General features: G+C 71.5%; 48 protein-coding genes (2 of these 48 only partly in view). 22 read left to right on the top strand and 26 right to left on the bottom strand.

The annotated features are described in order from the left end of the window. From DEJ46_RS10520 to DEJ46_RS39810, 10 genes are all read left to right on the top strand, one after another. Positions 1 to 2,984, top strand: partial view of a HAMP domain-containing protein gene (locus DEJ46_RS10520; protein ID WP_190622556.1) — the 3' portion only. The gene continues 2,503 nt to the left of window position 1, outside the view; 2,984 of the gene's 5,487 nt are visible here — the last part of the coding sequence; its start codon lies off the left edge, out of view; it ends in the stop codon at positions 2,982 to 2,984. 294 nt (positions 2,985 to 3,278) lie between these two features. After that, complete coding sequence (locus DEJ46_RS10515; RefSeq protein ID WP_024758916.1) at positions 3,279 to 3,953, top strand: two-component system response regulator; 675 nt, start codon at positions 3,279 to 3,281, stop codon at positions 3,951 to 3,953. Between the two features lie 146 nt (positions 3,954 to 4,099). Then, complete coding sequence (locus DEJ46_RS10510; protein WP_150265492.1) at positions 4,100 to 6,925, top strand: DNA translocase FtsK; 2,826 nt, start codon at positions 4,100 to 4,102, stop codon at positions 6,923 to 6,925. A gap of 326 nt (positions 6,926 to 7,251) precedes the next feature. After that, complete coding sequence (locus tag DEJ46_RS10505; protein ID WP_150265490.1) at positions 7,252 to 8,079, top strand: helix-turn-helix domain-containing protein; 828 nt, start codon at positions 7,252 to 7,254, stop codon at positions 8,077 to 8,079. A gap of 110 nt (positions 8,080 to 8,189) precedes the next feature. After that, positions 8,190 to 9,683 carry a 30S ribosomal protein S12 methylthiotransferase RimO gene (gene rimO, locus DEJ46_RS10500; protein WP_150265488.1) on the top strand — a complete coding sequence of 498 codons (1,494 nt, stop codon included), beginning with the start codon at positions 8,190 to 8,192 and terminating at the stop codon, positions 9,681 to 9,683. Next, entirely contained in the window at positions 9,680 to 10,354 is a 675-nt protein-coding gene (gene pgsA / locus DEJ46_RS10495; protein WP_150265486.1) for a CDP-diacylglycerol--glycerol-3-phosphate 3-phosphatidyltransferase, read from the top strand. Before rimO ends, pgsA begins: the two co-directional genes overlap by 4 nt. Continuing rightward, positions 10,351 to 10,872, top strand: coding sequence for a CinA family protein (locus tag DEJ46_RS10490; RefSeq protein ID WP_150265484.1), 522 nt, complete (start codon positions 10,351 to 10,353; stop codon positions 10,870 to 10,872). Before pgsA ends, DEJ46_RS10490 begins: the two co-directional genes overlap by 4 nt. Before the next feature lie 109 nt (positions 10,873 to 10,981). After that, positions 10,982 to 11,365, top strand: coding sequence for a helix-turn-helix domain-containing protein (locus DEJ46_RS10485; protein WP_015036585.1), 384 nt, complete (start codon positions 10,982 to 10,984; stop codon positions 11,363 to 11,365). A gap of 134 nt (positions 11,366 to 11,499) precedes the next feature. Beyond that, the gene (locus tag DEJ46_RS10480; RefSeq protein WP_150265482.1) at positions 11,500 to 11,970 is read left to right on the top strand and encodes a Dps family protein; all 471 of its coding nucleotides are present in this window, start codon (positions 11,500 to 11,502) and stop codon (positions 11,968 to 11,970) included. 129 nt (positions 11,971 to 12,099) lie between these two features. After that, complete coding sequence (locus DEJ46_RS39810; RefSeq protein ID WP_150265480.1) at positions 12,100 to 12,429, top strand: hypothetical protein; 330 nt, start codon at positions 12,100 to 12,102, stop codon at positions 12,427 to 12,429. Here DEJ46_RS39810 and DEJ46_RS10470 read toward each other — a convergent pair. The 3 genes from DEJ46_RS10470 to DEJ46_RS10460 all read right to left on the bottom strand — a co-directional run bounded on the left by DEJ46_RS10470 (position 12,377) and on the right by DEJ46_RS10460 (position 18,723). Continuing rightward, the gene (locus DEJ46_RS10470; protein WP_150265478.1) at positions 12,377 to 13,141 is read right to left on the bottom strand and encodes an SDR family NAD(P)-dependent oxidoreductase; all 765 of its coding nucleotides are present in this window, start codon (positions 13,139 to 13,141) and stop codon (positions 12,377 to 12,379) included. The genes DEJ46_RS39810 and DEJ46_RS10470 overlap by 53 nt on opposite strands. A gap of 32 nt (positions 13,142 to 13,173) precedes the next feature. Then, a complete protein-coding gene (locus DEJ46_RS10465; protein WP_150265477.1) occupies positions 13,174 to 13,962 on the bottom strand; it encodes an Fpg/Nei family DNA glycosylase in 789 nt (262 codons plus the stop codon). A 111-nt stretch (positions 13,963 to 14,073) separates the two neighbouring features. Further along, entirely contained in the window at positions 14,074 to 18,723 is a 4,650-nt protein-coding gene (locus tag DEJ46_RS10460) for a DEAD/DEAH box helicase (protein WP_150265475.1), read from the bottom strand. A gap of 220 nt (positions 18,724 to 18,943) precedes the next feature. On the opposite strand from DEJ46_RS10460, the gene DEJ46_RS10455 reads away from it, so the two are divergent. The 3 genes from DEJ46_RS10455 to DEJ46_RS10445 all read left to right on the top strand — a co-directional run bounded on the left by DEJ46_RS10455 (position 18,944) and on the right by DEJ46_RS10445 (position 20,989). After that, positions 18,944 to 19,765, top strand: coding sequence for an AraC family transcriptional regulator (locus DEJ46_RS10455; RefSeq protein WP_150265473.1), 822 nt, complete (start codon positions 18,944 to 18,946; stop codon positions 19,763 to 19,765). Between the two features lie 142 nt (positions 19,766 to 19,907). Further along, a complete protein-coding gene (locus DEJ46_RS10450; protein ID WP_150265471.1) occupies positions 19,908 to 20,684 on the top strand; it encodes an AzlC family ABC transporter permease in 777 nt (258 codons plus the stop codon). After that, entirely contained in the window at positions 20,681 to 20,989 is a 309-nt protein-coding gene (locus DEJ46_RS10445) for an AzlD domain-containing protein (RefSeq protein WP_150265469.1), read from the top strand. Before DEJ46_RS10450 ends, DEJ46_RS10445 begins: the two co-directional genes overlap by 4 nt. A 34-nt stretch (positions 20,990 to 21,023) precedes the next feature. Here DEJ46_RS10445 and DEJ46_RS10440 read toward each other — a convergent pair whose 3' ends face one another. Continuing rightward, positions 21,024 to 21,953, bottom strand: a complete 930-nt coding sequence (locus DEJ46_RS10440) for a hypothetical protein (RefSeq protein WP_150265468.1) — start codon at positions 21,951 to 21,953, stop codon at positions 21,024 to 21,026. A 79-nt stretch (positions 21,954 to 22,032) separates the two neighbouring features. On the opposite strand from DEJ46_RS10440, the gene DEJ46_RS10435 reads away from it, so the two are divergent. Both DEJ46_RS10435 and DEJ46_RS10430 read left to right on the top strand, forming a co-directional pair. After that, a complete protein-coding gene (locus DEJ46_RS10435) occupies positions 22,033 to 22,227 on the top strand; it encodes a DUF3046 domain-containing protein (RefSeq protein WP_150265466.1) in 195 nt (64 codons plus the stop codon). Between the two features lie 323 nt (positions 22,228 to 22,550). After that, positions 22,551 to 23,681 carry an AI-2E family transporter gene (locus DEJ46_RS10430; RefSeq protein ID WP_150274303.1) on the top strand — a complete coding sequence of 377 codons (1,131 nt, stop codon included), beginning with the start codon at positions 22,551 to 22,553 and terminating at the stop codon, positions 23,679 to 23,681. Positions 23,682 to 23,728: 47 nt separating this feature from the next. Here DEJ46_RS10430 and DEJ46_RS10425 read toward each other — a convergent pair whose 3' ends face one another. From DEJ46_RS10425 to DEJ46_RS10410, 4 genes are all read right to left on the bottom strand, one after another. After that, on the bottom strand, positions 23,729 to 24,508 hold the full coding sequence (locus DEJ46_RS10425) for a cytochrome d ubiquinol oxidase subunit II (protein ID WP_150265464.1): 780 nt from the start codon (positions 24,506 to 24,508) through the stop codon (positions 23,729 to 23,731). 30 nt (positions 24,509 to 24,538) lie between these two features. Further along, complete coding sequence (locus DEJ46_RS10420; RefSeq protein ID WP_223834587.1) at positions 24,539 to 25,897, bottom strand: cytochrome ubiquinol oxidase subunit I; 1,359 nt, start codon at positions 25,895 to 25,897, stop codon at positions 24,539 to 24,541. A 131-nt stretch (positions 25,898 to 26,028) separates the two neighbouring features. Then, on the bottom strand, positions 26,029 to 26,706 hold the full coding sequence (locus tag DEJ46_RS10415; RefSeq protein ID WP_150265462.1) for a response regulator: 678 nt from the start codon (positions 26,704 to 26,706) through the stop codon (positions 26,029 to 26,031). Next, positions 26,703 to 28,016: a sensor histidine kinase gene (locus DEJ46_RS10410; RefSeq protein WP_150265460.1), complete on the bottom strand. Its 1,314-nt coding sequence runs from the start codon at positions 28,014 to 28,016 to the stop codon at positions 26,703 to 26,705. The genes DEJ46_RS10415 and DEJ46_RS10410 overlap by 4 nt, the downstream gene beginning before the upstream one ends. Before the next feature lie 159 nt (positions 28,017 to 28,175). Here DEJ46_RS10410 and DEJ46_RS10405 point away from each other — a divergent pair, with 159 nt between their 5' ends. Continuing rightward, on the top strand, positions 28,176 to 28,997 hold the full coding sequence (locus tag DEJ46_RS10405; RefSeq protein ID WP_150265459.1) for an SGNH/GDSL hydrolase family protein: 822 nt from the start codon (positions 28,176 to 28,178) through the stop codon (positions 28,995 to 28,997). An 11-nt stretch (positions 28,998 to 29,008) separates the two neighbouring features. Here DEJ46_RS10405 and DEJ46_RS10400 read toward each other — a convergent pair whose 3' ends face one another. Then, complete coding sequence (locus tag DEJ46_RS10400; RefSeq protein ID WP_150265457.1) at positions 29,009 to 29,674, bottom strand: class I SAM-dependent methyltransferase; 666 nt, start codon at positions 29,672 to 29,674, stop codon at positions 29,009 to 29,011. Positions 29,675 to 29,989: 315 nt separating this feature from the next. Between DEJ46_RS10400 and recA the strand changes: the two genes are divergently transcribed. Then, positions 29,990 to 31,126: a recombinase RecA gene (recA, locus tag DEJ46_RS10395; RefSeq protein WP_150265455.1), complete on the top strand. Its 1,137-nt coding sequence runs from the start codon at positions 29,990 to 29,992 to the stop codon at positions 31,124 to 31,126. A 4-nt stretch (positions 31,127 to 31,130) separates the two neighbouring features. Next, positions 31,131 to 31,697, top strand: a complete 567-nt coding sequence (gene recX, locus DEJ46_RS10390) for a recombination regulator RecX (protein ID WP_150265454.1) — start codon at positions 31,131 to 31,133, stop codon at positions 31,695 to 31,697. Between the two features lie 30 nt (positions 31,698 to 31,727). Here the strand turns inward: recX and DEJ46_RS10385 are convergent, their stop codons facing one another. From DEJ46_RS10385 to DEJ46_RS10355, 8 genes are all read right to left on the bottom strand, one after another. Beyond that, entirely contained in the window at positions 31,728 to 32,168 is a 441-nt protein-coding gene (locus DEJ46_RS10385) for a rhodanese-like domain-containing protein (RefSeq protein ID WP_223835454.1), read from the bottom strand. After that, on the bottom strand, positions 32,159 to 32,704 hold the full coding sequence (locus DEJ46_RS10380) for a cysteine dioxygenase (protein ID WP_190622554.1): 546 nt from the start codon (positions 32,702 to 32,704) through the stop codon (positions 32,159 to 32,161). Before DEJ46_RS10380 ends, DEJ46_RS10385 begins: the two co-directional genes overlap by 10 nt. A 94-nt stretch (positions 32,705 to 32,798) precedes the next feature. Then, positions 32,799 to 32,870 (bottom strand): putative leader peptide, encoded by a 72-nt coding sequence (locus DEJ46_RS40745; protein WP_317852217.1) that lies wholly within the window; start codon positions 32,868 to 32,870, stop codon positions 32,799 to 32,801. A 48-nt stretch (positions 32,871 to 32,918) separates the two neighbouring features. Beyond that, on the bottom strand, positions 32,919 to 34,712 hold the full coding sequence (locus DEJ46_RS10375; protein WP_223834586.1) for an FAD-dependent monooxygenase: 1,794 nt from the start codon (positions 34,710 to 34,712) through the stop codon (positions 32,919 to 32,921). 227 nt (positions 34,713 to 34,939) lie between these two features. Next, the gene (locus DEJ46_RS10370; RefSeq protein WP_150265452.1) at positions 34,940 to 35,830 is read right to left on the bottom strand and encodes an amino acid ABC transporter permease; all 891 of its coding nucleotides are present in this window, start codon (positions 35,828 to 35,830) and stop codon (positions 34,940 to 34,942) included. Beyond that, positions 35,827 to 36,501 (bottom strand): amino acid ABC transporter permease, encoded by a 675-nt coding sequence (locus DEJ46_RS10365; protein WP_150265450.1) that lies wholly within the window; start codon positions 36,499 to 36,501, stop codon positions 35,827 to 35,829. Before DEJ46_RS10365 ends, DEJ46_RS10370 begins: the two co-directional genes overlap by 4 nt. Positions 36,502 to 36,620: 119 nt before the next feature. Beyond that, complete coding sequence (locus DEJ46_RS10360) at positions 36,621 to 37,442, bottom strand: glutamate ABC transporter substrate-binding protein (protein WP_150265448.1); 822 nt, start codon at positions 37,440 to 37,442, stop codon at positions 36,621 to 36,623. 53 nt (positions 37,443 to 37,495) lie between these two features. Then, positions 37,496 to 38,281, bottom strand: a complete 786-nt coding sequence (locus DEJ46_RS10355) for an amino acid ABC transporter ATP-binding protein (RefSeq protein WP_150265446.1) — start codon at positions 38,279 to 38,281, stop codon at positions 37,496 to 37,498. Between the two features lie 297 nt (positions 38,282 to 38,578). Here DEJ46_RS10355 and DEJ46_RS10350 point away from each other — a divergent pair, with 297 nt between their 5' ends. Together DEJ46_RS10350 and DEJ46_RS10345 are read left to right on the top strand one after the other, a co-directional pair. After that, the gene (locus DEJ46_RS10350) at positions 38,579 to 39,295 is read left to right on the top strand and encodes a response regulator transcription factor (RefSeq protein WP_150265444.1); all 717 of its coding nucleotides are present in this window, start codon (positions 38,579 to 38,581) and stop codon (positions 39,293 to 39,295) included. Positions 39,296 to 39,313: 18 nt separating this feature from the next. After that, positions 39,314 to 40,741: a sensor histidine kinase gene (locus DEJ46_RS10345; protein ID WP_150265443.1), complete on the top strand. Its 1,428-nt coding sequence runs from the start codon at positions 39,314 to 39,316 to the stop codon at positions 40,739 to 40,741. A 101-nt stretch (positions 40,742 to 40,842) separates the two neighbouring features. Here the strand turns inward: DEJ46_RS10345 and DEJ46_RS10340 are convergent, their stop codons facing one another. After that, complete coding sequence (locus DEJ46_RS10340) at positions 40,843 to 41,841, bottom strand: TAXI family TRAP transporter solute-binding subunit (protein WP_150265441.1); 999 nt, start codon at positions 41,839 to 41,841, stop codon at positions 40,843 to 40,845. A gap of 569 nt (positions 41,842 to 42,410) precedes the next feature. On the opposite strand from DEJ46_RS10340, the gene DEJ46_RS10330 reads away from it, so the two are divergent. Further along, on the top strand, positions 42,411 to 42,899 hold the full coding sequence (locus DEJ46_RS10330) for a LuxR C-terminal-related transcriptional regulator (protein WP_223834585.1): 489 nt from the start codon (positions 42,411 to 42,413) through the stop codon (positions 42,897 to 42,899). Between the two features lie 44 nt (positions 42,900 to 42,943). Here DEJ46_RS10330 and DEJ46_RS10325 read toward each other — a convergent pair whose 3' ends face one another. The 8 genes from DEJ46_RS10325 to DEJ46_RS10290 all read right to left on the bottom strand — a co-directional run bounded on the left by DEJ46_RS10325 (position 42,944) and on the right by DEJ46_RS10290 (position 50,254). Further along, positions 42,944 to 43,588, bottom strand: coding sequence for a response regulator transcription factor (locus DEJ46_RS10325; protein ID WP_190622552.1), 645 nt, complete (start codon positions 43,586 to 43,588; stop codon positions 42,944 to 42,946). Then, a complete protein-coding gene (locus DEJ46_RS10320) occupies positions 43,579 to 44,820 on the bottom strand; it encodes a sensor histidine kinase (protein ID WP_411757740.1) in 1,242 nt (413 codons plus the stop codon). The genes DEJ46_RS10325 and DEJ46_RS10320 overlap by 10 nt, the downstream gene beginning before the upstream one ends. Before the next feature lie 71 nt (positions 44,821 to 44,891). Continuing rightward, positions 44,892 to 45,566, bottom strand: coding sequence for a DedA family protein (locus tag DEJ46_RS10315; protein WP_150265435.1), 675 nt, complete (start codon positions 45,564 to 45,566; stop codon positions 44,892 to 44,894). Between the two features lie 130 nt (positions 45,567 to 45,696). Next, positions 45,697 to 46,356 carry an NUDIX domain-containing protein gene (locus DEJ46_RS10310; RefSeq protein ID WP_150265433.1) on the bottom strand — a complete coding sequence of 220 codons (660 nt, stop codon included), beginning with the start codon at positions 46,354 to 46,356 and terminating at the stop codon, positions 45,697 to 45,699. After that, positions 46,353 to 46,754: a DUF4406 domain-containing protein gene (locus tag DEJ46_RS10305; protein ID WP_150274294.1), complete on the bottom strand. Its 402-nt coding sequence runs from the start codon at positions 46,752 to 46,754 to the stop codon at positions 46,353 to 46,355. The genes DEJ46_RS10310 and DEJ46_RS10305 overlap by 4 nt, the downstream gene beginning before the upstream one ends. An 86-nt stretch (positions 46,755 to 46,840) precedes the next feature. After that, the gene (locus tag DEJ46_RS10300) at positions 46,841 to 47,626 is read right to left on the bottom strand and encodes a DeoR/GlpR family DNA-binding transcription regulator (RefSeq protein ID WP_150265431.1); all 786 of its coding nucleotides are present in this window, start codon (positions 47,624 to 47,626) and stop codon (positions 46,841 to 46,843) included. A gap of 281 nt (positions 47,627 to 47,907) precedes the next feature. Next, positions 47,908 to 49,533 (bottom strand): peptidoglycan recognition protein, encoded by a 1,626-nt coding sequence (locus tag DEJ46_RS10295; RefSeq protein ID WP_150265429.1) that lies wholly within the window; start codon positions 49,531 to 49,533, stop codon positions 47,908 to 47,910. Between the two features lie 244 nt (positions 49,534 to 49,777). Beyond that, positions 49,778 to 50,254, bottom strand: a complete 477-nt coding sequence (locus tag DEJ46_RS10290) for a hypothetical protein (protein ID WP_150265427.1) — start codon at positions 50,252 to 50,254, stop codon at positions 49,778 to 49,780. Between the two features lie 315 nt (positions 50,255 to 50,569). On the opposite strand from DEJ46_RS10290, the gene DEJ46_RS10285 reads away from it, so the two are divergent. Next, positions 50,570 to 57,671: the 5' portion of a DNRLRE domain-containing protein gene (locus tag DEJ46_RS10285; RefSeq protein ID WP_150265425.1), read on the top strand. 1,145 nt of this gene lie beyond the right edge of the window; the window shows 7,102 of its 8,247 coding nt (coding positions 1-7,102); the start codon lies at positions 50,570 to 50,572; the stop codon falls past the right edge of the window.

Here is a 57,671-nt window from a genome sequence, read left to right as displayed (position 1 = left end):
TGGGTACGGAGGGCATCCTCGGCGGCCAGGCACGCGTACGCGGTGTCACGGGTACGTGGAAGGACCTCAGCGACAACGTGAACCTGATGGCCAACAACCTGACGAGTCAGGTGCGGAACATCTCCCGGGTCTCCGCGGCCGTCGCCAACGGCGATCTGACGAAGAAGGTGACGGTCGAGGCGCGCGGCGAGGTCGCCGAGCTCGCCGAGACCGTCAACACGATGGTGACGACCCTGTCGTCCTTCGCCGACGAGGTCACGCGTGTGGCCCGTGAGGTGGGTACGGAGGGCGAACTGGGCGGTCAGGCGCGGGTGCCGGGTGTCTCCGGCACCTGGAAGGACCTGACCGAGTCGGTGAACTCGATGGCCGACAACCTCACGGGCCAGGTGCGGCAGATCGCCGCCGTCACCACCGCCATCGCCAAGGGCGACCTGACCAAGAAGATCGACATCGACGCGCGCGGTGAGATCCAGGAGCTGAAGAACACCATCAACACGATGGTCGACCAGCTGTCGAACTTCGCCGAGGAGGTCACGCGTGTGGCCCGCGAGGTGGGCACCGACGGGCAGCTCGGCGGCCAGGCCCGGGTCCGGGACGTGGAGGGCACCTGGAGCGACCTCACCGAGTCCGTGAACGAGATGGCCGGGAACCTCACCCGGCAGGTGCGGGCCATCGCGGCCGTCGCCACCGCGGTGACCCGCGGCGACCTCAACGTCAAGATCGACGGTGTGGACGCGGCCGGTGAGATCCAGGCGCTCCAGGACAACATCAACACGATGATCGCCAACCTGCGCGACACCACTCTCGCCAACGACGAGCAGGACTGGCTCAAGAGCAACCTGGCCCGAATCTCCGGCCTCATGCAGGGCCGCCGGGACCTCGACGACGTCGCCTCGCTCATCATGAGCGAGCTGACGCCGGTGGTCTCGGCGCAGCACGGTGCCTTCTTCGTCGCCATGCCGACCGGTCACGCCCACAGCGACGCCGAACTCGTCGGTGAGGGCGACGGCTCGTACGAGCTGCGGATGCGCGGGAGTTACGGATACTCCACCGGGTCCATGCCGACCTCGTTCCGCCCCGGCGAGACGCTGATCGGGACGGCCGCCGAGGAGAAGCGGACCATCCAGGTCAACGTGCCGCCGGGCTACCTGAAGATCTCCTCGGGGCTCGGGGAGGCCTCGCCCGCGCACGTGATCGTGCTTCCGGTGCTCTTCGAGGGCAAGGTCCTCGGTGTGATCGAGCTGGCGTCGTTCCAGCCGTTCGCGCAGATCCAGCGTGACTTCCTCAACCAGATCGCCGAGTTGATCGCGACCACCGTCAACACCATCAGCGTCAACACCAAGACCGAGGTGCTGCTCCAGCAGTCGCAGGAGCTCACGGAGCAGCTGAAGGAGCGCTCGGCCGAGCTGGAGCACCGGCAGAAGGAGCTCCAGGGCTCCAACCTGGAGCTGGAGGAGAAGGCGGAGCTGCTCGCCCGGCAGAACCGCGACATCGAGGTGAAGAACACCGAGATCGAGGAGGCCCGGCAGGTCCTGGAGGAGCGTGCCGAGCAGCTCGCCGTCTCCATGCGGTACAAGTCGGAGTTCCTGGCGAACATGTCGCACGAGCTGCGCACCCCGCTCAACTCGCTGCTGATCCTCGCCAAGTTGCTCGCGGACAACGCCGAGACCAATCTGACGCCGAAGCAGGTCGAGTTCGCCGAGACCATCCACGGCGCCGGTTCGGACCTGCTCCAGCTGATCAACGACATCCTCGACCTGTCGAAGGTCGAGGCGGGCAAGATGGACGTCTCGCCGACCCGGATCGCTCTCGTCCAGCTCGTCGACTACGTGGAGGCCACCTTCCGGCCGCTCACGGCGGAGAAGGGGCTCGACTTCTCGGTGCGGGTCTCGCCCGAACTGCCGGCCACGCTCCACACCGACGAGCAGCGCCTGCTGCAGGTGCTGCGCAACCTCCTCTCCAACGCGGTGAAGTTCACCGACTCCGGCGCGGTGGAGCTGGTGATCCGTCCGGCCAACGCGGATGTGCCGCAGTCGATCCGCGAGCAGCTCCTGGAGGCGGGTTCGCTGCGCGACCCGGAGGCCGATCTGATCGCGTTCTCCGTCACGGACACCGGGATCGGGATCGCGGCGAGCAAGATGCGGGTCATCTTCGAGGCGTTCAAGCAGGCCGACGGTACGACCAGCCGGAAGTACGGCGGTACGGGTCTGGGGCTCTCGATCAGCCGGGAGATCGCGCGGCTGCTCGGCGGCGAGATCTTCGCGGCGAGCGAGTCGGGCCGCGGTTCGACGTTCACGCTCTATCTGCCGCTGAGCCCGACGGAGCTGCCGTCGCACGGGTACGGGCAGGGGGCGTCGGACGCCGAGGACGCGCAGCAGGGTGCCGAGGAGGGGGCGGCCGGGGCCGTGCACGCGTTCCCGCACTTCCCGCCTGCGCCCGTACGGACCGAGGCGCGGTCCGGGGCCGGGGCGCTGTTCCGGCACCGGCGGAAGGCAGCGGCGGAGGCGACCGGGGCGCGGACGGCCGTACCGGGGCAGTCCGGTCAGCAGGGTGCCGTGGACCGGACGGAGCCGGAGGCGGAGGTCGAGCCCCGGCGCACCTTCAACTTCTCGGGCGAGCGGGTGCTCATCGTGGACGACGACATCCGTAACGTCTTCGCGCTCACGAGCGTCCTGGAGCAGCACGGGCTCGCGGTGCTGTACGCGGAGAACGGGCGCGAGGGGATCGAGGTCCTGGAGCAGCACGACGACGTGACGGTCGTGCTGATGGACATCATGATGCCGGAGATGGACGGGTACGCGACGACGACCGCGATCCGGCGGATGCCGCAGTTCGCGGGGCTGCCGATCATCGCTCTGACGGCGAAGGCCATGAAGGGCGACCGGGAGAAGGCGATCGAGTCGGGTGCCTCGGACTATGTGACGAAGCCGGTGGACCCCGACCATCTGCTGTCCGTCATGGAGCAGTGGATGCGGGGGGAGTGAATCCGGTCCGGGGGCCCGCGCGACATGTCGCGCGGGCCCCCGGGCTTCGCTGACGGACTGTCGCCATGGGGGTGTGAGAGGGCGGGATACGGGGAACCTTCTGGTCTCCCACCGCGTTTCTGCTACGTGCACAGTGACATCGCGGTGACAGGGTGTGGCGACGGGCGGGGTGCGGCTACGATGACCGGCACAAGGACGGACGGCGCTAGGGAGTCGTCTTCTGGGGCGGCGCCCGGTGCTTCCCCCGGTCACGGGACCAGGGGAGAGCCGTTGCCGGGGCGAGGAGGACGGGGCATGGTGCAGAAGGCCAAGATCCTCCTGGTCGATGACCGGCCGGAGAATCTGCTGGCGCTGGAGGCCATTCTCTCCGCGCTCGATCAGACGCTGGTGCGGGCATCGTCCGGGGAGGAAGCGCTCAAGGCGCTGCTGACGGACGACTTCGCGGTCATCCTGCTGGACGTCCAGATGCCGGGTATGGACGGTTTCGAGACGGCCGCGCACATCAAGCGGCGCGAGCGGACGCGGGACATCCCGATCATCTTCCTCACTGCCATCAACCACGGCCCCCACCACACCTTCCGGGGGTACGCGGCGGGGGCGGTCGACTACATCTCGAAGCCGTTCGACCCGTGGGTGCTGCGCGCCAAGGTCTCCGTCTTCGTCGAGCTCTACATGAAGAACTGCAAGCTGCGCGAGCAGGCCGCCCTGCTGCGGCTGCAGTTGGAGGGCGGTGGCGAGGGCGGCCACGGCAAGGAGTCCGCCGGGCTGCTCGCCGAGCTCTCCGCCCGCCTCGCCGCCGTCGAGGAGCAGGCGGAGGCGCTGTCGAAGCAGCTCGACGACGACTCCGCCGACGCGGCGGCGGTCGCCACCGCCGCCCACCTGGAGCGCAAGCTCACGGGGCTGCGGCGCGCCCTGGACGCCCTGGAGCCGGGTACGGGCGCCGCGCCGACGCTGCCCGCCCAGACCTGACGTACCGTCACGACGAATGGTGTGCCGTGACCCCGCGTCAGCTCCGGTCCCCGGCAGGGATGACACGATCGGGTGAGACGGACACCCGTCCGGTCAACGGCGGGTGAGAGCGGACAGCCCGTCCCCTCACCGGTAACCTCAGCATCATGGCTTCACGTACGTCCGGCAAGGGTTCTCAGGGCACGGCGGGCGCCGCAAAGCCGCGCGCCGGCCGGACGACGGCCGCCGCGAAGAAGGCGGCGCCCGCGAAGGCGCCGGCCAAGCCGCCCGCCAAACCCGCGAAGAAGGCGACGGCCAAGAAGGCGGCGCCGTCCAAGCGCGCGCCCGCGCGGAAGACCGCCGCGAAGAAGGCCCCGCCCCGCCCGGCACCGTCCCCCACCGGAGGCGTGTACCGGCTCGCCCGTGGTGTCTGGCTGGGCCTCGCCCACGCGATCGGGGCGATGTTCCGGGGGATAGGGCGGGGCGCCAAGGGCCTGGACCCCGCCCACCGCAAGGACGGGCTCGCGCTGCTGCTGCTCGGCATCGCGCTGATCGTCGCCGCGGGCACCTGGTCCAATCTGCGCGGACCGGTCGGCGACCTCGTCGAGATGCTGGTCACCGGGGCCTTCGGCCGGCTCGACCTGCTGGTGCCGCTGCTCCTCGGCGCGATCGGGGTCCGGGTGATCCTCTACCCCGAGAAGCCCGAGGCCAACGGCCGGATCGTGATCGGGCTCTCCGCCCTCGTCATCGGCGTCCTCGGCCAGGTCCACATCGCCTGCGGCTCGCCCGGCCGCGGCGACGGCACCGAGGCCATGCAGGACGCGGGCGGCCTCATCGGCTGGGCCGCGTCCCAGCCCCTCGTCTTCATGATGGGCGAGGTCCTCGCCGTACCGATGCTGGTGCTGCTCACCATCTTCGGGCTGCTCGTCGTCACCGCCACCCCGGTCAACGCCATCCCGCAGCGGCTGCGCGCCCTCGGCGCCAGGCTCGGCCTCGTCGAACCCGCCGACGACCCGGCGGAGGCCGAGGGATACGAGCGGTACGAAGGGTCCGACGCATACGACGAGGAGTGGCGCGAGGCCCCGCCGCGGACCGCCCGGCCCGTCCGGCGCCGGGCGACCGGCCCGGCGGAGCCGTACGACGTGGACCGGGCCGAGGCCGAGCTCCTGGAGCGGCGCGCCGGCCGTGCCCCGCGCAGCGCCGCGCCCGAGCCCTTCGACCACGGCATGGACCCGGTGGACATCGCCGCGGCCGCGGCGGCCGCGCTCGACGGCGCCGTGCTCAACGGCATGCCGCCCTCCCCGATCGTCGCCGATCTGACCAGGGACGTCACCGCCGAGCGGGACGCCGCCCTGGCCGCCGACGCGGAGACCTCCGGGCCCGTCGCCCCGGCGGCGCCCGTGCCGGGGGCGCGTGGGGGCGACAAGCGGTCGGGCGGGGGCGTACCCGACCTGACGAAGCCCGCGCCCGAGCCGACCGATCTGCCGCCCCGCGCCGAGCAGCTGCAGCTGGCCGGCGACATCACGTACGCGCTGCCGTCGATGGACCTGCTGGAGCGCGGCGGGCCCGGCAAGACCCGGAGCGCGGCCAACGACCTCGTCGTGGAATCGCTCTCCAACGTCTTCACCGAGTTCAAGGTCGACGCGGCCGTCACCGGCTTCACCCGCGGTCCGACGGTCACGCGGTACGAGGTCGAGCTCGGCCCCGCCGTGAAGGTCGAGAAGATCACGGCCCTGACCAAGAACATCGCGTACGCCGTGGCCTCGCCGGACGTCCGGATCATCTCGCCGATCCCCGGCAAGTCCGCCGTCGGCATCGAGATCCCGAACAGCGACCGCGAGATGGTCAACCTCGGGGACGTGCTGCGGCTCGCGGACGCGGCGGGCGACGACCACCCGATGCTGGTGGCGCTCGGCAAGGACGTCGAGGGCGGCTACGTGATGGCCAACCTGGCGAAGATGCCGCACATCCTGGTCGCCGGCGCCACGGGCTCCGGCAAGTCCTCCTGCATCAACTGCCTCATCACCTCGGTGATGATAAGAGCGACGCCCGAGGACGTCCGGATGGTGCTCGTCGACCCCAAGCGGGTCGAGCTCACCGCCTACGAGGGCATCCCGCACCTGATCACCCCGATCATCACCAACCCCAAGCGGGCCGCCGAGGCCCTCCAGTGGGTGGTGAAGGAGATGGACCTCCGCTACGACGACCTGGCCGCCTTCGGCTTCCGGCACATCGACGACTTCAACCAGGCCATCCGGGACGGGAAGATCAAGCTGCCCGAGGGCAGTCAGCGCGAGCTCAACCCCTACCCGTACCTCCTGGTGATCGTCGACGAGCTCGCCGACCTGATGATGGTCGCGCCGAGGGACGTCGAGGACTCGATCGTGCGCATCACCCAGTTGGCCCGCGCCGCGGGCATTCATCTCGTCCTCGCCACCCAGCGGCCGTCCGTGGACGTCGTCACCGGCCTGATCAAGGCGAACGTGCCCTCGCGGCTGGCCTTCGCCACCTCCTCGCTCGCCGACAGCCGGGTCATCCTGGACCAGCCCGGCGCCGAGAAGCTCATCGGGAAGGGTGACGGACTGTTCCTGCCGATGGGCGCCAACAAGCCCGTCCGTATGCAGGGTGCCTTCGTCACCGAGCACGAGGTCGCGGCCGTCGTGCAGCACTGCAAGGACCAGATGACGCCCGTCTTCCGGGAGGACGTCACCGTCGGCACCAAGCAGAAGAAGGAGATCGACGAGGACATCGGCGACGACCTCGACCTGCTGTGCCAGGCCGCCGAACTCGTCGTCTCGACGCAGTTCGGCTCCACGTCGATGCTCCAGCGCAAGCTGCGCGTCGGCTTCGCGAAGGCCGGCCGGCTGATGGACCTGATGGAGTCGCGGAACATCGTCGGACCGAGCGAGGGCTCCAAGGCGCGTGACGTGCTGGTGAAGCCGGACGAGCTGGACGGGGTTCTCGCCGTGATCCGGGGTGAGTCGGGGGTGTAGCGGAGAGGCGACCGGGTAGGCGGTCGGCATCGGAGAGGTCGGTCGCCGGCCGCGTACCCCCGGTCGTCACTCGTTTCACCCGCGTCCTCGACCGACGCCTTCGTGCCCGGGCGGCACCGCCGTACCCGATCGAGACCGGGCCGAGACTCACTCGTAAGGGAACGGGGGCAACCGTTTCCCCTGGCCGTACGTCAAGTTGGACGGTGGGACAGATGGATGTCCCAGCCTCATGGCGTACAAACAGCACCCGCCCGGTTGCCCCACCCTTTCGTACCACCCATAGACTGAACGTCCAGCAGGTGGCTACACGCTCGAAAGGCGCTCTCGTGTCCATCGGCAACTCCCCCGAAGACGACCGGACGTTCCCGGCAGACGACCGGGACTCGATCGGTCGCGCTCTCCAGCAGGCCCGAATCGCCGCCGGTCTCACCGTCGAAGAGGTCAGTGCCTCCACCCGTGTCCGGATCCCGATCGTGCACGCGATCGAGGAGGACGACTTCTCGCGCTGCGGCGGCGACGTCTATGCCCGCGGGCACATCCGCACCCTCGCCCGCGCCGTCGGTCTCGATCCGGCCGATCTGATCGAGCAGTACGACGCCGCCCACGGCGGCCGCCCCGCGCCCACCCCCGCCGCCCCGCTCTTCGAGGCGGAACGTATCCGCCCCGAGCCGCGGCGGCCCAACTGGACCGCCGCGATGGTCGCGGCGATCGTCGCCGTCGTCGGCTTCGTCGGTTTCACGATGTTCGACGGGAACGACGCACCCAAGGGCACCACGACCGCCGACGGCGGTCCGGCCCCGGCACCGGAGAAGGCGACCGCCGCCGCCAAGCCGAAGCCGGTCAAGCCGGTGGCCCCCAAGCCCAGCGAGAGCGCGATCGCCGCGGTCCCGCAGGACAAGGTCACGGTCAAGCTCACCGCCGTCGACGGCAAGAGCTGGATCTCGGCCAAGGCCGAGGACGGCAAGCTGCTCTTCGACGGTCTCCTCCTGGAGGGCGAGTCCAAGACCTTCCAGGACGACGAGCGCGTCGACCTGGTCCTCGGTAACGCCGGCGCCATCGAGCTCTACGTCAACGGCAAGAAGGTCGAAGAGAAGTTCGAATCCGGTCAGGTCGAGCGGCTCACCTACACCAAGGGCGACCCTGAGGCCGGATGATCCGTCCGGACCCGGCGGATCCCGCGCCGTGACCACGGTGATGTGACCTCTGTCGCGCAGGTGAACCCTGCGCGACGGGGGAACGGCCGGGACGAAGTAGTCTTGAGCTCATGCCCGAACGCCGTACCGTCGCCCTTGTCACTCTTGGCTGCGCCCGTAACGAGGTGGACTCGGAGGAGCTCGCAGGCCGCTTGGCAGCGGACGGCTGGGAGCTCGTCGAGAACGCCGAGGAAGCGGACGTCGCCGTCGTCAACACCTGCGGATTCGTCGAAGCCGCCAAGAAGGACTCCGTCGACGCCCTCCTCGAAGCCAATGATCTGAAGGATCACGGCAAGACCCAGGCCGTCGTGGCCGTCGGCTGTATGGCCGAGCGGTACGGCAAGGAGCTCGCCGAGGCCCTTCCGGAGGCCGACGGCGTCCTCGGCTTCGACGACTACGCCGACATCTCCAACCGCCTCCAGACCATCCTCAACGGTGGCAGTGTCGAGGCCCACACCCCGCGTGACCGGCGCAAGCTGCTGCCGCTGTCGCCCGTGGAGCGCCAGGAGGCCGCCGCGGCCGTGGCCCTGCCGGGACACGGCGACGCCGCCGAGGCCCCCGTCGACGCGCCGGCCGACCTCCCCGAGGGGCTCGCGCCCGCCTCCGGGCCCCGTGCGCCGCTCCGCCGCCGGCTCGACACGAGCCCCGTCGCCTCGGTGAAGCTCGCCTCCGGCTGCGACCGCCGCTGCTCCTTCTGCGCCATCCCCTCCTTCCGCGGCTCCTTCGTCTCGCGCCGGCCCTCGGACGTGCTGAACGAGACGCGCTGGCTCGCCGAGCAGGGTGTGAAGGAGGTCATGCTGGTCTCCGAGAACAACACCTCGTACGGCAAGGACCTCGGCGACATCCGGCTCCTGGAGAGCCTGCTGCCCGATCTGGCCTCCGTCGACGGCATCGAGCGCGTCCGCGTCAGCTACCTCCAGCCCGCCGAGATGCGCCCCGGCCTCATCGACGTCCTGACGTCGACCGACAAGGTCGTGCCGTACTTCGACCTGTCCTTCCAGCACAGCGCCCCGGACGTGCTGCGGGCCATGCGCCGCTTCGGCGACACCGACCGCTTCCTGGAGCTCCTGGAGACCATCCGCTCCAAGGCCCCGACGGCGGGTGCCCGCTCCAACTTCATCGTCGGCTTCCCCGGCGAGACCGAGGCGGACTTCGCCGAGCTGGAACGCTTCATCACTCACGCCCGGCTCGACGCCATCGGCGTCTTCGGCTACTCCGACGAGGACGGCACCGAGGCCGCCACGTACGAGCACAAGCTCGACCAGGACGTCGTCGACGAGCGGCTCGCCCACCTCTCCCGGCTCGCCGAGGAGCTCACCGCGCAGCGCGCGGAGGAGCGGATCGGAGAGACCCTGGAAGTACTCGTCGAGTCCCTGGACGAGGAGGACGGCTGGATCGGCCGCGCCGCCCACCAGGCACCCGAGACCGACGGACAAGTGGTCCTCACCACGGCCGACGGTACGAGCCCCGACCTGGCCCCGGGCCGTATGGTCAGTGCGAAGGTCGTCGGCACGGAGGGCGTCGACCTGGTGGCCGAGTGTCTTTTCGAGGAGGCAGGCAGATGACCGGAGTCCCGGCATCCGCGACGGGCGGGACCGGTAGGCCGGCGCCCCGCGGCAAGCTGGGCGCGGCGGCCGTCAACCAGGCCAGCCTGTGGAACATCGCCAACATCCTCACCATGATCCGGCTCGTGCTCGTGCCGGGCTTCGTGATCCTTCTGTTCCAGGACGGCGGGCACGACCCGGCGTGGCGGGCCTGGGCATGGGCGGCTTTCGCGGTGGCCATGATCACGGACGTGTTCGACGGGCACCTGGCCCGTACGTACAACCTCGTCACCGACTTCGGGAAGATCGCCGACCCGATCGCCGACAAGGCGATCATGGCCGCCGGACTGATCAGCCTCTCCCTGCTCGGAGACCTGCCCTGGTGGGTGACCGGGGTCATCCTCGCCCGCGAGCTGGGGATCACACTGATGCGGTTCTGGGTGATCCGGCACGGGGTCATCCCGGCGAGCCGCGGCGGCAAGATCAAGACGCTCGCGCAGGGCACCGCGGTCGGCATGTACGTGCTCATGCTCACCGGCCCGCTGGCCACATTGCGCTTCTGGGTGATGGCGGTGGCCGTCGTGCTGACGGTCGTCACCGGTCTGGACTACGTGCGACAGGCGATCGTCCTGCGCCGCGAAGGCCTCGCCGAGGAGCGGGCGGCCGCGCGGTCGGAGGCGGCGACGCGATGACCGAGGCCGCCCGGGTGCTGGCGCTGCTCGCGGAGCGTGGTCACACGCTGGCCGCCGCGGAGTCGCTCACGGGTGGTCTGGTGGCCGCCGAGCTCACCGGCGTACCCGGGGCCTCGAAGTCCTTCCGGGGGTCGGTCACGGCCTACGCCACGCCCCTCAAGCACGAGCTCCTGGACGTCGACAAGGCCCTCCTCGCGGAGCGCGGCGCCGTCGATCCGGAGGTAGCGCTGCAGATGGCGGCCGGTGTGCGGGCCCGGCTCGGCGCCGACTGGGGGATCTCCACGACGGGGGTCGCGGGGCCCGAACCACAGGACGGGCAGGCCGTCGGAACCGTCTACGTGGCGGTCGCGGGGCCGGCCGGAGTGTGCGCCGGAGCCGGGAAAGTGGTCTCGTTGAGATTGAACGGCGACCGCGCGGACATCCGTAGAGAGAGTGTACGGAGCGTGTTGGCACTGCTCCATGAGGAACTCTCGGGAAATGCGCGGGCACAGGATACGGAACACAACGGGGGGAATTGATGTTTGCAGCCCTGAGTGAACACGACATCGCTCCCCGCACGGCCGCAGCGCGAGGCGGTACGGTGGGGCGTGAAGGATGCGGCTACGCGGTCCGAGGAGGGAGCCACCGATGATTCTGCTCCGTCGCCTGTTGGGTGACGTGCTGCGTCGGCAGCGCCAGCGCCAAGGCCGTACTCTGCGCGAAGTCTCCTCGTCCGCCCGAGTCTCGCTCGGCTATCTTTCCGAGGTGGAGCGGGGGCAGAAGGAGGCGTCCTCCGAACTGCTCTCCGCGATCTGCGACGCGCTGGACGTACGGATGTCCGAGCTCATGCGTGAAGTGAGCGACGAGCTGTCACTGGCCGAACTGGCCGAGTCGGCAGCGGCGAGCGAACCGGTGCCGACGCCGGTGCGCCCGATGCTCAACTCGGTGTCGGTGACGTCGGTGGGCGGTGTGCCCACAGGGCGCGTGACCATCAAGGCGCCCGCGGAAGCGGTCGACGTCGTCGCTGCCTGAACCGAAGTGGGGCGGAGCCCCGGTCGATGCCCCTGCGGGGGCGCCGACCGGGGCTTTTCTCGTTCCCGCTCGACATGCCGGGTTCCGGTGGGGCTGCCATCGTGGGGGGACGTACGACTGGTTGGAGATCCCGCATGTCTGTCGTGAAGAGCCCGCTGTCCGAGACCGACCTCAAGACGGTCGGCGAGGCGCTCCAGGGGGCGCTGGTCGATCTGGTCGACCTCGCCCTGGTCGCCAAGCAGGTGCACTGGAACGTCGTCGGGCCCCGGTTCCGCTCCGTCCATCTGCAGCTCGACGAGGTCGTCGACGTCGCGCGGCTGCACTCCGACACGGTGGCGGAACGTGCCTCCGCGCTCGGCGTCAACCCGGACGGGCGGTCGGCGACCGTCGCCTCCTCCAGCGCGATCGGGGCGGTCCCGGAGGGGTGGATCAAGGACGGCGACGCGGTCCGGATCCTGATCGCCGCGCTGGGGGCCGTCATCACCCGGATGCGGGAGCGGATCGACGCCACCGGTGATCCCGACCCGATCAGCCAGGACATCCTGATCGGTCTGACGGGCGATCTGGAGAAGCACGCCTGGATGTTCCAGGCGGAGAGCGCGTAGGGCGGGATGGCTGTACGTGCGGTGCGTGCCGTGCCGGCGGCGGGTTCGGCGGTGTGCGCCGGGTCTGCCTCCGGTGCGCCCTCCCGCTGGGTGATCCTGTCGGTCTAGCGTCGACCGCGGGAGGCGGCCATGGTACGGCGACGTGTTCCGCCGGCGACGCTCGCGCTGGTCGCGGTCGGGCTGGTGGCCGGGGGGCTCTGGTGGTGGGCGGTGCTGCGCCTGCTCCTCGTGCCGGGAGAAGCCGGGATCGTCGAGGGGGCGGTGGCCGCGGGCGGCTGGGGACTGAGCCTGCTGCCCGTGCACGTGGCGGCTTCGGCGCGGCGGTCCTGTGGTGACGGGAGCGGTGGTCGCCGGGGCAGGAGCGGTGGTGGCAGGAGTGGCGGTGGCCGGGGCGGTGGGTCCTGGGTCACCAGGGCATCGCGACGCCGCCGTTCGGGCGCAGGATCTGGCCCGTCGTGAACGAGGAGGCGTCGGAGGCGAGGTGGAGGACCGCGTGCGCGATGTCCTCCGGCTCGCCGACCCGGCCGAGCGGTGAGTGACGGACCATCGCGGCCTCCGCCTGCTGCTGGGCGGCCGGTTCGTGGCGGTCCGTCATGGGCGTGCGGATCCAGCCCGGGGCGACCGCGTTGACCCGGATCCCGTGCGGGCCGACCTCCACCGCCAGGGTCTTCGTGAGCTGGACGACGGCGGCCTTGGTGACGCTGTAGCAGAGCAGTCCCGGGCTCGCGGTGTCCATCGCGCCCGAGGCCATCGTGACGATCGAGCCGGCGGTGCCGGAGGCGATCATCGAGCGGGCCGCTTCCTGGCAGGCGTAGAGGACTCCCTTGAAGTTCACCGCGAGGACGCGGTCGAGGTCCTCGTCGCGGGTCTCCAGGACGGTGCTCGTGTGCATGATCCCGGCGACGGCCGCCATGACGTGGAGCGGGCCCGCGGAGCGGACGGCGGCGGCCAGCGCGGCCCGGTCGGTGACGTCCAGGGGGTGCGTGTGCGCGGCGCCTCCCTCGCCGGTGGCGAGTGCCGCGGTCTCCTTCAGGCCGTGCTCGTCGCGGTCGGCGCAGTGCACGACCGCGCCCGCCCGGGAGAGGAGCAGCGCGGTGGCACGGCCGATGCCGCTCGCGGCGCCGGTGACGAACGCGGTCCGGCCGGTGAGGTCGTACGCCTTGAGGGTCATGTCCGGACGGTACGACTGGATCTGACGGGTCGTCAATTGGTGGGGCCCTGTTGGCAGCCCGGGCACCAGTACGTGATCCGGTCGCCGAGCTCCGCCTTACGGATCCGGGTGCCGCAGCGCAGACAGGGCTGTCCCTCGCGGCCGTAGACGTGGAGCGGGGTGCCGGGGCGGCGCGTCGTGGTGGTGCGCCGGTCCGGGCGGTCCTTGTTCGCCTCCAGGAGGCGGTGGGCGGTGGCCACCAGGCGGGCCGGGACGTCGGGGGCGAGCTCGCCGACCGGGAGCCAGGGGGTGACGGCGGCCAGGAAGGCCAGCTCCGACTTGTACACGTTGCCGATGCCGGCCAGGTTGCGCTGGTCGAGCAGCGCCTCGCCGAGCGGGCGGTCCGGATCGGCCCGCAGCCGGCTCACGGCCTCCTCCGGGTCCCAGTCGGGGCCGAGCAGGTCAGGGCCGAGATGGCCGACCGCGCCGGCCTCGTCCGCGGTGCGGATCAGTTCCAGGACCGGGAGCCGGTAGCCGTACGCGGTGGACTCGGTGTTTCCGAGGATCGCCCGGATCTGGTGGTCGGGGCCGCCGCGCGGGCGCTCCCCGGTGGCGTACACCCGCCAGGCGCCGTCCATCCGCAGATGGGAGTGGAGCGTGAGCCCGCCCTCGATGCGGGCGAGGAGGTGCTTCCCGCGCGGGGTGACGTCGAGGAGCGTGCGGCCGGTGAGGTCGGAGGTCGCGAACCGGGGCACGCGCAGGTCGGAGCGGGTCAGGACCCGCCCGGCCAGCGCGGAGTGCAGGCGGTGGGCGACCTGCCAGACAGTGTCTCCTTCGGGCACGGTTCCATGATGCCGGGTGGGTGGTGCCGGCGAGAGATGCTCGGTGGGTGGTGCCGGGTGGGCGGGGCTGGGTGGTGCCGGGTGGTGGGCGGTGCACGGGCCGGGTGGGGCTCAGGCGCGGAGGCGGAGGCCTCTCGGGGTGGCCACGAAGCCCGCGGCCTCCAGAGGGCGGGCGAGAGGGGAGGTCAGGGCCGTGGCGCCGTTGATCCGCTCCACCGTGACCGTGCCCAGCGATCCCGCCCGTGCCGACGCGGCCAGCGCCTCGGCCGCCGCCGTCAGGGCGGGATCGTCCGGCTCGGTCGGCCAGGAGAGGAGCGTCTTGCCGCCCCGCTCCATGTAGAGCGTGAGCTCGCCGTCGACCAGGACCACCATCGCGCCCGCCTTGCGACCGGGCTTGTGCCCGGCGTCGGTCGGCGGCTCGGGCCAGGACAGGGCCGCCCCGTACGCGTTCGCCGGGTCGGCCGCGGCCAGGACCAGCGCGCGCGGGCCGGCCGCGGCCTCCGCACCCCGGTCGCGGGCCGTCGCAGTCGCCCGCAGCCGGTCCACGGCCCCGTCCATCGCGAACTGGGCCGCGCCCAGACCCTCGACCACATAGCCCCGCCTGGCCTGACCGCTGTCCTCGAAGGCGGACAGGATGCGGTACGTCGCCGAGAAGCCGCCCTCCACACCCTCGGCGGCGACCGCGCCCCGGGTGACCACGCCGTGCCGGTCCAGGAGGGTACGGGCGAGGGCGTGCGCCCTGTGGGTCGGCTCCGGCTCGGGCGGCGGCAGCAGCGCCCAGCGGCCGGAGACCGTCGGCGGACCCGTACGCGAGGCCGGGCGGGCGGCGGCGCCCAGCGTGCCGTACCGGCCGCGCGGCACCGTCCGGCGCGCGCGGTGGGCGGTCGCCCCGGCCGTCCGGCCGGAACCGAGGAGCGAGCGCAACGGGGCGAGGGTGTCGTTGGTGAGCCGGCCCGACCAGGCCAGGTCCCAGAGCGCGTCCGCGAGCTGCGGATCGGTCGCGTCCGGGTGGGTGGTCACCCGGACCTGGTCGGCGATCTGCCGGAAGAACAGCCCGTACCCGCCGGAGAGGATGGTGAGCACCGACTCGTGCAGCGCGGACAGCTCCAGCGGGTGCGGCGGAGGGAGGAGCAGCGGGGCCGCGTCCGCGAGGTAGAGCGACACCCAGCCGTCCTTGCCGGGCAGCGAACCGGCACCGGCCCAGACCACCTCGCCCGTGGTGGTCAGCTCGTCGAGCAGCGCGGGGGAGTAGTCCCGCACGCGGGACGGCAGGATCAGCTTCTCCAGCGCGGAGGCGGGCACCGGCGCGCCCTGGAGCTGCTCGATCGCGCGGGCGAGGCCGTCGATGCCCCGCAGGCTGCTGCCGCCGAGGTGCTGCCACTGGGGCAGGAAGGTGGCGAGCGCCGCCGGGGGCACCGGCTCCAGCTCGTGGCGCAGGGCCGCGAGGGACCGGCGGCGCAGGCGGCGCAGCACGGCCGCGTCGCACCACTCCTGGCCGATGCCGGAGGGATGGAACTCGCCCTGGACGACCCGGCCAGCGGCGGCGAGCCGCTGGAGCGCGCCGTCCGTGACGGCGGCGCCGAGACCGAAGCGGGCGGCGGCCTGCGAGGAGGTGAAGGGGCCGTGCGTCCGCGCGAAACGGGCGAGGAGGTCGCCCAGCGGGTCCTTCACCGGCTCGGTGAAGGCCTCGGGCACACCGACCGGCAGGGCCGTGCCCAGAGCGTCCCGGAGCCGTCCGGCGTCCTCGATCGCCGCCCAGTGCTCGGCCCCTCCGATCCTGACCCGGATCGCGCGCCGGGCCCGGGCCAGTTCGGGCGCCCAGCCCTCCTCCGCGCCGCGCTCGCCGAGCTCGGCGTCGGTGAGCGGACCGAGGACCCGCAGCAGATCGGCGACGCCCTCCACGTCCTTGATCCGCCGGTCCTCCGTGAGCCACTGGAGCTCCCGCTCCAGCTCGGTGAGGACCTCGGGGTCGAGGAGCTCGCGCAGCTCGGCCTGGCCGAGCAGCTCCGCGAGGAGCCGGGAGTCGAGGGAGAGGGCGGCCGCCCGACGCTCGGCGAGCGGCGAGTCGCCCTCGTACAGGAACTGCGCCACGTAGCCGAAGAGGAGCGAGCGGGCGAAGGGGGACGGCTCGGGGGTGGTGACCTCGACGAGCCGGACCCGGCGGGCCTCGATGTCGCCCATCAGCTCGGTCAGACCGGGGACGTCGAAGACGTCCTGAAGGCACTCGCGAACGGCCTCCAGGACGATCGGGAAGGAGCCGAACTCGCTCGCCACCTGGAGGAGCTGGGCCGCGCGCTGCCGCTGCTGCCAGAGCGGCGTGCGCTTGCCCGGGTTCCGCTTGGGCAGCAGCAGGGCGCGCGCGGCGCACTCGCGGAACCGGGAGGCGAACAGCGCGGATCCGCCCACCTGGTCGGTGACGATCTGCCCGATCTCGCCCTTGTCGAAGAGGGCGTCGGCCGCGCCGATGGGCGCCTTGTCGGCGTCGTACGTGGTGTCCAGGTGCCGGCCGGGGTCCACGGGCTCGTGGTCGAGGAGGTCGAGACCCATGTCCAGACCCATCAGATCGGCGTCCGGGAGGCGCAGCACGATGCCGTCGTCCGCGTGCATCACCTGCGCGTCCATGCCGTACCGCTCGGCGAGCCGCGCGCCGAGCGCCAGCGCCCACGGGGCGTGCACCTGCGCGCCGAACGGGGAGTGGATGACGACCCGCCAGTCCCCGAGCTCGTCCCGGAACCGCTCGACCAGGATCGTCCGGTCGTCGGGCACGTGGCCGCAGGCCTCGCGCTGCTCGGAGACGTACGCGAGGACGTTGTCCGCGGCCCAGGCGTCCAGGCCCGCGGCGATCAGCCGCAGCCGCGCGTCCTCCGGTCCGAGGGCGCCGAGCTCCCGGAGGAAGGCGCCCACCGCGCGTCCCAGTTCGAGCGGGCGGCCCAGCTGGTCGCCTTTCCAGAACGGCAGCCGCCCCGGCACCCCGGGGGCGGGGGTGACCAGCACCCGGTCACGGGTGATGTCCTCGATCCGCCAGGACGTGGTGCCCAGCGTGAAGACGTCGCCGACCCGTGACTCGTACACCATCTCCTCGTCGAGCTCGCCGACCCGGCCGCCGCCCTTCTTCGGGTCGGCGCCCGCGAGGAACACGCCGAACAGGCCCCGGTCGGGGATCGTGCCGCCCGAGGTGACGGCGAGCCGCTGCGCGCCCGGCCGGCCCGTCACCGTCCCGGCGACCCGGTCCCAGACCACGCGCGGGCGCAGCTCGGCGAAGGCGTCCGACGGGTAGCGGCCGGCGAGCATGTCGAGGACGCCCGTGAACGCCGACTCCGGCAGCGAGGAGAAGGGTGCCGCACGCCGCACCACGGCGAGCAGCTCGTCCACCTGCCAGGTGTCGAGCGCGACCATCGCGACCAGCTGCTGGGCCAGGACGTCCAGGGGATTGGCGGGGATCCGCATCGACTCGATCGAGCCGGACCGCATGCGCTCCGTGACCACGGCCGCCTGCACCAGGTCACCGCGGTACTTGGGGAAGACCACGCCCGTCGACACCGCGCCGACCTGGTGCCCCGCACGGCCCACGCGCTGGAGCCCGGAGGCGACCGAAGGCGGTGACTCGACCTGCACGACCAGGTCGACCGCGCCCATGTCGATGCCCAGCTCGAGGCTGGAGGTGGCCACCACGGCGGGCAGCCGGCCCGCCTTCAGGTCCTCCTCCACCTGGGCGCGCTGCTCCTTGGACACCGAGCCGTGGTGGGCCCGGGCGAGCAGCGCCGGGGCACCCTGAGCCGCACCCGACTGGGCCATGACCTCGGCCGGGGGAGCCCCCTCGGGGAGGGGCTCGCCGGTCGCCCGCTCGTACGCGATCTCGTTCAGCCGGTTGCAGAGGCGCTCGGCGAGGCGGCGGGAGTTGGCGAAGACGATCGTCGAGCGATGGGACTGGACGAGGTCGGCGATCCGCTCCTCGACGTGCGGCCAGATCGACGGCTTGTCGCCGCCGTCCTTGCCCTCCGAGGCAGGGGAGCCTCCGAGCTCGCCCATGTCCTCGACGGGGACGACGACGGAGAGGTCGAACTCCTTCCCCGACGGCGGCTGCACGATCTCCACCGCGCGGCCGGGGGACAGATAACGGGCCACCTCGTCCACCGGGCGGACCGTGGCCGACAGACCGATCCGGCGCGCGGGGCGCGGCAGCAGCTCGTCGAGCCGCTCCAGCGACAGCGCCAGGTGCGCGCCCCGCTTGGTGCCCGCGACCGCGTGGACCTCGTCCAGGATGATCGTCTCCACCCCGGACAGGGCCTCCCGGGCGGCGGAGGTCAGCATCAGGAACAGCGACTCGGGCGTGGTGATCAGGATGTCCGGCGGCCGGGTCGCGAGGCTACGGCGCTCGGCGGCCGGGGTGTCGCCGGAGCGGATGCCGACCCGGATGTCCGGCTCGGGCAGGCCGAGCCGGACCGACTCCTGCCGGATGCCGGTCAGCGGGGAGCGCAGATTCCGCTCGACGTCCACGGCGAGTGCCTTCAGCGGTGACACGTACAGCACGCGGCAGCGCTTCTTCGCCTCGGCGGGCGGCGGGGTGGACGCCAGCCGGTCCAGGGAGGCGAGGAAGGAGGCCAGTGTCTTGCCCGAGCCCGTCGGCGCGACGACGAGCACGTCGGAGCCCTCGCCGATGGCCTTCCAGGCGCCTTCCTGAGCCGCTGTGGGTGCGGTGAAGGCCCCGGTGAACCAGCTGCGGGTCGCGGGGGAGAACGAGTCGAGCGCGGACCTGACCATGTCCCCCATCGTGCACCCGCCCACTGACAACCGCCCGGACCTGGGGAAATCCGCTTGTGGCCGGGTGCGGGTGCGGGTGAGGGGGCCGGGGCGAGGTCCGGTGAGGGGGGCCGGGGTGGGCCGCCCGAGGGGGCCGGGGTGGGCGCCCGAGGGGGCTATGGCGGGCGCCTGAGGGGGCTGGGGCAGGCGCCCCGGTGAGCCCCTGGCGCAGAATGGAGGAATGGCGAGCGGGGAGCGGGCACGGTACTGGCAGTACTCCGAGCTGCCCGGGGTCGACCTGCTGCACGCCCACTACATCCACAAGGCCTTCGCCCGGCACACCCACGAGAGCTTCGTCTTCGCCGCGATCACCGAGGGCGTCGAGGCCTTCCACTACCGCGACGAACTGGTCCACGCCGGGCCCGGACAGATCGCCCTGGTCAACCCCGACACCCCGCACACCGGGCACGCGGGCGTGCCCGAGGGCTGGACCTACCGCACGATCTACCCGGACGCCGGGCTGGTCCGGTCGATCGCCGCCGACACCCTGGCACTGCGCGGCTCGGTCGGCTTCACCTCTCCCGTCGTCGACGACCCGTACGCCGCACGGCTCGTCGTGGGTGTCCACCGGGCCGCGGAGGAAGGCAACGCGCTCGCCGCGGACAGCCTGCTCCGGCTCGTCACGGCGCGGATGCTGCGCAGCCACGGCGGGCTGGTCACCCCGCTCCCGGCCCGTTCCGCCGGCGCGCGGAACGCGGCACGCGCGCGTGCTGTCCTGGAGGAGCGGATGGCCGACCCGCCGACCCTGGAACGGCTCGCCACCGACCTCGGCACCAGCCCCTTCGCCCTCCTGCGGGCCTTCCGCGAGGCGTACGGGATGCCGCCGCACACCTGGCTCACCGACGCGCGCGTGCGGCGGGCCAGGCGACTGCTCGACGCGGGGACGCCGCCGGCGGACGCGGCCGTCGCCGTCGGCTTCACCGACCAGCCACACCTCAACCGGCACTTCACACGGAGCGTCGGGGTGCCGCCGGGGGCCTACCAGCGGGCACGGAGCGTTTGAGGCGGCTCCGGCGGACTCCAGCGGCTCTGCCGGCTCCAGCGCCTCCGGTCGCTCCCGTGGCTCCGGTGCCGAGGCGATAGCACGGGCGGCGGTGCAAGAACGTACAAGACCGGGCAGCGGTCGCGTACGTAACGTCGCTGACGTGGCAGAACAGACAGCACCTCCCGTCATACGGGACGACGGCGCGACACGGGCGAAGCCCGACGCGGCCGTCGTCCGCGACGCCCTCGGCGTCGGCGTCGCCGTCGGACTCTCCGGCTTCGCCTTCGGCGTGACCTCGGCCGGCGCCGGCCTCACCCTCGCGCAGACCTGCGTGCTCAGCCTCCTCGTCTTCACGGGCGCCTCCCAGTTCGCCCTCGTCGGCGCGCTGGCCGCGGGCGGCAACCCCTTCACGGCCGCCGCCGGTGCCTTCTTCCTGGGCACGCGCAACGCCTTCTACGGGTTGCGGCTCTCCCAGCTGCTCGCCCTCCCGAAGGCCGTCAGGCCGTTCGCCGCGCACTGGGTGATCGACGAGACGACGGCGGTCGCGCTCGCCCAGCCGTCCCGGCGGGCCGCCCGGCTCGGCTTCACCCTCACCGGTCTCACGCTGTACGTCCTGTGGAACCTGACCACGTTCCTCGGCGGCCTCGGCGCCGAGGCGATCGGCGACACCGCCGCCTGGGGCCTGGACGCCGCCGGGCCCGCCGTCTTCCTGGCTCTGCTCGCCCCGATGCTGAAGTCGTCAACCGAGCGTGCCACCGCCGGGATCGCCGTCCTGCTCGGCCTCGGGCTGCTGCCCGTGCTGCCGGCCGGGGTCCCGGTCCTCGCGGCGGCCTTCGCCGCGCCCTTGGTGCTGTGGTTCCAGGGCCGCCGCATGAGCACGGACGCCCGAGAAGTGGATCCACGAGAAGAGGGCACACGAGAAGAGGGCACACGATGAACGTGTGGATCGCGATCGGCCTGACCACCGTCGGGTGCTACCTGGTCAAGCTCCTCGGCCTTCTCGTCCCCGCGGGCGCGCTGGAACGACCGCTCGTCCAACGGCTCGCGGCGCTGCTTCCCGTCGCCCTGCTGGCAGCGCTCACCGCGCAGCAGACGTTCAGCACGGGTGGCTCCCTCGTCCTGGACGCCCGGGCCGCCGGCCTCGCGGCCGCCGCCCTCGCGCTCGTCCTGCGCGCTCCGTTCCTGGCTGTCGTGGGTGTGGCCGTCGTCGTCACGGCGGGGGTACGCGCACTGGGCTGGTGAATCCCCGGACCGGGCCGCGCCCAGGGAGGCTCCGTCAATCGAGGGGGCGGCCGTGTGCGCGGAGGGTGCGCAGCGCCTCGACGGTGACGATCGGGCGCCACTCCAGGGCCGATCCCGGGGCCCAGGCCCGCCAGCGGATCGGCCAGCCGCCGTCCTCCTCCTGGTCGGCCGCGAGCCGGTCCAGCGAACGGGTCATCTCCTCGTCCGTGAACCAGCCGGCCGCCAGCGAGTGCGGCACACGCGCGTAGTCGTGCGGGAAGTGGTGCTCGCCGGGCGCGTAGCCGTCCGGGACCGGGTAGTCCTCCGGCCGGTCCGGGTCCAGGACGACGAGCCGCTGCTCGCGCACCAGCCTCCCCAGCCGGTCGGCGGCCGCCTGCGCGCGCGAGCGGTCCGGGGCCCCGTCCAGGAAGGCGACGGCGGCCTGGATCTCGTACGGATGGGACTTCTCCAGCGACTCCACGGCGGCCCAGCAGTACTCGGTGGCCCGGAACAGCCACGCGTGCCACACCTGGTTGCGGTGGAGCAGCCCGACCACCGGGCCGGTCGAGAGCAGCGAGCTCGGCGGGGAGTCGACGACCGGGACGAACGGCGCCGAGGGGTAGCCCCGCTGGGAGGGGTGGATCGCCGGGAGCGCCCCCTGGTGCGTGGAGATGTCGGTGAGGTAGCGGCAGATCCGCTCCACGCGCATGCCGCCGCAGCGGCCGATCGACTCCAGGACCCGGAGCGCGTGCGCGGTGTGGAGGGGCTGGCTGACCGGTCCGCGCAGATCGGGTTCGAGGGCGTGGCCGTAGCCGCCGTCCGCGTTCAGATACGCCGTGAGGGCCGTTTCGACCTGGTCCGCGCCACCGCGCAGGAAGTGGTACGCGAACCGCCGCTGTTCGAGGACGCGGGCAGTCAGCCAGACGAATCGCTCGGCACGGGCCAGGGGAGTCGGGGACGGCGGAGAGAGGGGTTTTTCGGCCATGCTCCGACGGTAGGGCGGAAAGTCGCGGTGACAAGGCCTGCGGAGCGGGCTGCACTCTTGGGAGCGTGATACTGGGGTCATGCGGTTGACGATTTTCTGGGAGCGGATGGCGGACCACTTCGGTGCGTCCTACGCGGATTCCTTCGCACGTGACCATGTGATGGCGGAGCTCGGCGGGCGGACGGTGCGGGACGCCCTGGACGCGGGCTGGGAGGCCAAGGACGTGTGGCGGGCCGTCTGCGCCGCCGTCGACGTCCCGGCCGACAAGCGGTGAACGGCCGGTAGACGATGGCGTGACCAGTAACCGGTGCGGATGTCCGGGGTCCCGGGGGGAATGTCCGCGCGGTGCGCGAGACTGGCGGGGTGGCCCCGACTGACGACAACGAAAAGACAGCCCCGTCCGATCCGACCGATCCCACCGAGCCGACCGATCCGACGGATTCGGTGGAGCCGACCGTCCCGGCAGGCGCGGCCGTGACGTCCGCGAAGTCCGCGACGCCGGAGACGTCCGGGACGCCGGGGACGGCCGGGACGTCCGGGACCTCCGTCCCCGGAGGCCCGACCGCCCCGCCGGCGGATCCGCGGCAGGCCGCGCGGATGCCCCGCTGGCTGCCCCGTGCGATCGTCCTGGCCCTCGCGCTCTACGCCTGCTTCCTGCTGGGCAACTGGGCCTTCCACCAGCTCGTCGGCCTGCTCGTCAACATCCTGCTCGCGTTCTTCCTCGCCCTCGCCATCGAGCCGGCGGTCGGGCGCATGGCGGCGCGAGGGATGCGCCGGGGTCTCGCCACCTTCCTCGTCTTCATCGGCGTCCTCGTCTTCAGCGTCGGCTTCGTCGTCCTCCTCGGCTCGATGCTCGCCGGGCAGATCGTGGACATGGTCGAGAACTTCCCCAAGTACCTCGACTCGCTGATCAACTGGATCAACGAGAGCTTCCACACGGACCTTTCCAGGGTCGAGGTCCAGGACAACATCCTGAGCTCCGACTGGCTGCAGAAGTACGTGCAGAACAGCGCGTCCGGTGTGCTCGACGTCTCGGCCACCGTCCTGGGCGGCCTGTTCCGGCTCCTGACGATCTTCCTCTTCGCGTTCTACTTCGCGGCCGACGGGCCCCGGTTGCGGCGTGCGCTCTGCTCCGTACTGCCGCCTGCCCGCCAGACCGAGGTGCTGCGGGCCTGGGAGATCGCGGTCGACAAGACCGGCGGCTACCTCTACTCGCGCGGCCTGATGGCGCTCATCTCCGGCGCCGCCCACTTCGTCCTCTTCGAGATCCTGGACGTGCCGTACGCGCCGGCGCTCGCGGTCTGGGTCGGCCTGGTGTCGCAGTTCATCCCGACCATCGGCACCTACCTGGCCGGCGCTCTGCCGATGCTCATCGCCTTCACCGTCAACCCCTGGTACGCGCTCTGGGTGCTCTGCTTCGTCGTGGTCTACCAGCAGTTCGAGAACTACGTGCTCCAGCCGAAGCTCACCTCCAAGACGGTGGACATCCACCCGGCGGTGGCCTTCGGCTCGGTCATCGCGGGGACGGCGCTGCTGGGTGTCGTCGGCGCGCTGATCGCGATTCCGGTCGTGGCCACCTTGCAGGCCTTCCTCGGTGCCTATGTGAAGAGGTACGACGTGACGGACGACCCGCGCGTCCACGGCCACCGGAGGTACGGCGAGGCGGTGGTGGCCCGGCTGCAGAAGGCCCTCCAGCACAAGAAGGAGGCCCCGTCGGAGGAGTCCTGACAGGGGACGTCCGACGGCCGGTCCTCCGGCGGGACGTCCGTCGTGGCTCAGAGGTACGACGGGCGGGTGACCCGGTGCCGGAAGGCGTGCCAGGTCCAGGCCTGGACCGCCACGAGGAGCGGGGTGACGACGAGAAGGGCCGGGACGAGCAGGCTCAGTGTGGCGGGGGAGGCCGTCTTCTCGGCCAGCGGGAGGGCCGTGCCCGCCGCGAGCGGCAGCCCGCCGAGGAGGACGCCGGTCAGGGCGAAGGGCTGCCACGGACGTCCGGCGCGTCCGACGAGCCGGCGGGCCCGCTCGTACGGGAGTCCCGCGAGCCGGAGCGCGGCGAACCCCAGCCCGTGCGCGGCGAACAGGGCGGCCACGGCCAGGGCGGTGAGCACGGCCGTCACGCCGGTCGCCGGTGCGTAGGGCCGTCCGGTGAGCAGGGCCGCGAGCAGCCAGCCCCAGGAGAGGGCGACCGTCCAGCTCCCGCACGTCACGGCGGTGTCGCAGCCGGCGCGCCAGCGCGGCCCCGGGCCCCGGCCGCGCGACCAGAGCCCCACGTCGCGGACGATCCAGCCGGTCAGAAGGGCGACGAGCACCGGGGCCTGGCCGCTCAGGAGCTCTCCTTCGAGGGCGGGGAAGCAGCCGACGAGCACTCCCGCGGTGGCGACCAGCCAGACCTCGTTGCCGAGGAAGAAGGGCGCGAAGGAGGTGAGGACGAGGCGCCGCTCGTGGTCCCCGCGGCCGAACCACGGGGTGAGCATGCCGGTGCCGATGTCCGCTCCGGCGAGCACGAACCAGCCCGCGGCGAAGAAGGCGAGCAGGACGATGGCCAGGGTCTCCACGGGGGCTCCTCGGGGGTCGGTGGCGGGGGCTCAGTAGCGCGGGGCGGGCAGTGCGTCCGAGGGGTCGGAGGAGGGCGGGCCCTCGCACTCACGCCCGTCGGCGCCGTCCGGTCCGGGATCGTCGTGTCCCGGTCCCGGACCGTCGCGCTCCGGCCGCTCGTCGTGGCCGAGCCCGGACTCCACGGGGCCGCGGCGCGCGTGCCGGGCGAGGAGCCAGGCGTTGAGGACGGCGAGCAGGGCGAAGACCGTGGTGAAGACGGTGAGGGAGAGCCGCATGGTGCCGGGGGAGAGGTCCGAGACGGCGTCCTCCGTCTTCAGCAGCCCGTAGACGACCCAGGGCTGCCGGCCCGACTCCCGGAAGACCCACCCGCTGATCATCGCGAGGTACGGCAGAGGCACAGCGGCCATCAGGACGAGGTGCCAGAGCCGGAACCGGAAGACGACCTTCTTGAAGCAGGCCAGGATCACTCCGGCGAAGCACAGGTACATCATCAGGGCGAAGCTGATCAGCATCGCGAGGCCGCCGCCCCGAGTCCACGCCTCCGAGGGCACGTAGTCGCCGGGCCCGAAGCGGGCCGAAAGCTCCGCCTGAAGCCGGGCGATCTCCGCCGTCTTTCCGCTGAAGACGGCCGACTTCATCGGCTGGAAGGTGGTGAGGGTGGCGAACTGGATCCCGCCGAAGACCGCGGCGGCCATCAGCGCGGGGGCGGAGACGAAGACCCCGATCCGCAGGCTGCGCCCGAAGAGCTCCCACTCGGGGCTGCGGCGGAAGAGGTGGTACGCGCTCACCCCGGCCATGAAGAACCCGGCGGTGAGCAGCGCCCCCGCGAGGACGTGCCCGAAGGCGAGGAGGGCGGAGGGGTTCGTCAGGACGGCGACCGGGTCGTCGAGGACGAGCTCGCCGTTCTCGGAGGAGTACCCCACGGGGTGGTTCAGGAAGCCGTTGGAGACGAGGATCCAGTACGCCGAGAGGTAGGCGGTGAGGGCGACGATCCAGATGGCGGCCAGGTGGGCCCAGCGGTTGAGCCGGTGCCAGCCGAAGATCCACAGACCGAGGAAGGTCGACTCGACGAAGAAGGCCACGATGGTCTCCACGGCGAGGGAGGCGCCGAGGATGTTGCCCGCCTCATGGGTGAGCCCGCTCCAGGCCATGCCGAACTGGAACTCCATCACCAGCCCGGTGACGATCCCGACCACGTAGTTGATCACGTACAGCTGGCCCCAGAAGCGCACCATCCGTGCGTCCTGCGGCTTGCCACTGATCGTGGCCCGTGTCTGGAGCGCGGCCACCACGGTGACCAGACCCAGGGTGAGGGCGACGAAGAGGAAGTGGCCGCCGGCGGTGAGCGCGAACTGCAGCCGTGCGAGATCGAGTACGTCCTGATTCACCCCGACAGTGTCGGTGTGCGGTCACGGGCGCGGCGTCGGCCCGGGGAGGACACCTGCCGTACCCCACGGGTTGTGCCGGTCCACGCGCGCGTACCCCCGGAGTTGCGGCTCCGGACCGCGACCCCTAGGGGTCAGGCCAGCCAGCCGGGGGTGATCATCCCCGACTCGTAGGCCAGGACGACCAGCTGCGCGCGGTCACGGACGGCCAGCTTGGTCATGATGCGGCTGACGTGGGTCTTGGCGGTGGCGGGGGAGAGGACGAGCCGGCCGGCGATCTCGTCGTTGGAGAGTCCCGCGCCCACCAGGCCGAGGACCTCGCGCTCCCGCTCGGTGAGGGCGTTCAGCCGGGGGCTCGGGTCCGGCTGCCGTCCGGCGCCGCCGGCGCGCTCGGCGAACTCGGCGATGAGGCGGCGGGTCACGGCGGGGGCGATCAGGGCGTCGCCGCGCGCCACCACCCGTACGGCGTGCAGGAGTTCCATCGGCTCGGTGTCCTTGACCAGGAAGCCCGACGCGCCCGCGCGCAGCGCCCCGTACACATGGTCGTCGGCGTCGAACGTCGTGAGGACGACCACCCGGACGCCTTCGAGCCGCTCGTCGGCGGTGATGCGCCGGGTGGCCTCGAGGCCGTCGAGCACGGGCATGCGGATGTCCATCAGGACCACGTCCGGGAGGAGTTCGCGGGCGAGGGCGACGGCCTGTTCGCCGTCCCCGGCCTCGCCGACGACCTCGATGTCGTCCTCGTCGGACAGGATCGACCGGAAGCCGGCCCGGACCAGGGTCTGGTCGTCGGCGAGCACGACACGGATCATCGGGGGTCCTCTTCGGGGGCGGGAGTTGTGGGTGGTGTCTCTGGTGTCTCTATTGCCTCTGGTGCCGTGTGTGTCGCGGCAGGTGTGGCGAGCGGGAGGCGGGCGTCGACGACGAAGCCGCCGTCCTCGTTCCCGGTGGTGAGCTCGCCGCCGAGCGCGCGCGCCCGTTCCGCCATGCCCCGGACGCCGCTGCCCGTGTGGCCGCCCTCGGGCGCGCCCCCGCCGTCGTCGGCGATGCGCAGCCGCAGCACGCGCGCGCCCGCGTGCGTACGCGCGGCCGCCGGGTCGGAGCGATCGTCCCAGTCGAGGGTGATCCGCACCGTACGAGCTCCCGAGTGCCGGGTCACGTTCGTCAGGGACTCCTGCACGATCCGGTACGCGGCGAGGTCGACCGGCGGCGGCAGCGGTACGGGAGTGCCCGTGACACTCGTGACGACGTCGAGTCCCGCGCTCCGGGCCCGCTCCGCGAGCTCGCCGAGGAGGGCGAGGCCGGAGGCCGGGGAGGTCGGCGTCGCCTCGTCGGCCCGGCGCAGCACGCCGAGCGTGGCCCGCAGTTCGCGCAGCGCGTCCTTGCTGGTGGATTTCACCGCCTCAAGGGCCTCGGCGGCGGTGACGAGCCCGGCCTCGGGGGCCGGATTCTTGCTCAGCCGGTGCAGCGCGGCGCCGGACTGGACGTTGATCAGCGAGACGCTGTGGCCAAGGATGTCGTGCAGCTCCCGGGCGATCCGCAGCCGCTCCTCGGTCGCGCTCTGCCTGGCCCGGGCCTCCTGCTCCCGCTCGGCGGCGAGCGCGCGCTGCTCGACCTCGTGCAGATACGCGAGCCGGGTGCGCTGGGCGCGGCCCACGGCGACGAGGCTGATCAGCCAGCCGGCCAGCATGACGAGCGAGGTGTCGTCGATCTGCCGGTGCCCGGGCTGCTGCCGGATCTCGCCGAGGCCGACCGCGAGCAGGGTGACGGCGGCGAGCGCTACGGCGGCGGCGAACCGGCCCTCGGCGGCGGTGGTGTAGAGCGCGAGCGCGAAGGCGATCATCAGAGGGCCGTCCTGGGCGGACAGCGGGTAGTAGACGACGCAGGCGAGCAGCGTGACGACGGCGACGGCGACGGGCTGCCGTCGCCGGAAGCAGAGGGCTCCGCAGCCGGTCAGGATGAGCACCCAGCCGAGCGCCGAGCGGAGCGCCGATTCGCTCGAGTACCGCGCGGAGACGAGGGTCCAGATCGCCACGACGACCAGGACGGCGCATGCCACGAGCGCGTCGGCGGTCCGTGGTGGCAGACGGCCGCCGGGGCGGTCCTGGAGGGCGAGGGGCATGCGTCGAAGGATAGGCGCGGGTGCGTCGTGGGGCCCGTGGCCGGTCATGTCCGGTGTCCGGTCCTTGTGCGGTCTCGGCGCTCGGCAAGAATTGAGTTGTATAGTCAAAAAAGTTAGTAAGGCGGGGCGTCCCGGGGGCGCGACGAAGACGGAGGCCTCATGTCGGACGGCACGTTTCTGCGGTACGTCGCCCTGGGGGACAGCCAGACCGAAGGGGTCGGCGACGGCGACGACACCGCAGGCCTGCGCGGCTGGGCCGACCGGCTCGCCGAGCTGCTCGCCCGTGACGAACCGGACATGCTGTACGCCAACCTGGCCGTACGCGGCCGGCTCGCCGGCCAGGTGCGCGCCGAGCAGATGGCCCCGGCGCTCGCGCTGCGGCCCGACCTGGCCACGGTCGTCGCGGGGGTGAACGACCTGCTGCGGCCCGGCTTCGACGCGGAGGCGACGGCCGGGCATCTGGAGGCGATGTTCGCGGCTCTGACCGGCCAGGGCGCCCGGGTCGCGACCCTCACCTTCCCCGATGTCGGCCGGCTGATCCCGGTGGCCCGCCCGCTCGGGGCCCGGGTGCGGCACCTCAACGAGCTCATCCGGGAGGCCGCGCGCCGGCACGGCGTCACGGTCGCCGAGGCCGCGCAGCACCCGGTCGTCACCGACCCCCGGATGTGGAGCGTCGACCGGCTGCACGCCAGTCCGCTCGGCCACGAGCGGATCGCCGCCGCGGTCGCCCACGCCCTCGACCTGCCCGGCAGCGACGACTCCTGGTCCCGGCCGCTGCCCCCGCCGCCGCACCCTCCGCTCACGGGCCTGCGTGCGATGGGAGCCGAAGTGCGCTGGGCCGGGGCCTTCCTCGGCCCCTGGCTGGGCCGCCGCCTCCGCGGCCGCTCGTCGGGCGACGGCCGCCGGGCCAAGCGCCCGGAGCTGTCGCCGGTGACGGCGGTCCCCGGCGGGTCGCTGCCGGTGGAGGAAGGCCGCCGGTAGCGGGCCGACGCTCAGCGGGGCAGGGTCTGCGTGACGCGCCACAGGCGGCGGGGCAGGTCGCCCTCCTCGAAGGGGTGGACCTCGTCCAGGGTCCAGCCCTCGGCGAGGGTGTCGACCAGCTCGCGGGGGAAGAAGTGCACGGCGAAGCCGCCGTGCTCGTGGATGTCGTCGCCGTGGGCGATTCCGGTGCCGTAGTGGGCGTCGCCGGTGTGGCGGACGGTGTACACGAAGGTGCCGCCGGGCCGCAGGACCCGGGCGACCTCGGCGACGAGAGCCCGGATCTCCTCGGTGGACAGGGCCATGCACAGCAGCATGTGGGCGAACACGGCGTCGACCGACGCGTCCGGCAGCGGCAAGGGGTCGCGGACGTCGTGGACGGCCGTGGTGACCCGCTCCGCCGTCCCCCGGGCGAGCGCGGCGCCGCGCAGCTGCTCCAGGCCGGTCGCGGAGAAGTCGGTGGCCTTCACGGTGAAGCCCTCGTCGGCGAAGTGCAGGGCGTCACGGCCGTGTCCGGCGCCGAGTTCGAGCAGTTCCCGGGCGCCGGCGGAACGGAAGAGGGAGGCGGCGTGGACCGCGGGCGCGGACGGCTTCTCGCCGTACATGCCGGGATGGGTGGAGTACGTGCTCTGCCAGTGCGCCCGCTGGGCCTCGGCCAGTTCCCGCTCGTCGCCCGCCATGTTCCTCGTCCTCTCCGCGCCCCTGGTCAGTGGGCCTCAATGGGGCCTCGGTGAGCCGATCGTAGGCCCGAGAGCCGGGGCGGTGAACTCGGCGGAGCGGAGTGCGGGGGCGGGTCGTGCCGGTGTGCGTGGCGCGCTTGACACTAAAATCGAACATCCATTCTGATGGAGGTCCGGCCCCGGAAAATCAGGGCTTGTCGGCGGCTCGCCGGCGAGTTGTCCACAGGTCGGAGGGGACGCCGGGGCCCATTGTCAGTGGCAGGGGTTAGCGTCTTTCACATGAAGCGATCGACTCAAGCAAACCGGGTGGAACCCATGGCAGGAACCGACCGCGAGAAGGCGCTCGACGCCGCGCTCGCACAGATTGAACGCCAATTCGGCAAGGGCGCCGTGATGCGCATGGGTGACCGCGTCCAGGAGCCGATCGAGGTGATCTCCACCGGATCGACCGCGCTCGACATCGCGCTCGGTGTCGGCGGCCTGCCTCGCGGCCGCGTCGTGGAGGTCTACGGACCGGAGTCCTCCGGTAAGACGACCCTGACGCTGCACGCCGTGGCCAACGCCCAGAAGGCCGGCGGCCAGGTCGCCTTCGTGGACGCCGAGCACGCCCTCGACCCCGAGTACGCCAAGAAGCTCGGCGTCGACATCGACAACCTCATCCTGTCCCAGCCGGACAACGGCGAGCAGGCGCTCGAGATCGTCGACATGCTCGTCCGCTCCGGCGCCCTCGACCTGATCGTCATCGACTCCGTCGCCGCGCTCGTCCCGCGTGCGGAGATCGAGGGCGAGATGGGCGACTCGCACGTCGGTCTCCAGGCCCGTCTGATGAGCCAGGCGCTCCGGAAGATCACCAGCGCGCTCAACCAGTCCAAGACCACCGCGATCTTCATCAACCAGCTCCGCGAGAAGATCGGCGTGATGTTCGGTTCGCCGGAGACCACGACCGGTGGCCGTGCCCTGAAGTTCTACGCCTCGGTGCGCCTCGACATCCGCCGGATCGAGACCCTCAAGGACGGCACGGACGCGGTCGGCAACCGCACCCGCGTCAAGGTCGTCAAGAACAAGGTCGCGCCCCCCTTCAAGCAGGCCGAGTTCGACATCCTCTACGGCCAGGGCATCAGCCGCGAGGGCGGTCTGATCGACATGGGCGTGGAGCACGGCTTCGTGCGCAAGGCAGGTGCCTGGTACACGTACGAGGGCGACCAGCTCGGCCAGGGCAAGGAGAACGCCCGTAACTTCCTGAAGGACAACCCCGACCTCGCCGACGAGATCGAGAAGAAGATCAAGGAGAAGCTCGGCGTCGGCGTCAAGCCCCAGGACCCGTCGGCAGAGCCCGCTGCGGACGCGACGGCCGGTGCCGACGCGGCCGGCGCGGACGACGCCGCCAAGACCGTCCCGGCACCCGCGACCAAGACCGCGAAGGCGACCAAGGCCACCGCGGCCAAGAGCTGAACCGGTGACCGGTCGCACCGAATGGCCGGGTGACGGCCCCGACTCGTCGAGGGCCGAGAAGGAGCCGTCACCCCAGGATCCGGCTGAGCGGGCGCGGGCGATCTGTCTGCGCCTGCTCACCGGGACCCCCCGCACGCGCAAGCAGCTGGCCGACGCCCTGCGCAAGCGGGAGATCCCCGACGACGTGGCGGAGGAGATCCTCTCCCGCTTCGAGGACGTCGGGCTCATCGACGACGCCGCCTTCGCGGGGGCCTGGGTGGAGTCCCGCCACCACGGCCGGGGCCTCGCTCGCCGGGCCCTCGCCCGCGAGCTGCGGACCAAGGGCGTCGAGCCGGCGCTCATCCAGGAGGCGGTGGACCAGCTCGACTCCGAGCAGGAGGAGAGCACGGCGCGCGAGCTCGTCGACCGCAAGCTGCGCGCCACACGAGGTCTCGACAGAGACAAGCGCCTGCGCCGCCTCGCCGGGATGCTCGCCCGCAAGGGGTACCCGGAGGGCATGGCACTCCGCGTCGTCCGCCAGGCGCTGGAGGCCGAGGGTGAGTCCACGGACGGGCTGGACGAGTCCTTCTGACCGGGGGGCAGAAGGACTCGTCCGGCGCGGTCAGCCGGGGGTCGTCGGGAGCAGGACCGGGAGGCCCGCCGCCTTCCAGGCCTGGAAGCCGCCGATGAGGTCGGTCGCGCGGTGCAACCCCAGGCGGCGGAGGGACTCGACCGCGAGGGAAGAGGCGTAACCCTCGTTGCAGAGGACGACCACCCGCAGGTCGTGGCTGTCCGCCTCCGGCGCGCGGTGGCTGCCCAGCGGGTCGAGCCGCCATTCCAGCTCGTTGCGCTCCACGACCAGCGCGCCCGGGATCAGCCCGTCCCGTTGTCGCAGGGCCGCGTAGCGCGTGTCCACGAGGAGCGCGTCACCCGCCTCGTACGCCTCGTGGGCGGCGCGGGGCTCGATCCGGTCGATGCCCGCCCTGACCCGTTCGAGCAGTTCGTCGATGCCCACTCGTTCCGGGGCGACTTCCCCGGCCACCCGCTCCTCGCTCACTGCCAGTCCTCCGGACGCTCGACCTGCTCCAGGCGGAGCACCGCGTCCGTCCGGCTGAACCGCCGGATCAGCGGGAGTGGCGGGTAGTACGCGTGCACGGACACCGCGTGGGTGTCCGGGGACTCGTTGAGCACCTCGTGCACATGGTGGCGGCCGAAGGCCCGGCCGTCACCCTCCGACAGCCGCCGGGAGCGGTCGAGGCCGTCCGCCAGCTCCAGGGTCTTCCAGCCGCTCGCAGGCAGCCGGACCGCGAGGGCGTTCTCGGTCAGTGCCCCGCGTGCGGTGGCGAAGGCGCCCAGGGACTCGGCGTGGTCGTGCCAGCCGGTGCCCGTGCCGGGCGGCCAGCCGATGAGCCAGGCCTCGCTGCCGCCGGGGCCGTCGAGCCGTACCCAGGTGCGGCCCTCGGGGTCGAGCGGCAGGGAGTCGACGAGGTCCCGGTCGGCGGCCGTCCGGCGGACGAAGTCGAGGAGTTCGGCCGCCGTCGGGGCGGCGGAAGCGAACGTGGAGACGACAGGGGAGGGAGCGGGGGCAGGCTGGGGCACGGATGACCGTCCTGGAGTTCGCGAGGAGGGCGCGACGGCACCGGGCACACGGACGGACGTCAGTGGCGGGGCGCGCGCGGGGAAGGGGGCGAAGTCAGCAGGAGGGGCGACACATGCAGCCCGCATAGCGGACGAGGTCCATATGGACCCTCCGCCACAGGCGCACATCGGTGTCGGTCACGCTCCGGAGTACACCATGCGCGCCCGCGCGGAATCAATGCATGTCCACCGTGTGGTCGGTTTCGGCGGACACGGACACCTCGACGGACACCTCGGTGGGGACGTCGGTGGGGAGCTCGCGGGGAACTCCGGCGGGCGTTTCGCTCGTGTCCTTCGCCCCGCCCGCGGACGCGCCCTTGGCGCCGGCCTTCTCCGGGGGCTCCTCGGTCGGTGCCTCGGCGGTGGGGGATCCGCCGCGGGCCGCGTCGGCCGCCGCGTACAGCTCCTCCGGGCGGACCCCGGCGAAGGACGCGACGAGGTGCCCGTCGGGCCGGACGAGCAGGACGGCGTGGGCCGGGGCGCCGGGATACGCCTCGGTGACCAGGACCTCCGCCTTCGCCGGGAGGGCGCGTACGGCCTCTTCGAGCCGGGGCATCACACCGGCGGTCCGCCAGTGGCGGCGGTCCCACACGCCGGTGCCGGGGGCGACGAGCAGGACCAGGAACCGGCCCTGACCGAGCCTGTCCCGGAGCCGTACGGTCGTGCCGTCCGGGGCGGTCACCCGGACGTCCTCGACCGGGGCGCCCGTCGGCGTGCCCACCGGGGTCTGGCCCTCGGCGCTCGGAGGCGCGAGGGGGGAGTGCGGGTATGCGGGAGGCGCTCCGAGCGGACCGCGCCCCACATGGCCGTCGGTCAGCAGGGCGTCGTGGACGCGCGCCGCCCCGAGGAGGTACGTCCGCAGGCCACCGCCGCCGCGCAAGGCCGGCAGGGACTGGTCCGCCGCGCGCAGCCGGGAGGCGATGGCCGTCCGCCGCTCGCTCTGGTAGCTGTCGAGCAACCGCTCCGAGGCGCCGTGGTGCCAGGTGTGGGCGAGCTTCCAGGCGAGGTTGTCCACGTCCCGCAGGCCCTCGTCGAGGCCCTGGGTGCCGACCGCGCCGAGCAGATGCGCCGCGTCCCCGGCAAGCAGCACCCGGTCGACCCGCCAGCGCCGGGCGAGCCGGTGGTGCAGGGTGTGGACGCCGGTGTCGATGAGTTCGTACGGGGGAGTCACCCCGTCGCACCAGCCCGCCAGGGTCTCGCGGATGCGGGTGACCAGCGCGTCCGGCGTGACGAGCTCGCCGCGGGGCGGCAGCAGCCAGTCGATCCGCCACACCCCGTCGGGCAGCGGGCGGGCGGCGATCTCCTCGCCGGCGCCCCGCCACGGGGGCTGGCGGTGCAACAGGGCCTCGCCGGGCCAGGGGAGTTCGGTGCGGAGCGCGGCGACCGCGTGCCGCTCCACCGCCGTACGGCCGGGGAAGCGGATGCCGAGCAGTTTGCGCACGGTGGACCGGGCCCCGTCGCAGCCGACGAGGTGGCTGCCGCGCCACCAGGTGCCCTCCGGGCCGCGGGTGTGGGCGACGACGCCGTCCCGGTCCTGCTCGATCGTGTCGAGCCGGGCCTCGGTGACCAGCCGGACGAGCTTCTGCCGGCCGATCGCGTCGCGCAGCCCGCGCGCCAGGGCGTGCTGCGGGATGTGCAGGGGGGCGGCCGGGACGGACGGGGCGTCCGGGTCCTCCGCCCACTCCTCCGTACCGCTGAGCCCCAGGTCGAGCGGGGTGTGGCGGACGAGCTGGCGGCGGCGCACGCTGCGCCAGCCGACCCAGCGCACGCCCTCGTCGCGGAGGGTGGTGCAGCCGAGACGATCGACCATCGCGGCCATGTCGGCGCGCAGGACGGCGGTGCGCGCGGGGCGCGGTTCCTCCTTGCCGGAGCCCTCGTCGAGGACGACGCTGGGCACGCCCTGCGCGGCGAGCGCGAGGGAGAGCGCGAGGCCGACCGGCCCGGCGCCCACGATGATCACCGGGTCCACGGCGCGGCTCCTGAAGGCCGGACGGTCATGAGGGCAGCACAGCTGAGTGTGGCACGAGCCCGGTGGTTGATCACAGACCGTATGCAACCCACTGAGGGTGCTTGCGTCAAGCGACGGGGTGGGCGCGGTGCGGTTGACATGAAGTCAGTACCGCTCCGGCCCACCCCTGTTGTCCCACGGACCCCGTCGGACCCCAGCGGTCACAGCCGGTGGGGTCCGACCTCGGGTCAGGCTCCGCTGATGGTCTTCGCCTCGATCTCGGGCGCTGCCGACTGGGCCGGGATGGCCGCCGCGGCGGACTTCTTCCCCTGCCGCAGACGCTTCTCCACACGTCCGGCGAGGTTGGTGAGGATGCCGTTGAGGACGATGTAGATCAGCGCGATGACCACGAGGGTGGCGATCGTGTTGGCGCCGTAGTTGGCCGTGATCTGTCGGTTCTGGCTGAGCAGGTCCTCGAAGCCGAGCAGCGCGCCGCCGAGCGCCGTGTCCTTGACGATCACGACGAGCTGGCTGACCAGGGCCGGGAGCATCACGGTGACGGCCTGCGGGAGCAGGACGTACAGCATGGTCTGGCCCTTGCGCATGCCGAGCGCGACGGCCGCGTCGCCCTGGCCCCGGGGCAGCGAGAGCACACCGGCGCGGACGACCTCGGCGATCACCGAGGCGTTGTAGAGCACCAGACCGGTGACGACCGCGTACAGCGGGCGGAAGTCGGAGCTGATGGTCGTGAACTCCCGGTACAGGGCGGCCGCGAACATCATGAGGAGCAGCACCGGGATGGCGCGGAAGAACTCCACGACCGCGCCGACGGGCACGCGTACCCAGCGGTGGTCGGAGAGCCGGCCGATGCCGAGGGCCGCGCCGAGGGGGAGCGCGATCAGGATGGCGAGCGCGGCGGCCTTGAGGGTCTCGACGAGACCGGGCAGCAGGTACGTCGTCCAGACCTTGGAGTCGGTGACGAACGGACTCCACTTGTTGGCGTCCAGCTGGTGCTTGTCGTTCAGGGCGGCAAGCACCCACCAGCCCACCAGGGCGAGGACCGCCACGAACCCGATCGTGTAGACGAGGTTGCGCCGCTTCGCGCGCGGGCCGGGAGTGTCGTACAGGACGGAGCTCATCGCTTCACCGCCAGTCGCTTGGCCGCCCAGCCCAGGATCAGGCCGGTGGGGAGGGTGAGAACGATGAAGCCGAAGGCGAAGACGGCGAAGACGGCGAAGAGCGCGTCGGCCTCGTTCTCGATCATCTCCTTCATCAGGAACGCCGCGTCGGCGGCACCGATGGCGGCCGCCACGGTGGTGTTCTTGGTGAGGGCGATCAGGACGTTGGCGAGCGGGGTCACCGCCGCTCGGAAGGCCTGCGGGAGGACCACCAGGGTCAGCACCTGGGTGAAGCTCATGCCCAGTGCGCGGGCGGCCTCGGCCTGGCCCGCCGGGACGGTGTTGATGCCCGAGCGGAGCGCCTCGCAGACGAACGTGCCCGTGTAGGCGACGAGGCCGAGGACGGCGAGCCGGAAGCCGATGTCCTCGGAGCGCTCTCCGCCGAGCGTGATGCTCAGCGTCTGGTTGAGGCCCAGCAGGCATCCGACCAGGACCACCGTCAGCGGGGTGTTCCGGACGATGTTGACGTACGCGGTGCCGAAGGAGCGCATCAGCGGGACCGGGCTGACCCGCATGGAGACGAGGGCGGTGCCCCAGATCAGCGAGCCGATCGCCGAGTAGAGGGCGAGCTTCGCCGTCACCCAGAAGGCGCCGAGCAGGTCGTACTGCCCGGAATCAAGAAAGTCGAACACGATGCCCGCGCTCTCCCCTGGTGGTCGGTCGGTGGACGGCCGGTGCGTGGGCAGCGGCCGGTGCCGGTGCGACGGCCGCCCCGGATCGGGGGCGGCCGTCACGGCCGGAGCGGGTCAGGTCAGTTCTCGACCTTGGGGGCGGGCTCGTACTTGTAGCCGGACGGGCCGAAGTGCTCCTTGACGAGCTTCTCCCAGGTGCCGTCGGAGACCATCTTCTCCAGCGCCTTGTTGATCTTGCCGCGCAGCTCGTCGTCGCCCTTCTTGACGCCGATGCCGTACTTCTCGTCGCTCATCCGGAGACCGGCGAGCTTGAACTTGCCCGCGTGGTCCTTCTGCGAGGCGTAGCCCGCGAGGATGGAGTCGTCGGTGGTCAGGGCGTCGACGGCCTTGTTCTCCAGGCCGGTGAGGCACTCGGAGTAGCCGCCGAGCTGCTGCAGGTCGGCCTTCGGGGCCAGCTTGTCCTTGACGTTCTGCGCGGAGGTCGAGCCGGTGACCGAGCAGAGCTTCTTGGAGTTGAGGTCCTCGACCTTGGTGATCGAGCTGTCGTCGGCGCGCACGAGCAGGTCCTGGTGGGCCAGGAAGTACGGACCGGCGAAGTCGACCTCCTTCTTGCGCTTGTCGTTGATCGAGTAGCTGGCGACGACGAACTTGACGTCACCGTTCTTGATCAGGTTCTCGCGCTCGGCGCTGGGCGCCTGCTTGAAGTTGATCTTGTCCTCGGCGTAGCCGAGCTCCTTGGCGACGTAACGGGCGACGTCGACGTCGAAGCCGGCGTACTTGCCGTCCGGGGTCTTCAGGCCGAGGCCCGGCTGGTCGAACTTGATGCCGACGTTGATCTTGTCGCCGTTGCTGCCGGAGTCGGACCCGGTGCCACAGGCGGTGGCGGTCAGCGCGAGGACGACGGCGGCCGCGGCGGCGGCGGAGGTGGTGCGAAGCTTCATGGTGAAACGTCCCTTGAGTAGGCGTGAGTTGGGAAGAATAGGTCCGAACTCGCTCAGTGGTGAAGGATCTTGGAGAGGAAGTCCTTCGCCCGGTCGCTGCGCGGGTTGCTGAAGAACTCCTCGGGCGACGCCTGCTCGACGATGCGTCCGTCGGCCATGAAGACGACCCGGTTGGCGGCGGATCGCGCGAAGCCCATCTCGTGGGTGACGACGACCATCGTCATGCCGTCCCGGGCGAGCTGCTGCATGACCTCGAGGACTTCGTTGATCATCTCGGGGTCGAGCGCGGAGGTCGGCTCGTCGAAGAGCATGACCTTCGGGTCCATGGCGAGCGCGCGGGCGATCGCCACGCGCTGCTGCTGGCCGCCGGACAGCTGCGCCGGGTACTTGTCCGCCTGCGTGCCCACCCCGACCCGGTCCAGCAGGGCACGGGCCTTGGCCTCGGCGGCCTTCTTCTCCGTCTTACGGACCTTGATCTGGCCCAGCATCACGTTCTCGAGCACCGTCTTGTGCGCGAAGAGGTTGAACGACTGGAAGACCATGCCGACGTCGGACCGCAGCCGGGCGAGCTCCTTGCCCTCCGCGGGCAGCGGCTTGCCGTCGATGGTGATCGTGCCGGAGTCGATGCTCTCCAGCCGGTTGATCGTCCGGCACAGCGTCGACTTGCCGGACCCGGAAGGTCCGATGACGACCACGACTTCGCCGCGGGTGATCGTCAGGTCGATGTCCTGGAGGACGTGCAACGCGCCGAAGTGCTTGTTGACCTCGGACAGGACGACCAGCTCGTCCGCGCCGCGCGTGGCGTCCTCGGGACCCTTGGACACTGACACTCCGCTCATGGGCCTCTTGCTCCGTCCTGCTTGGTTGGGGAGGACACTAGAGACCCGATGAGACGACCGTCATCACATCTGAGCGGAAATTGAGGATAACGATCCGGCCGCAAACGGACACACTGTGTGAACGCGGCGCCCCGGGCGTACCGGGTGGATAACAGAAGCGTCGGCGTAACAGGGGGAGACTTGACTGTGATGCCGATGATCGGCGTTCATGCCCTGGTACCACCTGGTACACAGAGAGCCGCCGCCGAGGCGCGCACGACGACCACGACGACCGCGAAGATCACGGAGGAGGTACGCATGCGACTGCTGCTCGTGGAGGACGACGACCACGTCGCCGCCGCCCTCTCCGCCATCCTGGCCCGGCACGGTTTCACCGTCACCCACGCCCGCAACGGCGAGGAGGCGCTCCAGGCCGTCCTGCCCACCGCGCAGGGCGCGCGGCCCTCGTACGGCGTGATCCTGCTCGACCTGGGTCTCCCCGACCAGGACGGCTACCAGGTCTGCGGCCGCATCCGGAAACTCACCGCCACTCCGGTGATCATGGTGACGGCCCGCGGCGATGTGCGCTCCCGGATCCACGGCCTCAATCTCGGCGCCGACGACTACGTCGTCAAGCCCTACGACACCGGCGAACTCCTCGCCCGCATCCACGCCGTCAGCCGGCGCAACGCCGGGACCGAGGAGGCGACGGCGGGCACCGCCGGATCCGCCGACGGCACCCTGCTGCGGCTGGGCTCCGTCACCGTCGAGCTGCCCACCCGGCGGGTCAGCGTCGACGGCGAGGCCATTCCTCTCACCCGCAAGGAGTTCGACCTGCTCGCGCTCCTCGCCCAGCGCCCCGGCGTCGTCTTCCGCCGCGAGCAGATCATCAGCGAGGTCTGGCACACCAGCTGGGAGGGGACCGGCCGCACCCTGGAGGTGCACGTCGCCTCCCTGCGCTCCAAGCTGCGGATGCCCGCCCTGATCGAGACCGTGCGGGGCGTCGGCTACCGCCTGGTCGCCCCCGTCGCGTAACCCCCGGCCGGCCCACCCGTGCGCACCCGACTCCTGCCCCTGCTCATCGTCCTGATGGCGGGGGTCCTGCTCGCCCTCGGCTTCCCGCTCGCCGCCAGCCTCGCCGCGTCCGAGCAGCAGCGGGTCGTCGTCGACCGGCTGGACGACGCCGCGCGCTTCGCGGCCCTCGCCCAGTTCGTCAGCGAGAGCAGCCCCAGCACCGACGAGCGGCGCAGCACGCTCAACGGCGAACTCGCCAGCTACCACGACGTGTACGGCATCCGCACCGGCATCTTCTACCGCGACGACCGCTCCATGGCCGCCGCCCCCGAGGACTGGGTCGTCCCGTACGAGGGCGAGGGCCGCCGCGCCTTCAAGGAGGCGCTGCTCGGGCGCCGCAGTCACAACCCGCCGCAGGTCTGGCCCTGGCAGGGCCACGCGCGGCTCACCATCGCCTCCCCGGTCGTCCGGGACGGAGACGTCGTCGCCGTCGTCGTCACCGACTCGCCCACCGGGCAGCTCCGCTCGCGCATCCTGCGCGGCTGGCTGCTGATCTTCGCGGGCGAGGCTGCGGCGATGCTGGTCGCCATCGGCGCCGCGTTCCGGCTCACCGGCTGGGTCCTGCGGCCCGTCCGCGTCCTCGACTCCGTCACCCACGACATCGCCACCGGGCGGATGAACTCCCGGGTCGCAGCGACCGGTGGCCCGCCCGAACTGCGGCGCCTGGCCCTGTCGTTCAACGAGATGGCCGACAACGTCGAGGACGCCCTCGAGCAGCAGCGGGCCTTCGTCGCCGACGCCTCGCACCAGCTGCGCAACCCGCTGGCCGCGCTGCTCCTGCGGATCGAACTGCTCGCCATGGAGCTCCCCGAGGGCAACGAGGAGATCGCCTCCGTGCGGACCGAGGGCAAGCGCCTCTCGCAGGTCCTCGACGACCTCCTCGACCTGGCGCTCGCCGAGCACGCGGCGGCTGAGCTGCGGCTCGTCGACGTCGGCGCGCTGGCGGCGGAGCGCATCGCGTCCTGGCGGCCGGTCGCCGACGACAAGGGCGTCCTGCTGACCGGGGAGTGCGGGGCGGTCACGGGGTGGGCGGACCCGGTGGCCCTCTCCAGCGCGCTCGACGCGGTGATCGACAACGCGCTGAAGTTCACCCCGGCGGGGGAGGAGGTCACGGTCACCGTCTCGGTGCCCCCGGACGGGGCGGGCGTCGACGTCGTCGTGGCCGACCAGGGCCCCGGCCTCACCGAGGAGGAGCTCGTCCGCGTCGGCGACCGCTTCTGGCGCTCCGGCCGCCACCAGAACATCAAGGGCTCCGGGCTCGGCCTCTCCATCACGCGCGTCCTGCTGACGGCGGGCGGCGGCGGCCTCGCGTTCGCCCCGAACGAGCCGCACGGCCTGCGGGTCACCGTCACCGTTCCGCGGCACGCTCCGGGCGAGCGGGGCGGACGGGGCTACGGCGAGCGATAGGGCGGGGAGCGGGGCCTCAGGACCTGGAAGGGCGGAGCTCAGGGCCTGGAGGGCGGAGCTCAGGGCCTGGAAGGGCGGAGCTCAAGGTCTGGAGGCGGGGATCAGGGCTTCACCGAGCGGTAGTAGCGGCGGGCGCCCTCGTGGAGAGGGAGGGGTTCCGTGTAGACGGCCGTCCGCAGGTCCACCAGCTGGGCCGGGTGGACCTGGCTGCCGATGCGGTCCCGGCTCCTGATCACCGTACGGGTGAAGCCCTCCACCAGGTCGGTGTCGGCCTCCACGGTGGTGACCAGGAGGTTCGCCACGGCCAGGGTCTCTATCGGCCGGCCGTCCTGCGCGCGGGTGTACGCGTCGGCGGGTATCACCGCCGAGCGGTAGTGGCGCGTCTCCTCGCCGAGGTCGTGGAGCCGGTCGACCAGGGCCGCGTCCAGCGGGATCAGCCGGATCTGGAACCGCTCGGACAGCGCCTGCACCGCCTGGGTGGGCAGCCCGCCCGACCAGAAGAAGGCGTCGAGCCGGCCGTCCTCCAGGAGCCCGGGCATCGTGTCGATGCCCGCCGAGACCGCCTGGACGTCCTTGGAGGGGTTGAGGCCCGCCGCCGCGAGGACCCGGTCGGCGATCAGGCGGACGCCGGAGCCGTCCTGGCCCACCCCGACCCGCAGGCCCCGCAGGTCCTGCACCGTCTGCAGCGAGGACCGCTTGCGGACCACCAGCTGGACGTAGTCGTCGTACAGCCGCGCGCAGCCGCGCAGCCGCTCGAAGCCCGGCTTGCGTTCGCGCTGGTACTGGGCCACCGCGTCGGCCGTCGCGACGGTGAAGTCCGCCTCGCCCGAGGCCACGCGGGCCAGGTTCTGCTGGGAGCCCTCGCTGTCCGTGAGCTTCACCGACACCTCGGGGAGGTCCTCGGCGAGGGCCTGCTTGAGGAGCTCGCCGTACCGCTGGTAGACGCCGGTGGGCACACCCGTACTGAACGTGACGGAGCCGCTCGGGACGGGGGAGCCGAAAGGAACCAGCCACCAGACCAGCACCCCGCACACCACGAGCAGCGCGGCCGAGAGCGCCAGCAGGCGGCGGCGGGCGGCACGGGAGAGGGAGGCGAGCATGGGAGCGATCCTGCCAGCTCACCGCCGCCGCTGGCCAGGGACGGCAGGTGTGAGGTCGACCGGCTCGTTGCTGGCCGTAGCCGTAGCCGTAGCCGTAGCCGTAGCCGTAGCCGTAGCCGTAGCCGTAGCCGTGGCCGTAGCCGTGGCCGTGGCCGTGGCCGTGGCCTGCCTGAGGTGTTCGCGCCCGTCCGACGGCCGCCCGACCGGGGGTCGCGTTCCGCCCGCGCACTCGTGCGCTCCGCCGAAGCGGTGAGCGGCCCCCGCCCTGTGCACCGCGCCGTGTGTCCTGCCGTGGCACCGGGGCTCGGCAGATTAGCGTCGGCATGCGCTCGGTGATCTTGAGGGCAGTCCCCTGCCCGCCCCTGGCGTCCCACCCGAGCGCACCACTCGCCTCCCCGCCCAGGGAAGCCACGGGACCCCGAAGCCACCGCGGTGATCGTGGTGCTCGCGGTCCTCGCCGCGACCCGGTCCGCTCCGGCGCGGGCCGCAATACGCCGTTCATCCAACGGGCCGGAGGCCGGTGGTAGCGTCGAAAACGGAAACGCCCGGGACCGATGGGGGAGTCGCGCGTGGCCTTCGTGGTCGATCTCGTGTTCCGCGGGAGCGAGCCGGACCGGGCGGTCTTCGTCGAGGCGCACCGGACGTACTGGCGGAGAATGGCGGCCCTCGGAATCCTCCTCGGAGGCGGCCCGTGGCGGGACGGCACCGGGGAGTTCCTCCTCTGCGAGGCCCCCGACCGCCGGACGCTCTTACAGGTGCTCCACGCCGACCCGTACGCACGAGCCCGGGTCGTCGGGGAGCCACGCATCCGGGAGTGGAACGCGGCGCTGGGGCACATGACCCCCGCCCGCCGCGAGCGGCCCGTACCGGCGGCCGTCGCTGCCCTGACCCCTCATGAGCGGCGGATCGCCGCGATGATGCTGGACGGTCTCACCAACAAGCAGATCGCCGCGTCCTTCACGGTGTCGACCCGGGCCGTGGAACTGCACATCACCCGCATCTACCGAAAGCTCGACATTCGTCGGCGGGCCCAACTGGCCGCGGTCATCGGGTTGTAGAGGCCGTCGCCGGGCATCAGTGGCTTCTTGCCGGGACTCGGGCGTCAGGACTCCAGATAGCGCAGCACGGCCAGGATCCGACGGCTGTATCCGTCCGCCCTGCGCAGCTCCAGCTTGTCGAAGACGGCGTTGAGGTACTTCTCCACCGCGCTGAGGGACAGGTGCAGCTGCCGCGCGATGGCGGCGTTCGTGTACCCCTGGGCCAGTACCTCGAGGACCTCTCGCTCGCGCGGAGTCAGCCTGGCCAGCGGATCGCCGTGCGTGCTGCGGACGACCAACTGCCGTACGACCTCCGGGTCGATCGCCGCCCCACCCTCATGGACCCGCTCCAACGCGTCGAGGAACTCCTCGACCTGCGCCACCCGGTCCTTGAGCAGATAGCCGACCCGCTCCGCTCCCGCGGCGAGCAGCCGGGCCGCGTAGCTCCGCTCGACGTGCTGCGAGAGGACCAGGACACCCGTCTCCGGCCACCGCTCGCGGATCTCCACGGCCGCCCGCAGCCCTTCGTCGGTGTGCGTCGGGGGCATCCGGATGTCGACGACCGCGACGTCCGGACGCAGCGCTCCGACCTCCGCGACCAGGGTCCCGGCGTCGCCGAGCGCGGCCACGACCTCGTGACCCTCCTCGGTGAGCAGGCGGACGAGGCCCTCCCTCAGCAGGGTCGAGTCCTCGGCAAGGATCACGCGCACGGCAGCTCCGCGACAAGAGTGGTGGGTCCCCCGAGGGGGCTGTCGACACGCAGGACGCCGTCGAGCGCGGCGACCCGGCTCCGCAGGCCGGTCAGCCCGCTGCCGGCCGGGTCGGCCCCGCCCCGCCCGTCGTCCTCGATCCGCAGCGTGAGCAGCGGCCCCCCGGGCGGGCCGCCGAGCGAGACGTGGACGGAGACGGCGGAGGCCGAGGCGTGCTTGGCGGCGTTCGTGACGGCCTCGGAGACCACGAAGTAGGCGGCCGTCTCCACGGGCCGGGGCAGCGGCCCGGCCACCTCGAAACGGATGCGCAGCGGGACGGAGCACCGCTGTGCCACCCCGCCCAGGGCCTCTTCGAGACCCAGGCTGTCCAGCGCGGACGGATACACCCGCCAGGCCACGTCCCGCAGTTCGGCCAGTACGTCCCTGGCCTCCCCGTGGGCCTGGAGGAGCAGCGCGTCCGCCTGCTCCGGGTCGCGGTCCCGGCTCCGGCGCGCCCGGCCGAGCAGCATGGCGAGCGCCACGAGCCGCTGCTGCACCCCGTCGTGGAGATCGCGCTCGATACGGCGGCGCTCGGCGTCCACGGCCTGCACGACGGCGGCCCGGCTGACGGCGAGTTCGTCGATCCGGCGCCGCAGCAGCTCGCTCTCGGAGGGCCCGAAGCACTCGCGGGCGAGCCGGGCGTCCAGGGCGGCCAGCGCGTACAGGCCCTGGAGGTCGAGGAAGAGCAGGACTCCGCCGAGAAGCAGCTGCGCGAAGAGCTCCGCCCGGCCGAGCGTGCCGCGCACGACGCCCCCGACGAGCAGCACGGCCAGGACGGCGCCGAAGCCGAGGAGACCGAGGACGATCCCGTACACCAGGCCCGTCCAGCTCCGGACCGCGAGGTAGCGCAGCAGCCGCCGGTCGGAGACCGTGTACGGGCCGGGGAAACGGTCCCCGAAGAAGGCGGAGCGGCGGTGGCGTTCGAGCGCCGCGAGGCGCCGCGCGCCGGCCGTCAGGACCTCACGGGCCCGCGGCCGGGTCCGGGGCCACAGCAGGAAGGGCCCGAGGACGGCCCCGGAGGCAAGGAAGAACAGGACGCCGAGCAGGGCCGTGGGGCAACCGAGGAGGGACCCGGCCAGACGGCGCGGCGCCGATCCGGGCACCGTGTCACCGCGCTCGATCCGCTGTCCGGCCCCGCGCCCGGCTTCCCGGCCGGCGCTCCGGTCGCTGTCCAACTCCCCGCCCGCTCGCACGCTTCCCGAGGCTAGTGCCGGCCCCGGACCCGTACAAGATCGCTTGGAGGGGTCGTGTCCCCGCGCACCGGTCACGAGGCGCGGCGGTGCTGGGCGCGTCCACGCCCCCGGAGCCGTACGGCCAGGTACGCGGCCACGGCCACGAGCGCCAGCACCAGGACGGCCTTGGACAGCACGCCGACGTACCCCTCGACCAGGTCCCAGCGGTCCCCGAGCCAGTAACCGGCCATCACGAGCACGCTGTTCCAGACCAGGCTGCCGACTGTCGTGAGCAGGAGGAAGACGGGCAGCGGCATCCGTTCGACACCGGCCGGCACGGAGATCAGACTGCGGAAGATCGGCACCATCCGCCCCAGGAGCACCGCCTTGGTGCCGTGCCGCGCGAACCACTCCTCGGTGCGCTCCAGATCGGAGACCTTCACCAGCGGCAGCCGCGCCCAGAGCGCGTGCATGCGCCGCCGCCCGAACAGCGCGCCGATCCAGTACAGGGCCACGGCGCCGACCACCGAGCCCAGGGTCGTCCAGAACAGTGCCGAGGCCAGGCTGATCACGCCCTGCCCGGCGGCGAAGCCGGTCAGGGGGAGGATCACCTCGCTCGGCAGCGGCGGGAAGAGGTTCTCCAGCGCGATGGCGAGCCCCGCGCCGGGCCCGCCCATCGTCTCGACGAGCCCGGCGGCCCACCCGGCGACACCGTCGGCGGGTTCCTGGGCGGCCTGGGCGAGCAGCAGCTGACGGGTGAGCGGCATGACGCGGTCTCCAGGTGGTGAGGAAGGCGTACCGTGGCGATCTCCCCGGTACGGCTCCACGCTAGAAAGCCCAGCTCAGCATCGGTATGGGGCTTCCCGCCCACCTTCCTGCGGAAAACCGCAGTCCCGCTCACAGCGGTCGGAACGGTCCGTCGAGTGCCGCCCACTGGAGCAGCATGATGGTCTTGGCGTCGGCGATCCGGCCGTCGCGGACCATGGCGAGCGCCTCGGAGAAGGGGAGCTCCACGGTCGTGATGTCCTCGCCCTCGGCGGCGATTCCGCCGCCTCCGCCGGCGAAGTCCGCAGACTCGTAGGGGGCGGCGAAGAAGTGCAGCCGTTCGGTGACCGAGCCGGGGCTCATGTAGACGTCGAAGACGTGCTCCGCGGCCCCGATGGTGTGCCCGGTCTCCTCGGCGGCCTCCCGCCGGATCGCCTCTTCGGGGCTCTCGTCGTCCAGGAGTCCGGCGGCGGTTTCGAGGAGCATGCCGTCGGGGTGCCCGTTCACGTAGGCGGGGAGGCGGAACTGGCGGGTCAGGAGCACCGTACGGCGTGCGGTGTTGTGGAGGAGGACGGTCGCGCCGTCGCCGCGGTCGTGGGTCTCGCGCTGCTCGCGGCTCCAGTGCCCGTCGCTGTGCCGGTAGTCGAAGGTGGTCTTGCGCAGGACGAACCAGTCGCAGGAGAGCACCTCCACGTCCCGGATCCGTACGCGCGGATTGCCGGTCAGGTCGCGGCCCTGCCGGTCGAGGCCGGTGCGGCCGCGGCGGTCGGGGGTGTCGATGCCGGCGGTCATCGAGCGGTGGGCGGGACGACGGCGGGGGTGAGTGCCGGGACGGCGGGGACGAGGGCCGGGACGGCGGCGAGGGAGCCGTAGACGTCGAGGCCCTGCTCGCGGGCCCGGGCGACCATCATGTCGGCTCCCTCCGAGGGCCCGCCGATCCGCAGGACCGCGTCGCAGCGGGAGAGCAGGCGCTCGGCGACCGGGTGGAAGACCTCCTGGAAGAGCGCGTCGCCGGGGCGGGCGCCGCCGGCGGCCTCCAGGAGCGGGAGGGCGAGGGCCTCGCCGGTGACGGGCAGGTGCCCGGCGCGGAAGAGGACGAGGGCGACCTCGTTCATGGCCCGTACGTTCGCTTCGAGCTTGTGGGGGTCGTCACCGGTGCCGGAGCGGTACGGGCCGGCGACGAGGATCATCAGCGGGCGGGGAACGGTGGTCACGGGCGGATCACTCCTCGGTACGAAAGCGGAGACGGCGGAGAGAGCAGAGACAGCCGGCGGTTTCAGGCCAGCTGGACGTCGACGCCCGCCTCCCGCAGCGCGTCCAGCGTCTGGGGCCCGCCCGGGTGCGTGGCGGGGTCCTCCGCGGCCCGGTCGGTGACGAAGTGGTGCGCCGCGCCGAGCGGGGCGACCCGGCTGAACGCCCGTACGCCGAGCTTGGTGGCGTCGGCCACCGCGACCGTGCGGCCGGCCCGGGCGAGGCCGACCTGCTTGACGGCCGCGTCGTCCAGGGAGAACTCCGACCAGCCGTGCTCGGCGTGGATCCCGCCGATGGACATCAGGAAGCAGTCGAAGGCCAGCGACTCCAGCGTGCGCAGGGCGAGCGGACCGACGAGGGAGCGCTCACCGGGACGGGAGCGCCCGCCGACGACCAGGAGGTCGATCCCGGGTTTGTCGGCCAGGACCACCGCCGCCTGGATGCTGAGCACGGCGACCGTCAGCGGGCCCCGGGCCGCCAGGTGCTCGGCCACGTGCACGGTCGTGGTCCCCGCGTCCAGGAGGACGCGCGACCCCGGCTCCACCAGTGCGGCCGCCGCCGCACCCAGCCGGTCCTTCGTGGCGGCCTGCCACGGCTCGCGCGCCGAGAAGCCGGCCTGCTCGTCCCGTACGCGGGTGGCGACGGCGCCACCGTGCACGCGCCGCACGAGTCCCTGACGCTCCAGCGCGTCGAGGTCCCTGCGCACGGTCATCTCCGATACGCCCAGTCGATGGGAGAGCTCCGACACGGAAACCCGGTCGGAGCCCTGCACCAATCGCAGGGTCAGGTCCAGACGATTGGCGACACCCATGACTCATTTCTATCACAGCGATGTTCGAATGAACTGCCCTGTGTGTGAATGCTGTGTTGTGGGACCGCGAAGACCCGGAGGGCTGGTCGATCCGGGTGCTGAGGGTCGTGGCCGACGGCGACGAGGTGGTCTCCGAGGTCGAGGTGCCGCACGGCGATCTCCGGAGCCGATCCGCGCCCGGAGTGGCGGGCCGGTCTGGTCGAGCCCATGTGAGGCGTGGACGGCTGTGCGGGGCGGCGTCCGCGGGTGCTCCGGAGCGCCGCCCTCGACCGGGATGCTCGTCAGTTTCCGATGCCGTACGGGGAAGCGCCCGCGGCCGTACGGATTGCGGGGAGCGCCGAGTACAGGCTCGCGCCGGGGCAGAGCGTGGCGTAGCCGTCGCGGTGTCCGGAGACGGTGTTCAGCGTGGCGGCCTGGCCCTTCGTCCACACGCCGGTGTCGGCGGCGGCGGTGAGCGTCACCTTCGACTCCGGGTCGACGCCGTGCAGACCGAGCTTCCAGGCGGCGAGGTCGGCGATGGCCTGCTTGGCCGCGGCCGTCGGCGTGCCGCCGTTCTCGTAGTCGCCGAGCAGGGAGATGCCCGAGGAATAGCTGTTGAACCCGTAGGTGTGGGCCCCGAGGACGGGCCGGTCCACGCCGCCCGCGCGGCCCTCGAAGACCGTGCCGCACTTGTCGACGAAGAAGTTGTAGCCGATGTCGTTCCAGCCGTTCGTCTTCACGTGGAACGTGAGGATCGCGCGGATGATGGCGGGGGAGTCGGCGCAGGTGTAGTCGTTCGTCCCGGCGGTGTGGTGGACGAAGACGGCGTCGACCTTGTTCAGGTACGTGGGCGGGTTCTGGACGAGCGACTCGTCCGCGCCCCAGTCGGCACGGCTGACGACGGCGGGAGCGGCCGGTGCGGTCGGTGTGGCCGGTGCGGTGGTGGTCGGAGCAGTGGTGCTCGGCTCGGTGGTGCTGGGCTCGGTGGTGCTCGGCCCGCTGGTGCCGGGCTCGGGGGTGATGCTCGGCTCGGTGGAGGGCACGGGGCCGGTGGGCTCCTCCGTGGGCACCGTACTGGGGGTCGCGTCCGTGGGGGCTTCGCTGGTGGGAGGCTCGGTCGAGGGCGCCTCGGTCGAGGGCGCCTCGGTCGGAGCCCCGGTGGGTTCGCCCGTCGGTCCTTCCGTCGGGTCCGTGCCCGGGGCGGACTCGGTCGGTGTGGTGGACGGAGCCGGCTCCTCGGGCGCACCGGCCGAACCCGTCGGGTCCTCGGTCGGGGCGGGGTCGGAGGGCTCCGGCGCGGGGTCGGTGGAGGTGGTCTGCGTGGCGTCGGGGGAGACGGTGGGCTTGCCGTTCCCCTTCGCGCTCCCCTTGTCGCCGCCGTTGACGGCGCCCTTGCCCTGGCCCTTGACGGTCTCGCCGGGGTCGATCATGTCCAGGCGGAGTGCGTCGGGCACCGCGGTCTCTTCGCCGTTCGCGACGACCCGCGCCTCGACCCCGTCCGACGGGCCGACCCACAGCGGCTCCGAGGCGCCGCGCGCCTCCGACTCGTCGCCCTCGGTCGACTCCGGCGCCCGTACGCCGAAGTCGAGGTCGCGCCAGTCGCTCCACTCGCCGGTGGCCGTCTTGCGGGTACGTATCTGAGCGGTGCCCTCGAAGGTGTCGCCGCTGTCCTCCCACGAGACGCCGATGAGCGAGAACGTCTGCGTCCCGGTGCGCGGGAGCGCGCGCCTCTTCGGGTCCTTGCCGTCCAGGGCCAGTACGTGCGCCTTCGCCGGCCGTGTCCCGTCACCCTGTCCGGCGTCCTCGACACCTCCCGACGCGGCGACGGCGGTCACACCCGTGCCTCCCAGGACGACGACTCCCGCCGCGAACCAGATGGCGTGCTTCTTCCCGCTCGCCCGCCTGGCGCGGGCTCCTCTCGGACTCATGTCCCATCCCTCGTTCGCAGCTGATCAGTATCCGCGGCCGGTCACGGGCCGACGGCAGGTCATGTCGTGGGACGGAATCGAGCGGGCAGCACGGTTTCGGAGGCCGTGAGGCCCCAATCACGCTTCTACTGCGAAGAGTTCGCATCCGCATTCCCGCCGCACACCGGTGCGTTATACACGACGCGATTGCCTTGACACACCCGGGCGGACAAACCGGACGGCGGCTGATTCCGAGTGCCCCGCGTCACCCCTCGCCGTCGCCGGAGGGAAGCTCGCCGGTGCACGTGGTGCGCCCGAACTCCCCCATAGCGGTGGCGCGCTGGACGTGTCTGCCGCGGATCGCGAGTGTGCAGGTCGCCTGTCCGCCCTTTTCGTCGAGGACGACGGCGACGGTCGGGGCCTTGCCGAGGGGCGCCTGGACCGACTTCTTCCAGGGAAGCGTGACGCCCTTCTCGACCGTGGCCGTGCCGTCCTCGCTGCGGGCGAGGTAGGAGATCTCGGCGGTCCCCGTCCCCGTGACCTCGTACGCGACCTCGGCCGTCGGCATCGCTCGCGGCTTCGGCTGCTCATCGGTGTCGAGCATGCCGTTGCCGACGAGCCCGAGGCAGGCGAGCAGGACGATGCCGGCGACCAGCAACCCCCGCCGGTCCGGCGAGCCTTCGGCGCTCTCGTGTTCGTTCTCCCCGTGCGCTGCGCTTTCGACGAGTTCATTCGATGACATGAAAGAGCCCGGCTTTCGGTGGGCTGGCAGATGGACCGGCCGGTTATACACCATGTCGTCGATCACGCGCGAGCGAGCGGAAGAATCGGGCGAACGGCATCTCTTCCAGTCACTTGATTGCCCTGTATGTCCCCAGGGTTGACCGGGCGTCAGGGGAGTGATTAGAAAGCCCCCCGCGAGCCTCGTGAGGTCGCTGTTTGCCGCCTCCTCGTGGGCGGTTCGCAATTTCACCAAGCCGGGCAGAAATTTCCGCTCCGGCTCGTTCGTCGTGCCCATTTCACCTACAGCGATACGGGTGCGTCGATACCGAAAGGTATGGAAGTGAAAGTTCCACACAGGAGGCTTCTCTCCTGTCTTGTCGTATCGGCGGTAGCGGGCGCGCTATTGCCGCAGGTCGCGTATGCGGCTCCCGAATCGCCGTCGCAGAACGGTGAGGACAAGGGCGTCTTCGACACGATTTCGGGCTGGTTCTCGGACGACGGGGGCGAGACGAAGGCCCCGGCCGGCGGGAACCTGGAGATACCCAGCCGGGAGAAGCTGCCGAAGGGCGAGAAGCTCCCGAAGGCGAAGCGGGTCAAGGAGCTGACCGACAGGCGCACCTCGCAGGCGCGTTTCTGGCAGCTGTCGGACGGGCGGGTCGAGGCCGAGCTGACGGCGGTGCCGACGGCGTACCGGTCCGGGGCGTCCTGGAAGCCGGTCGAGACCGCGGTGCGCGCCACCCGGGACAAGGGCTTCGACTTCGCCAACACCACGAACACCGGCAAGAGCTGGTTCGGCTCCGACGCCGGCCGGTTCATGCGCTTCGAGGCGGAGAGCGGCGGGGCGGTCACGTTCGGCCTGACCGGCGCCGGTGCGCTCAAGCCGGAGGCGAAGGGCGACCGGGTCGTCTACAAGGACGCCGTCTCCGGCGCGGACCTGTCGTACCGGGTCGGCAACGGCCAGGTGAAGGAGGACATCGTCCTGGCCGAACGCCCGGCCGGACCGGTGTCGTTCACCTTCACCCTGGACACCGAGGGCGGCCTGACGCCGAAGACCCGCAAGGACGGCTCGATCGCCTTCTTCGGTGAGGCCCCCGGCACTCCGGTGATGGTGATCCCGGCCCCGTACATGACGGACGCCAAGAAGGATCCGCAGTCGGTCACCGGCGGCACGTACAGCACCAGGGTCAGCCAGAGGCTGGTCCGGGACGCCGACGGCAAGGGCTGGAAGCTGACCGTCACGCCGGACGCCAAGTGGCTCGCGGCGAAGGAGCGCCAGTACCCGGTCGTCATCGACCCGACGATCACGATCACGCCGATCGCCTCGGTCTCCGAGGACACGATGGTCCTGTCGGACCAGCCGGCGGTGAACTTCAACAACACCTGGAAGCTGTCGGTCGGCAAGACGGACACCGGCATCGCCCGTTCGCTGATCAAGTTCCCGCTGAGCGAGATCCCGGCGGGGGTGAAGGTCGACGCGGCTCGCCTGAGTCTCTACTACGACCAGTCGCACACCACCAACGCCAACGCCGTCGTGCTCGAGGCGCACCGGGCCACCGGGGCCTGGAGCGAGGCGGGTGCGACGCCCGCGAACTGGTCCAACACCAGCGCGCTGGTGGGCGAGCTGTCCGGCACCACGGTGTCCCTGGACGACGGTGACGCCGGCACGGCGGCGGTCGGCGAGTGGCCCAAGGGCACCACGACCGGCGGCGCGGCGACCAACGACGACTACGCCTCCAACAAGAACGCGCTCACGGGCGAGTCGTACACCTGGCAGCCGAGGGTCCCGGAGACCGACACCTACCGGGTGGACGCGCACTACCCGGCCGCGGCGGACGCGGCCACGGCCGCCCCGTACACCGTCACCCACAATGGCGGCACCAAGAACTACACGGTCAACCAGACCGGCACCGGCGGCGTCTGGAAGACCCTGGACGCGGCGGAGCTGAGCTTCGCCAAGGGCAACGCCGGCAAGATCGTCCTCGGGGACACCGGCTCGGCCACGACCCGTACCCTCGCCGACTCGGTGCGGCTGGTGAACCCGGCCGAGATCACCAAGGCCGCCTGGGACTACAACAAGTGGCACGACTTCCCCGTCGCCGACACCGTCCAGAAGTGGGTCTCCGGCACGGCCGTCAACCACGGCTTCGTGCTCAAGGCCAAGGACGAGTCGGGCACCGCGCCGACCGGCGGCCCGCGCTACGAGGCGGCCGACGGCAACCTCTACGGCGGTGAGACCTCCACGTACCCGCGCCTGACGGTGACGTACGGGGCCGTCGGCACCTCGCTGAACTCGCCGACCGTGGTCCATTCCACCGGTCCCGAGCTGTCGTGGCCGGCGTACGCCAACGGCAGCGGTGACGCCGGTCTGGACATCGTGGAGTACCAGCTGCACCGCTCCACGCAGCAGGTCTTCACGCCGTCGGCCGCGACGCTGATCGCGCCGATCGCCTCGACCGCGACGACGTACACGGACACCACCGCGGTGCCGACCCCGGACTCCAGCTCCAGCGAGATCGGGAAGTCGTACTACTACCAGCTCGCGGTCAAGACCGGGAACGGGCAGCTCCTCGGCTCGCCGACCCGCATCGTGGGCATCCCCAAGGCCGGCCGGACGATGAGGATCATCCAGGCGGGACAGGCCGACACCACGCTCTCCTCGCAGCAGCCGACCGTCAACCACGACGGTCTGGTCTCCGGCAAGGCGCAGACCTGGCTGAGCGTGGGCAACAACTCCGGCACGTACGGCAAGACCCGCGCCGCCCTGAAGTTCCCCACCACATCCATCCCCACCACCGCCACGGTGCTGGAGAACAAGATGTACATGTGGGGCGCCGAGACCACCAGCACCACCAACGGCGCGATCTACGAACTCCACTCCCTGACCCGGGACTTCACTGAGACCCAGGCCACGTGGAACAACGCGAACTCGACGACGCCGTGGACCACCGCCGGCGGTGACTTCTCCGCCGCCGTCTCCGACACCGTCCCGCAGATCACCGACGAGGTCGGCCGCCACTGGTGGGACGCCACCGGACTCATGCAGTCCTGGGTCAAGACCCCCGCCAACAACAAGGGCGTCCTGGTCAAGCTGAAGGACGAGACCACCACCGGCCCGCAGGAGCGCACGCTGTTCCTGTCGTCCGAGGCCTCCGACCCGCAGCTGCGTCCGTACATGCAGGTCATCTACGTCGACGCGACGACCGAGGACACGTACTACGCGCCGACCACCCCGGCCCGTATGACCCCGAACACCACGTACACGGTGGAGTTCACGGTCACCAACACCACGTCCACGGCCTGGGCGGCCGGTGAGCGGGTGCTCTCGTACACCTGGAAGCTGCCCGACGGCACGGACGTCACCACGGGCGGCAACCAGCTGTCCACCGCGGTCCCTGCCCTCCTGCCGGGCAAGTCGGCCACCGTCCAGGCGCAGGTCAAGACCCCGATCAACTCGGACTCCGGCAACAAGCGCAACGAGTACGTGCTCGGCTGGGACATCAAGAAGGTCGCCGACGGCACCTGGCTGTCCGCCGGCACCGGCGCCATCCCGTCGCTGAAGCAGAACGTGGCGGTCGAGGACCCCACCTCCAACACGCTGGGCCTGGAGAAGTTCTACGCCTACGCGGGCAAGAACACCGGCGCCGGGTCCACGGTGATGAACAACCTGGCCTCGGGCAACAACGTGTGGCAGTACAACGCGTTCAACAACCCCGGGCGGGGGCTGAACACGTTCTTCCGCATGGCCTACAACAGCCTCGACACGAGTGACACGGTCGCCGGCCACGGCTGGTCGTTCCAGGCGTCGGGCCCGATCCGGCTGGGCGCCCCGCTCGAGTTCCACCCCAAGCCCAACCCCACCGAGATCCGCCTCCCGGACGGCGACGGCACCACACACGTCTTCCGCTGGGACGCCACCGACAGCGTGTGGAAGGCCCCCGCGGGCGTCCACTTCAAGCTGACGATGAAGTCCGGCCTGGACTGCCGGCCCACGAAGGACGCCATCCCGGACGCCTGGACCATGACCAGGCCCGACGGGACCCGGTTCCTGTTCGGCTGCGACGGCTACATGACGTCCACGGTCGACAGGAACGGCAACACCATGTCGTTCACCTACGAGGAGCGGAAGTCCAACAACAAGCCGACCAAGTTCCTCAAGTACATCACCGACCCGGCCGCCCGGCAGACCCTGGCCGTCGACTACTGGGAGAAGGGCCAGAACGGCTACCAGTACGTCAACGACTCCGGTGTCCTGACCACGGACACAGGATCGCTCAACAACTCGAAGATCTACGATCACATCCGCTCGGTGACAGACATCTCCGGCCGGAAGATCGAGTTCTTCTACACCACCAAGGGCCTGCTGGGGCAGTTCACCGACGGAGCGGGCTCGGCTCAGCCGAAGGTCTTCGCGTTCACCTACGACGCCACGCAGGGCAACAAGAACGTCAAGCTGGTCAAGGCCACGGACCCGCGCGGCAATGCCACGCAGCTGGCGTACTACGCCCCGCAGGCCGGGGACGACCCGAAGTACCACTGGTGGACGAAGACCGTCACGGACCGACTCGGCCACAACACCGGCTTCACGTACTCCGTCAACGCGTCGAACACGAAGTTCACCGACGCCAAGGTCACCGACGCCGAGTCGCACGCCACCTCCTACGTGGTCGACGACTTCGGCCGCTCGGTGCAGGTGACGAACGCGAAGTCCGAAATCACCAGGATCAACTGGGACGCGGACAACAACGTCACCTACCTGGAGGAGCCGAACGGCGCCAAGACGACCTTCTGCTACGACCCCAAGACCGGCTACCCCCTGCGGCAGTGGCACGCGGAGACCACCAAGTCCTGGTCGTCGGAGCAGCTGGTCGCGACGTACTTCTGTGATCCGGCGAACGAGGCCGGCCTGCCGAACGCCACGAAGTACGCGTACCAGACCCGCGTCGACGGCTACGCCGCCGATCTGTCCACCAAGACCTCGCCCGAGGGCCGCAGGTGGCAGTTCGGCTACGACAGCTTCGGCAACCTGACGTCGGTCACCGACCCCAAGGGCGTCGCCACCGCCACGGTCGGCGACTACACCGCGAAGCACGAGTACGACGGCTTCGGGCAGGAGACCAAGTCCACCGACGCGAACGGCAACGCCACGACGTTCGGCGGGTACGGCTCCGTCGGCTACCCCGAGACCATCACCGACCCGGAGAGCCACGTCACCACGACGGCGTACGACGTGCGCGGCAACGTGCTCTCGGTCACCGACGCGCTGGGCAAGGTGACCACGCAGACGTACGACACCTTCGGACGCCCGCTGGTCAGCAAGGTGCCGAAGGACCAGGCGGCCGGCGCGTACATCACCACTCCGGCCCCGGAGTACGACGCCAACGACAACGTCCTCAGGACCACCGGTCCCAACGGGGCGGTCTCGTTGGCGGCCTACGACGCGGCGGACCAGGTCACCACGGCGACCGGGCCGGACAACAACACCACGAACCGCAGGTCGACGTACACGTACGACAAGGTCGGCAACGTCAGGACGACGACCGAGCCGAAGGGCGTGGCGACCACCGCGGACGCCACCGACTTCGTGACCACGAACAACTACGACGCGATCTACCAGCTCGTCAGCGTCGTCAACGCGCGTGGTGACAAGGTGTCGTACGAGTACGACAACGCGGGCAACCCGGTCCGGGTGATCGACCCCAAGAAGAACGCGACCGCCGACACCACCGACTACACGACCAGGACCGACTACGACCTGAACCACCGCGTCGTCAAGGTCACGGACGCGCTCGGCAAGTTCACGACCACCACGTACGACAAGGACTCCCTCGCCGTCGCGACCACCGACAAGGAGGGCAACAAGTCCGAGGTCGTCTACGACGACCGGGCCAAGGTCGTCGAGCAGAGGACGCCGTACGAGGGCACGACGATCCGCACGACGCGGTTCGAGTACGACCAGGTCGGCAACACCCTCAAGGTCGTCACCCCGCGCGGTACGGCCACGTCGAACACAGAGGACTTCGCCTCCCGTACGGAGTACGACAAGCTCAACCGACCGGTCAAGAAGTACCAGCCGTACGACCCGGCGGACGCCCGCTACAACGACCCCAACGTCTACACCCAGACGGTGTACGACGAGATCGGCCGCGTGAAGAAGGTCTCCGCGCCGCCGTCCGAGGGACAGTCGACGCGCAACGAGACCGACTACACGTACTTCGACAACGGCTGGACCAGGACGTCGGTCGACAGCTGGGACATCCGTACCGAGTACGACTACGACAACAACGGCAAGCAGACCAGGCGGACGCTGACGGGCGCCGGTGGCTCCCCGTCCCGGACGCAGACCACGGGCTACTGGCCGGACGGCACGCTGCGGACGCGTACGGACGCGCCGTCGGCCGGCGCCGACCGGAAGAACTTCGCGTACGCCTACGACGCGAACGGCAACCTGACCTCGATCGACGACACCTCCACGGGTGCACGGGTCGACGCCTACACGATGACCTACACGGGCCTCAACCAGGTCGACAAGGTCACCGAGGCGCTGGCCGGTCAGGAGCGGAAGTCCACCGCCTACACGTATGACGTGAACGGCCAGCCCGAGACGGTCAGCCACCCCGACCAGTACTCGTCGTACCTCTACGACCTGAGGGAAATGGTCAAGACGGTCAAGGTCGGCAAGACCGCGGCCGACGCCTCCCCGAAGGTCTCCGCGTACACGTACACCGACCGCGGCCAGCGTCTGAAGGAGACCAAGGCCAACAGCAACACCGTCGACTACACCTACTACCTCAACGGAGCGGTCAAGACCCAGACCGAGAAGAAGCCCAACGGCACCCTCGTCTCCTCGCACGCCTACGCCTACGACCCGAACGGGAACAAGGCCCAGGACGTGGCGAAGAAGATGAACGCCGACGATCACGCGGCGCTTCTCGCCTCGACCACCGACTACACCTACGACCCGGCCGACCGGCTCGCCAAGTCGGTCAAGACGGGCAACGGCGCCGGCACCGAGACGTACGTCCACGACGACAACGCCAACGTCATCAGCCAGAACGTCAAGGGTGTCGCCTCCACCTTCACCTACGACCGCAACCGGCTGCTGACCGCCACCACCGGCGGGGCCACCGCGAACTACGCCTACGACGCCTACGGACGGCTGGATCAGGTCACTTCGGGCGGTCGGACGATCGAGGACAACACGTACGACGGCTTCGACCACGTCATCGAGCACACCAAGATGCAGAGTGACGGCACGTCGAAGAAGACCACGTACGTCTTCGACCCGCTGGACCGCACCACCACCAAGACCGAAGGCACGAAGACCACCGACTACAACTACCTCGGCACCAGCACCGAGGTGCTGGACGAGCAGGTGGCAGGGGCGGTCACCAAGTCGTACCAGTACAGCCCCTGGGGCGAGCGCCTCTCGCAGATCA

The organism is Streptomyces venezuelae, from assembly GCF_008642375.1.
GTDB classification, from domain to species: domain Bacteria; phylum Actinomycetota; class Actinomycetes; order Streptomycetales; family Streptomycetaceae; genus Streptomyces; species Streptomyces venezuelae_G.
Note: the sequence above shows the minus strand (reverse complement) of the source record. Positions and strands in the feature narration are given on the sequence as shown.

Bases quoted from the DNA above. Each gene is read 5' to 3' on its own strand.
- DEJ46_RS10440 (WP_150265468.1), bottom strand. From the start codon at position 21,953: ATGGCCGAAAAACCCCTCTCTCCGCCGTCCCCGACTCCCCTGGCCCGT.
- DEJ46_RS10435 (WP_150265466.1), top strand. From the start codon at position 22,033: ATGCGGTTGACGATTTTCTGGGAGCGGATGGCGGACCACTTCGGTGCG.
- DEJ46_RS10510 (WP_150265492.1), top strand. From the start codon at position 4,100: ATGGCTTCACGTACGTCCGGCAAGGGTTCTCAGGGCACGGCGGGCGCC.
- DEJ46_RS10470 (WP_150265478.1), bottom strand. From the start codon at position 13,141: ATGACCCTCAAGGCGTACGACCTCACCGGCCGGACCGCGTTCGTCACC.
- DEJ46_RS10430 (WP_150274303.1), top strand. From the start codon at position 22,551: ATGCCCCGCTGGCTGCCCCGTGCGATCGTCCTGGCCCTCGCGCTCTAC.
- DEJ46_RS10295 (WP_150265429.1), bottom strand. From the start codon at position 49,533: ATGAGTCCGAGAGGAGCCCGCGCCAGGCGGGCGAGCGGGAAGAAGCAC.
- DEJ46_RS10480 (WP_150265482.1), top strand. From the start codon at position 11,500: ATGTCTGTCGTGAAGAGCCCGCTGTCCGAGACCGACCTCAAGACGGTC.
- DEJ46_RS10340 (WP_150265441.1), bottom strand. From the start codon at position 41,841: ATGCTCGCCTCCCTCTCCCGTGCCGCCCGCCGCCGCCTGCTGGCGCTC.
- pgsA (WP_150265486.1), top strand. From the start codon at position 9,680: ATGACCGGAGTCCCGGCATCCGCGACGGGCGGGACCGGTAGGCCGGCG.
- recA (WP_150265455.1), top strand. From the start codon at position 29,990: ATGGCAGGAACCGACCGCGAGAAGGCGCTCGACGCCGCGCTCGCACAG.
- DEJ46_RS10290 (WP_150265427.1), bottom strand. From the start codon at position 50,254: ATGTCATCGAATGAACTCGTCGAAAGCGCAGCGCACGGGGAGAACGAA.
- DEJ46_RS10360 (WP_150265448.1), bottom strand. From the start codon at position 37,442: ATGAAGCTTCGCACCACCTCCGCCGCCGCCGCGGCCGCCGTCGTCCTC.
- DEJ46_RS39810 (WP_150265480.1), top strand. From the start codon at position 12,100: ATGGTACGGCGACGTGTTCCGCCGGCGACGCTCGCGCTGGTCGCGGTC.
- DEJ46_RS10405 (WP_150265459.1), top strand. From the start codon at position 28,176: ATGTCGGACGGCACGTTTCTGCGGTACGTCGCCCTGGGGGACAGCCAG.
- DEJ46_RS10445 (WP_150265469.1), top strand. From the start codon at position 20,681: ATGAACGTGTGGATCGCGATCGGCCTGACCACCGTCGGGTGCTACCTG.
- DEJ46_RS10300 (WP_150265431.1), bottom strand. From the start codon at position 47,626: ATGGGTGTCGCCAATCGTCTGGACCTGACCCTGCGATTGGTGCAGGGC.
- DEJ46_RS10485 (WP_015036585.1), top strand. From the start codon at position 10,982: ATGATTCTGCTCCGTCGCCTGTTGGGTGACGTGCTGCGTCGGCAGCGC.
- DEJ46_RS10460 (WP_150265475.1), bottom strand. From the start codon at position 18,723: ATGGTCAGGTCCGCGCTCGACTCGTTCTCCCCCGCGACCCGCAGCTGG.
- DEJ46_RS10455 (WP_150265473.1), top strand. From the start codon at position 18,944: ATGGCGAGCGGGGAGCGGGCACGGTACTGGCAGTACTCCGAGCTGCCC.
- rimO (WP_150265488.1), top strand. From the start codon at position 8,190: ATGCCCGAACGCCGTACCGTCGCCCTTGTCACTCTTGGCTGCGCCCGT.
- DEJ46_RS10410 (WP_150265460.1), bottom strand. From the start codon at position 28,016: ATGCCCCTCGCCCTCCAGGACCGCCCCGGCGGCCGTCTGCCACCACGG.
- DEJ46_RS10315 (WP_150265435.1), bottom strand. From the start codon at position 45,566: ATGCCGCTCACCCGTCAGCTGCTGCTCGCCCAGGCCGCCCAGGAACCC.
- DEJ46_RS10400 (WP_150265457.1), bottom strand. From the start codon at position 29,674: ATGGCGGGCGACGAGCGGGAACTGGCCGAGGCCCAGCGGGCGCACTGG.
- DEJ46_RS10490 (WP_150265484.1), top strand. From the start codon at position 10,351: ATGACCGAGGCCGCCCGGGTGCTGGCGCTGCTCGCGGAGCGTGGTCAC.
- DEJ46_RS10350 (WP_150265444.1), top strand. From the start codon at position 38,579: ATGCGACTGCTGCTCGTGGAGGACGACGACCACGTCGCCGCCGCCCTC.
- DEJ46_RS10370 (WP_150265452.1), bottom strand. From the start codon at position 35,830: ATGAGCTCCGTCCTGTACGACACTCCCGGCCCGCGCGCGAAGCGGCGC.
- DEJ46_RS10415 (WP_150265462.1), bottom strand. From the start codon at position 26,706: ATGATCCGTGTCGTGCTCGCCGACGACCAGACCCTGGTCCGGGCCGGC.
- DEJ46_RS10515 (WP_024758916.1), top strand. From the start codon at position 3,279: ATGGTGCAGAAGGCCAAGATCCTCCTGGTCGATGACCGGCCGGAGAAT.
- DEJ46_RS10305 (WP_150274294.1), bottom strand. From the start codon at position 46,754: ATGATCCTCGTCGCCGGCCCGTACCGCTCCGGCACCGGTGACGACCCC.
- DEJ46_RS10355 (WP_150265446.1), bottom strand. From the start codon at position 38,281: ATGAGCGGAGTGTCAGTGTCCAAGGGTCCCGAGGACGCCACGCGCGGC.
- DEJ46_RS10310 (WP_150265433.1), bottom strand. From the start codon at position 46,356: ATGACCGCCGGCATCGACACCCCCGACCGCCGCGGCCGCACCGGCCTC.